The organism is Streptomyces sp. ME02-8801-2C (genome assembly GCF_033793965.1).
Taxonomy (GTDB): domain Bacteria; phylum Actinomycetota; class Actinomycetes; order Streptomycetales; family Streptomycetaceae; genus Streptomyces.
Genome location: NZ_JARAXP010000010.1, coordinates 1 through 57,671, shown reverse-complemented (window position 1 = coordinate 57,671; position 57,671 = coordinate 1). Strand labels below are relative to the sequence as shown.

Here is a 57,671-nt window from a genome sequence, read left to right as displayed (position 1 = left end):
GTCCGGCGGAAGGACAAGAGCGGGCGGTTCGCCTACGACTTCGTCGTGATGGACGCTCCGCCGACCGGCCGCATCACCCGCTTCCTGAACGTCAACGACGAGGTGGCCGGGCTCGCGAAGATCGGCCCGATACACAATCAGGCGCAGGCCGTGATGCGCGTACTGAAGTCGCCGGAGACGGCGGTGCATCTGGTGACGCTCCTGGAGGAGATGCCCGTCCAGGAGACCGCGGACGGCATCGCCGAACTGCGTGCCGCCAAGCTGCCGGTGGGGCGGATCGTCGTCAACATGGTGCGGCCCGAGGTTTTGGACGAGGACGAGCTGGAACTCGTACGGGCGGCACCCCGCGGCGCGCTCGCGCGGTCGCTGTCGGCCGCCGGGCTCGGCGGGGCGCGGCGCGGCGGGCACGCCGAGAAGCTGGTGGACCCGTTGCTGGCGCAGGCCGAGGAGTACGCCGCGCGGTACGCGCTCGAGCACGAACAGCGTTCCGTGCTGGGCGAGTTGGGTCTTCCGACGCACGAACTGCCTTTGTTCGCCGAAGGTATGGACCTGGCAGGTCTCTACGAACTGGCCACCGAGCTGCGGAAGCAGAGGATGTCATGAGCCCGGAACCACACGAGACCGCCTCCCGCCATGGCCTGTCCCCCGCGCGCGTGCTCGAGATCGATCCGCTGATCGACGATCCGCGGACCCGGATCGTGGTGTGCTGCGGGGCCGGCGGGGTCGGCAAGACGACCACCGCGGCGGCGCTCGGACTGCGCGCCGCCGAGCGGGGGCGGAAGGTGGTCGTGCTCACCATCGACCCGGCGCGCAGGCTCGCCCAGTCCATGGGCATCGACTCGCTCGACAACGTGCCGCGGCGGGTCAAGGGCGTCGAGGGCGGCGGCGAACTGCACGCGATGATGCTCGACATGAAGCGTACGTTCGACGAGATCGTCGAGGCGCACGCCGACCGGGAGCGGGCCGCCGCGATCCTCGCGAACCCCTTCTACCAGTCGCTCTCGGCGGGCTTCGCGGGCACGCAGGAGTACATGGCGATGGAGAAGCTGGGGCAGCTGCGGTCGCGCGACGAGTGGGATCTCATCGTCGTCGACACGCCTCCGTCCCGGTCGGCGCTGGACTTCCTGGACGCCCCGAAGCGCCTCGGTTCGTTCCTCGACGGCCGTCTGATCCGGCTGCTGACGGCGCCGGCGAAGCTGGGCGGGCGCGCGGGGATGAAGTTCCTGAATGTCGGGATGTCGATGATGACCGGCACCCTGGGCAAGCTCCTGGGCGGCCAACTCCTCAAGGACGTCCAGACGTTCGTGGCCGCGATGGACACCACCTTCGGTGGTTTCCGTACCCGCGCCGATGCCACCTTCCAGTTGCTCCAGGCACCCGGCACGGCGTTCCTGGTGGTGGCGGCCCCGGAGCGCGACGCACTGCGCGAGGCCGCGTACTTCGTGGAGCGGCTGGCCGCGGAGGACATGCCACTCGCCGGACTGGTGCTCAACCGGGTCCACGGCAGCGGCGCCGCCCAGCTGTCCGCCGAGCGTGCGATCGCCGCCGCGGAAAATCTTGAAGAGCCCCGCATTGTCGATCAGGAGGACGGGAAAGCTGGACTTCGTAACTCTCCCGACACGTACGGCAGTTCAGACCGGCCGAACTCCCCGGCCACAGACGTCGAAGAACACGTCACGCAACACGTCGCAGAACATGTCTCAGATCACGTCGTAGGCTCCCCCACCGCCACCGACGACAACAGTGCGTCGACCGCCGCCCCTGGTGACCCAGGCGCCCCTGCCGACCCCACGGTCCGACAACTCACCGCAGGCCTGCTCCGGCTGCACGCCGACCGTATGCAGCTGCTCTCCCGCGAGCAGCGCACACGTGACCGCTTCACCGCGCTCCACCCGGAGGTGGCCGTGACCGAGGTCGCCGCGCTGCCCGGCGATGTCCATGACCTCGCAGGACTGCGTGACATCGGCGACCGGCTCGCGACCGACCGGCCAGAGCTGCCGGAGCTCGCGGAGGCGAGTGACTGACCCGGGTCGGCTCAGCCCACCGCCAAGTAGTTCTCGTACACCTCTTCCTCGTCGAGAGGCAGGATTCCCGCCCCCCGCTCGTACTCCGTACGCGCTGTCTCGAGCAGCCGACGCCACGAGGTGACAGTGGGACGCCTGCGCAGCAGTGCGCGGCGCTCCCGCTCCGTCATTCCTCCCCACACGCCGAACTCGACGCGGTTGTCGAGCGCGTCAGCCAGGCATTCCGTGCGTACCGGACATCCGGTGCACACCGCCTTGGCCCTGTTCTGCGCTGCTCCTTGAACGAACAGTTCATCCGGATCGGTAGTGCGGCAGGCCGCCTGCGCACTCCAGTCGGTTACCCAGCCCATACCGGCGCCGTCCTCTCCCGAATCGAGGCTCCCCCACGGCGGCAGCGGCATATTCACCGCCGCCAGTTGAGGACGTTACGGAAGGCGGGCACAGCGCAACACCCCCTTCGGGCCCAATCTTGAATGGCCCGAACGGACTATGGGTTATCGGCAGATCACCCGGGGGAGTGAGCGACCGACATGCGCGACCATCCCGGCAGAGCGGGACGATTCAGCCAGGTCACAACGGACACCGCAGGACACACGAGGCTCATCCGGGCACGTACGCCACAAAAAAATCCGAAAAAAGTTGGGCTACATCCGAAACGATTCGGGTCTCACGGACGTATTGATACGTGACCTCACTGCTGTGACAGTTGTGAGCAGCTTAGGCCAAGGCCTATACGTGTGTCCGGCGAATGAGAACGTAGGCTGCCCTCATGCCAAACAAGCGCTCGGGCGGTGGCCTGTCGGCAACACAGCAGGCCGCAAAGTTCCTCGGTGTCAGCGTGCTCGCGGGAGCCGTCGCGGCGGGCATCGCCCTGCCCGCCGCCGGCGCGCTCGGTCTCGCGGCCAAGGGGTCGGTCGAGGGGTTCGACGAGATCCCGGCCAACCTCAAGCGCCCGCCGCTGAGCCAGCGCACCACGATTCTGGACGCCAAGGGCGGCCAGATCGCCACGGTGTACTCGCGTGACCGCACGGTGGTCGACCTCAAGAACATCTCGCCGTACATGCAGAAGGCGATCGTCGCGATCGAGGACTCCCGGTTCTACGAGCACGGCGCGATCGACCTCAAGGGCGTCCTGCGCGCCCTCAACAGAAACGCGCAGAGCGGCGGCGTCGCGGAGGGTGCCTCCACGCTCACGCAGCAGTACGTGAAGAACGTGTTCGTCGAGGAGGCGGGCGACGACCCGACGAAGGTCGCGCAGGCCACCCAGCAGACCGTCGGCCGCAAGGTCCAGGAGCTGAAGTACGCGATCCAGGTCGAGGAGGAGCTGGGCAAGAAGAAGATCCTCGAGAACTACCTGAACATCACGTTCTTCGGCCAGCAGGCCTACGGCGTCGAGGCGGGTTCGCGGCGCTACTTCTCCAAGTCCGCGAAGGACCTCACCCTCCCCCAGGCCGCCCTCCTGGCCGGCATCGTCCAGTCGCCGACCCGGTACGACCCGGTGAACGACCCGGCGGAGGCGATCAAGCGCCGCAACACCGTGCTCCAGCGGATGGCGGAGGTCGGTGACATCTCCCAGCAGGAGGCCGACGCCGGCAAGAAGGCGCCGCTCGGCCTGAAGGTCAGCCAGCCGAAGAACGGCTGCATCGTGGCGGTCAAGGGCGCGGGCTTCTTCTGCGACTACGTCCGTGAGGTCTTCCTGAACGACCCGGTCTTCGGCAAGACCAAGGAGGACCGGGCCAAGATCTGGAACCAGGGCGGCCTGACCATCCGGACGACGCTGGACCCGCAGGCGCAGAAATCGGCCCAGGCATCCATCAAGGAGCACGTCAAGCAGGGCGACGACGTGGCCACCGCCGCCACCATCGTCGAACCCGGCACCGGCAAGATCCTGGCGATGGGCCAGTCACGGCCGTACGGCATCGACAACAAGCAGAACGAGACGAGTATCAACCTGTCCGTCGACCAGCGCATGGGCGGCGGAGCGGGCTATCAGCCCGGCTCGACCTTCAAGCCGATCGTGGCCGCCGCCGCGATCGAGGGCGGCATGCCGGCGACGAAGCAGTACCCCTCGCCGTACGAGATGGACTACCCGAGCCCGATCTCAGCGTGCGACGGCAAGAACTGGGTGAACCAGGAGAACTCGAAGCTCACCAATGAGAACGAGTCCGAGGTCGGCCCGTACGGCATGAAGGAAGCGACCGCGAAGTCGGTCAACACCTACTACGTGGAGCTGATTTCAGACATCGGCATCTGCCCGGTGACGGAGATGGCCGCGAAGATGGGCGTCGAGCGCGCCGACGGCGGCAAGCTGCAGCAAGCTCCGTCGATCGCCCTCGGCACCCAGGAGATGTCGCCGCTGACGATGGCGAACGCCTACGCGACCTTCGCCTCGCGCGGTATGTACTGCACGCCTGTGGCCATCGAGTCGATTGCCCAGCAGGTCGGCGAGAAGACAAAGTCACTCGAAGTCCCGAAGTCGACCTGCTCGCGGGCGATGTCCGAGAGCACCGCCGACACCATCAACACGCTCCTCAAGGGCGTGGTCGAGGACGGTACGGGCACCCAGGCAGGCCTCGGCAGCCGCCCCAGCGCCGGTAAGACCGGCACGACGGACTTCCGTTTCGCGGCCTGGTTCGTGGGCTACACGCCGAACATGGCCGGCGCCGTCTGGGTCGGCGACCCCGCGCACAAGCGCAAGATGACGAACATCACCATTGGCGGGGTCTGGCACGAGAAGGTGTTCGGTGGTGAGGTGCCTGGCCCGATCTGGCGGGACATGATGACCGGCGCTCTGGACGGCAAGCCCGCCCCCGAGTTCAACCTCGTCAACATCCCCGACCCGCCGGCCCCGAAGCCGAGCAAGCCCGCTGACGGCGACAACGGGGACAGCAATGGCAACAACAACGGCGGCGCCACGAACGGCAACAACAACGGCGGCAACAACAACGGCGGGACCGACAACGGCGGCAACACGACGTTCCCGCCCCCGACCTTCACATTCCCTCCCGGCTTCACCCAGGGCAACGACAACGGCGGCAACAACGGGAACGGCGGCAACGGGGGGTTCCCGTAGAGGGGCCGCGCGCCGAGGTGGCGTGAGTAAGTCGTAGTACGTCGACGGGGGCGGCTGACGCCCCGAACGAATTCCGGGCGTAATTACGCCAGTTGCACGCCGCGGGCATTCTCTCGGCGGGGCACCGTGACATAGTTGCGGCGGCCCCGCCAAGCGGGTGCCCATTTGCTTTTCCGGCCTGACTGCAACACTGTTCCGCTTGGAGGAGAAATGAAACTCCGGTCACGTTTCGGCCTCGTACTCGGCATAGTTCTCGGCTTCTTCGCACTCGTCGTCCCGAATTCCGCCTCGGCCGCCGCCCTGGCCTGCGACAACTTCGGCTGCGACGGCCACGACCCGAACATCCAGAGCTGGGAATCCGGACCGGTCACCCCGCACGGCCCCTACGATCTGGGCAACTCGTTCTCCTACGAGCTGCGTTGGGGGAAAACGGATGGCGACCAGTACAGCTGGGGCCGCTTCGAGTACGTCAGTGGTACGGGCGCTGGCGACTGGTCGGTGTACGTCCAGCGCTGCACCAAGAGCCACTCCTCCTGTGACTTGCGGCTGGGCCTGAAGAACGGCGGAGCTTCCGGCTGGACCGCCAAGGTGGCGGATGCGGCGAATCTCTACCAGACACGCACGCCGATGTACTACAACCCGTCGACCCATGAAATGCGCGCCTGCGTGGAGTACAAATCCGGTACTGCGAGCTGCACGCCCTGGTACTGAGTCGGGATCACCGGGTCGCGCTTTGCGGCCGGTAACTGGCGAACCGGGGGTGGGGCGGCGTAATTACGCCGCCCCACCCGTCCGTTTACCACCTTTTGTGGATGTTTATTCATATGTCCACGCCAGCAAGCGCTTCCTAGACTGCGTGAGGCCGTGAACTACGCTGCAGGGGGTGGCGGAATTGACTATTACGCCAGATTTTGACACCAGTGCGCCCGGTATCGAGGCCGACGAACGCAGAATCCTGGACCTGCTGTACGCCGGCCTTAACGACGCGACCATCGCCCGACGTCTGGGGATGGGCCACCGCACCGTGCAGCGCAAGGTACAGCGCCTCATGGAGCGCCTGCATGCCAACGGGCGGGTGGCTCTGGGGGCTCACGCCCAAAAACTGGGCCTGCTGCACTCTGCCGATGCGCCCCAGCCGACCAGACCCAGCAGAAGGACGACTGACCGAACGCCGACGACCCGAACGGCGGCGAACCGAGCGGCAGCGCAAAGAGCGGGCGACCGAAACACGCATTCACGTGAATCCACTTTCCCTGTTCACACCTCCTCGGCGTGATTACGCCAGCCTCGCGGACCGACCTCCGACCCGCCGAAACACATGACACATTGGCCTGCGCCCCACATCCCGGGAAAGCACTTTCCCACTTCTGGAGAGCTGGATGGAACGCAAAGGCAATAAGAGATGGTCCGCTGCGGCCGCCACGGCGATGGCTTTAGCCCTGCTGCCCTCGGGCCCCGCCTGGGCCGCCTCCACCATCGTGGACACCGGCACGACGGCGTCCACGCCGAGCGAGCCGCATAACTCCGAGCGACATCCGGCCCCACCCGATCCGGCGAGTCCGTATCCGCCGAGGGTGGAGCGGCCCGACAGCAAGCTGCCCAAGGGCTGGCGCACCTCGGACGACCGGGCCGTCACGGTGGTGGGCGACTCCCGGGGACTGCACGTACTTGTCGCCGACAGTGCCGAGGCGTACCAGTGGCAGGAGGTCGCCGCGCTGCGGGAGGACGGCTTCGACACCGACGCGTGGGTCGGCAACGTGTGCGTGACCGGCTCGGGCAAGCGGGCCGTCGTGGCGTACGCGCCGAGAGCGTTCACCAACACTCCGGCGCTCTTCGACCGCGGGGCCTTCGCCGCCGTGGTGGACCTGGGCACCCACAAGGTGACCAAGTTGCGCGAGCAGGTCTCGCTCGCCTACTTCAACCCCGGTTGCGGTACGGGCGAGACGGCGGTGCTGACCCAGTCCGCCGACGAGGAGGTCGGCAGGACCCGGCTGCTGCGGCTGAACACCGCCACGGGCAAGGTGAGCGGCATGGTGACCGTGCCGGGCCAGGCGACCTCGGCCGTCCCGGTCGGCAACGCGACGGTCGCGGCCATCGGTAACCGGCTCACCCGCATCGCCGCCGACGGCTCCACCGAACTGATCGGCAGAACGTCCGGGCCGGCCTTCCGTATCCATCCCGACGCCGACGGCGGCGTCGCCTTCCTTGACCGCGACGACACCGAGGTGACCGTCCGCCGCGCCCAGGGCGGCAGGCTGAGCGCACTCGCGCACGGCACCCTCGGCAAGGTCGGGCTGTCCGCCGGTACGGCAGGCCGGCTGTTTCTCACCGGCACGCCCGAGGACGTCGCCCAACTGCCGGACACCATCGACCGGTTGTCAGCCGATGCCGGTACGGAGGTCTCCTCCCACGGCCGTCTGGTCATCGAACGGGCCGTGTCCGAGGGGCTGCGCTCCCATGTGACCAACCCCCTCGCGGCCACCGGCGACAACAGCAGCCTGCCGTACACCGTGAATGCGCGAGTACCGGCGACCGGCGAGAAGTTGGAGTTCACCGTCGCGCCGGACACCGCACCCGCTGCGGAGCGGCCTTCTCCCGCGCTGAGGCCGGGCGCCGCCGCCAGTGCGCGGGCCGCCGACGGCGGCAAGCTGGTCGCCGCCGACTCCTCCACCACAACCTACGACTCCGAGCGCACCTGCTCCATCCCGCGCAACGACCCGAACCAGCAGGCGTTGCAGCCCACTCCCAACCAGGTCGAATGGGCCGTGGACATGGCCGTTCGAGGGAATCTCACCAGCGGCTACATCACCCAGGGCGGCTGGCGTGCCCAAGCCGGACTCGGTTCCTCGGTCTCGCCGTCCACCATGTTCCCCATACCAGAGCTGAAGGGCGCGGCTGCGGGGAAGCGGATCCCGGCTCAGGTCCTGCTGGGCGTCCTGGCGCAGGAATCCAACATGTGGCAGGCCTCGTACCACGCCATGCCCGGGCAGACCGGCAACCCGCTGATCGGAAACTTCTACGGCACCAACATCTATCCCGGCACAACCGGTTACGACCCCGACAAGGTGTGGTCGGTCGACTGGACCAAGGCCGACTGCGGTTACGGCATGGGGCAGCAGACCGACGGGATGAGCACCGCCGCGCGCCAGGTGCCCGGCAAGCCGGCCGCCTTCCCCGAGCCTCAACAGCGGGCGATCGCCCTGGACTACACCGCCAACGTCGCCGTCGCCGCGCAGACGCTGGCCAACAAGTGGAACGAACTGCACACCGCCGGCCAGACCGTCAAGATCAACGATGACGACCCTCAGAACATCGAGAACTGGTTCGCCGCGGTCTGGAACTACAACCTCGGCTTCAACGCCCCGGACTCGACCGGCAAATGGGGCCTGGGCTGGCTGAACAACCCGGCCAATCCCAAGTATCCTGCCGACCGCGACGCCTTCCTCGACAACAACCACTACTCGGACGCCGCCCAGCCGCAGAAGTGGCCCTACCCGGAGAAGGTGATGGGCTGGGCCGCCTACCCCATCGACACCGGCCGCTCCTACAGCGACGCCGGTGCGCAGAACAACGGCAACACCCACGGCTACCAGGCCGCCTGGTGGAACGATCCGGGGTACCGGTCGCTCGCCATCAAGCCGCCGCTGAGCGCCTTCTGTAATTCCACCAACGGTTGTGACGCCGCCAGTCCGCCCGTGTGCACCACCGAGGCCTGCTACACGCAGTACTGGTACGACGGCGACGCGAAGTGGGCCTCGTGCAGCGGCACTTGCGGCTTCGAGACTCTTACGTACAAGACACTGCGTACCGAACTCGGCCGGGGCGACAGCGGAACGCCCGAGTGCGGGATCGGCGGCCTGCCCTCCGGCGCCGCCTCGAGCGCGATCATCGTCGACGACGTTGCCGACAGCGTCGGTACGTTCCGCACCGACTGCACCAAGGCCTACATCAGCAACGGCAGCCTGACCTGGAAGTTCGCCGCCAACAGCGGTACGTACGAGGGCAAGGAGGACCTGCATCAGGTCGGCGGCGGACTCGGCTCGCACTTCTGGTTTGCGCACACGCGTGACGACCAGCACCGCATCGCCCAGATGAAGGTGACCGGCACCTGGACCCTCGGCAGGAGTCTCGACCAGTGGGTGCGCGTCCTCGTACACCTGCCGGACACGGGGGCGGAGAGCCAGCAGGCCCACTACAGGATCAACCTCGGCAACGGCGTCTCCCGCGAGCGCTACCTCAACCAGCGGTCCAAGAGGAACCAGTGGGTGGAGCTGGGCGCGTACCGGTTCAAGGGCACCCCCTCGGTCAGTCTGGACAACGAAAGCGTGGATGGTACGGCGGACAACGACGTCGCCTGGGACGCGATCGCCTTCCAGCCGCTGACGGCCAAGCCCAGGATGGTCGTGGCCATGGGCGACTCGTACGCGTCGGGCGAAGGCGCCGGCTCCTACGCCCCCACGTCGGACGTGGACAACGGCAAGGCCACCTGGAACGCGTGCCGACGCAGTGCCAACTCCTGGGCCCGCAAGACGACAGTGCCAGGCTTCTCCGACACGATCGGCACGTTGAGCGACACCGCGTCGGCGTCGCTCGACTTCCAGGACGTCTCCTGCTCCGGCGCGCACACCTGGCAGCTGCTGCCCGGCACCCCGGTGAACGGCGACGAGGTGGAGACCTGGGGATTCGACGGAAACTTCCACGAAAAGTTCCAGAGCGAGTCAGGCGTACTCAGTGAGGACACCGACCTGGTGGCCCTCACCATCGGCGGCAACGACGCCGGCTTCCCGGCGGTGATGCAGAGCTGTGCCACCACTGGCTGCCCGGCGGAGGACTCCGTCCACGCGGACATCGACGACACCATGCCCGAGATCGAGAAGGTGCTGAGAGAGATCAACAGCGCGGCTCCCAACGCCAAGATCATCCTGCTCGGTTACCCCCGGCTCTTCAACGAGGACGTGACGCTCTGTGTGAGCGGCGTCGGCGGGGCCGGCATGATCCGGGTCAACAACATGGGCGAGTACATGGAGTCCAAGCAGCAGCAACTCGTGGCCTCTCTCAAGTCGGCGGGCCTGCCGGTCAGTTACGAGTCCCCGGACAGCGACTTCGAGGGAAAGCGGGCCTGCGACGACAACGAAGGCATCAACAAGATCGTGACTGGTCAGAACGGCGACGGCGACTTCAGCTGCAAGGTCGGAGGCACCTGGTGCATCAGCCGTGAGAGCTACCATCCGAACAGCGTCGGTACCTCCGCGTACTCCGCGGCCTTCCGCCGCGCGCTCGGCAAGCTCTAGAGGTCCGGATGAGACTCTGGAGATCCCAGACGAATCCAGACCGGCACAACACCGGAGAACTACGACATGACACCTCCGAAACGACATGACACCTGAGCAACGAGGCGCGACCGCACCGTGGGCGAAGGCCCTCGGCGCGGTCCTGCTCGCCCTGACGGTGACGCTCGTTGTCTCCTGGATCGTCGGGGACTTTCGGGAGTCCGCCCGGGAGCACACCGCCTTCGAAAACACACGCGAAGACGCCCGCCGTTTCGCCGACGCCCTCGTCGCCGACAGCGGCACGCTCTCCCGCCAAGACGTCGAGGACATCCTGGAGAGGGCCTCGGGCAACGGGCGGGGCCACGGCCTGCTGTACGAGCTGAATTACACGAAAGGCCGGACGCAGATCATCGTGCGCTTCGCACGCGTCTACCAGCGCTCGGTGTCCCTGATCGGCCCGTCCGAGTCCATGGCCAAGCGCTGCTTCACCGTCGACCTGCCTACCTCGGCGGCCTCACCGAAAAGTGTCCGCATCGTCGCGCACGGTGCGGACGACTCCTGTACGGAGGTAGCGGCGAGGGCCCGCTGAGAGTGGTAGCGGCGACAGGAGCCGCCGCCATGTGTCGTCGAGGGAACCGGACCGGTACCTCAGCCGGCGAGGAGCTTCTTGACCGCGGCGGCGACCCGGCCGCCCTCGGCGAGGCCGGCGACCTTCGGGTTCACGATCTTCATGACCTGACCCATCGCCCGCGGCCCTTCCGCTCCGGCCGCCTTCGCCTCCTCGACGGCCTGGGCGACGATCCGGTTCAACTCGTCGTCGTCGAGCTGCTTCGGCAGGTAGGTGGCGAGGATCTCGCCCTCCGCCTTCTCGCGCTCGGCCTGCTCGGGGCGGTCGCCCTGCGCGAAGGCCTCGGCGGCCTCGCGGCGCTTCTTCGCCTCGCGGGTGATCACCTTGGTGACCTCCTCGTCGGAGAGCTCGCGCTTCTCCTTGCCGGAGACCTCTTCCTGGGTGATGGCGGTCAGGGTCAGCCGGAGCGTCGAGGAGCGGAGCTCGTCGCGCTCCTTGATGGCGGCGTTGAGGTCTTCCCTGAGCTTCGACTTGAGCGTGGTCATGGGACCGATTGTCGCAGGTGCGACAAGTGGATCGCCCGTGGATTTCCACCGCCCGTTCCGGCCTGACACGATGGGAGCATGCGCGCGCGATACGGAGTACCCCTGGGAATCACGGCGGTTGCCGCCGCCGGCCTCGCCTACTCGGCCGGTTTCGAGACCCGTTCCTTCCGCCTCCGCCGGGTGACCGTGCCGGTGCTGCCCGCGGGCATGCGCCCGCTGCGCGTGCTCCAGGTCTCCGACATCCACATGGTCAGCGGCCAGTACAAGAAGCAGCGCTGGCTCCGCTCCCTCGCCGGTCTCCGCCCCGACTTCGTGATCAACACGGGTGACAACCTGTCCGACCCGGAGGGCGTGCCCGAGGTGCTGGACGCGCTCGGCCCGCTGATGGAGTTCCCGGGTGCGTACGTCTTCGGCTCCAACGACTACTACGGCCCCAAGCCCCGTAACCCCGCCCGCTATCTGCTCGAGAAGACCCAGGGCAAACACGGCCTCAACGGCAACCCGCCCGCCGTCGGCGTGGTCCACAACCCGTGGGAGAAGCTGCGCGAGGGCTTCGACTCGGCGGGCTGGCTGAACCTGACGAACACCCGGGGCACGTTGAAGATCGACGGAATGTCACTGGAGCTGACGGGACTGGACGACCCGCACATCAAGCGGGACCGGTACGCGGAGGTGGCCGGCGGCCCCTCGAAGACGGCGGACTTCTCGATGGCCGTCGTCCACGCCCCCTACCTCCGCGTCCTGGACGCGTTCACGGCGGACGCGTACCCGCTGATGCTGGCCGGCCACACGCATGGCGGCCAGCTGTGCATCCCCTTCTACGGCGCCCTCGTCACCAACTGCGACCTCGACACCGACCGCGTGAAGGGCCTGTCGACCCACACGGCGGAGGGCAGGACGTCGTACCTCCACGTTTCGGCGGGCTGCGGCGCGAACCGCTATACGCCGGTACGGTTCGCTTGCCCGCCGGAGGTCACGTTGCTGACGCTTACGGCGCCATAGCGGGGGGCCTCGCCTCTCGCGTGGGGCGTCACGGCGCCCGCAGCGCGGGGCGTCATAGCGGGCGGCGCCATGGCGGCGGGCGGCGTTATGGCCGCGGGCGGCGTCATGGCGGCGGGGGCGTCGCCTCCGGCGTAACCCGCACAGCCCGCCCGGATCGCCCCATTTGCCCGCCCGCCCTAGCGTGAGGGCATGACCGCTCCGATACCCAGGGACATACCGGACCTCCCCGCGCTCCCGGGCGGCCCCACCCTCCTCCCGTCCCCCGTCCCGGCCACGGCGGTGGTGCCCCCGGCACGCCGCCCCCTGACGGCGATCTTCCGCCTCCTCACCGCCGTCGCGGCGGCCACGGCCGTGACCATCGAACTGCTCCTGGGCAGCCCGGCCCAGGTCCTGAGCCAGTTCGCCATCCAGAGCAGCATCCTGCTGACCCTGGTCATGACCATCGCGGCCCGCCGCGCCTGGACGGCCCACCGCCCGCTGCCGGACGCCCTGACAGGCGCCGCACTCCTGTACGTCGTCGTAGCGGCCCTGGTCCACCACCTACTCCTGACCAACCCGGCGAGCCCCTTCGCCACCGCCCCGTCACCGACGGGCTGGCACGTCCTCACCGACCAGCTCCTGCACACGGCGGTCCCCGTCGCGGCCCTCGTGAACTGGCTCCTGCTGACCCCCTCCGGCCAACTCCACCTGCGCCACGCGGCACCCTGGCTCCTGTACCCCCTGGCGTACCTGGGCTTCTCCCTGGCCCGAGGCGAGCTGCTCGTCGCCGGCACGCCGAACCGCTACCTGTACGGCTTCCTCGACGTCGCCCAGGACGGCTACAAGACCATCCTGGGCAACGCCCTGCTCCTCGGGCTCGCCTTCTACGCCCTCGCCGTCCTCCTCGTAACCCTCGACCACATCCGCCCGAACCCCGTCCACCACCGCGCCAAAACCGGATTTCGCCTGGGGCCACCGGTGGGCTAAAGTAAACGACGTCGCCGCGACAAGCAGGACAAGCAGCGACATCGGGGTGTAGCGCAGCTTGGCAGCGCGCTTCGTTCGGGACGAAGAGGTCGTGGGTTCAAATCCCGCCACCCCGACAGCTAAGTAGCAGATCAGAGGGCCCTTACCGGATCGGTACGGGCCCTCTGGCGTTACTGTGTGTCTAACTGCGTGACTACGGCCAGGAACCGGTGTGGTGACGCCGCTACAGCCCCATAGGGCAGTCAACCGGAGACCGTCGCCTCCAGCGCACCTACTCCACAGCGCTCACGCCAGATGCAGGCGTGCCCCCAGCGTGCACGGTCACGCAGCATCCAGCGGGGAACAACGGGGAACCACGGCGAGCAGCGCAAGAACCCGCGGGTCAGCATCTCGCCAGGTCAGCCCGTATCCACATACGCGATCTTCCGAACTGGGGCTGCCGCGTTCAAGCAGCGTGCTTGGTTGCGTCACCGAGACCCAGTCGAACAGCGGCATAAGCGAAGGCCTCAGCCCCTAATTGGAGGGGGTTGAGGCCTCGTTCGTCAGCTCAGGGGATGCGCAGGAGCCGGGCAATTAGCCCGTCCACGACCGTCACGGCCGTTTCGAGGATGGCCCACAGCAACTTTCGCGCTTTGCTCATGTCACTCTCCTTCCGTCCGAGGTGGCGTTCCAACTTCTGGAGTTTCTGCGAGGACCAGAACGATGAACCGAACAACCACTGCGGCCGAAACGAGGACGAGGACAGGCGTCAGAACTCCGGCCCCTGGCGACGCCTCAACTCCGGCGACCGCAGGTAACCGTCCCGAGTCCCTATCATCCTCGTGACCAGGTCAGGAGACTTCTGTGACCGTCGTGCCCGTAGTTCGCATCGAGGGTGTCCCCAAGCCTCTCCACACCACCCGCGCGGGCATGCACATGGCGATGGCGGGAGCACGGGAAGCGCTTGATCTCGGGCCACAGCACTTGGCATGCGAGCGACATTTGGGCGAGTTAGCATGAGATTACGCCCCCGACCAGTTAATTACTGCTCAAGCGGGAAGACGGAGTCACACCATGTACATGATGCGCGAAGTCTACCAAGCTGAACGCGGGAAAGCGCCGGAGATCGTGGCGGCGTTCGAAACCCTCACCAAGGTGTTTGAAGAGGCCGGGTACACGAACCGGCGAATCTACGTCGATTACGCCGGCCCCATGGATACAGTCGTCTGCCAATGGGAATTCGATAGCCTCGACCAGTACTTCACCTTGGAGCGATCGTTTTTCGTGAATCCAGACGAGAACGCGCAGTCACTGATCGACGCGTTCAACAACAACGCGGCATCCGGCTACAAGGAGATCTACGAGGTCATCCAGTAGCGGATCACCTGAGCGACAGAAGGCACCGTCACCCGGCTGACGCCGTGGACTTCTGTGGACAGAGAAGCGCTCAGCGCTACGGCATGGGCCCATGACCTGCAAGAACCCATAAGAGCCAGGGGGCCTCCGGAGCCGTTTGGGTTGCTGAAGCCGTCGCAAATCCCGCCACCCCGACAGTAAAACGCCAGGTCAGGCCCGGTGCTGAGAAATCAGCACCGGGCCTGATTTGTTTTGTTGCCCTGTTTTGGGAGCCATTTGGGAGCCCACTGGGTGTGATCTTCGGACGGCTCCCGGGCGGCATCCCGGGAGTGGCGTTCCGCCTCCCGCAAGGCGGTGTCCGCCTCGCGTCTCGTAAGAGTCACCGCACGGCTTGTGCCGAGAAGACCTGACCGGCGGCTCGCACTCCATCAACCGCATCGGGGGCGGAACCGACCCGTTGGCAGGGCCGACGGAACGCGTCGCCGGACAACCCGCCCCGTCCCGCGGAATTGATTGCGCTGATGAAAGGGGCGTGCCAATCAACGTGCCGGTTGCGAGCGTCTCTCGCAGCGAGGCCGGATCCGGCGCTCCGAACATCTGGAGATCAGCGCATGTCCCACACGAATCTCATGACGCTCCCCGCACGGGAAGCGAACAAGCAGCCGTCGGCCGTACGGACCCGCAAGGTCACCGTCGGCTCGATCGTCACCACCATCGTGCTGTCGATCTTCGCCACCCTGCTCGGTCCACTGGGCGTCCTGCAGAGCGCGAGCGCGGCCGACGGCAATCCGACCTTCCGGGTCGGAACCGACGGGACGTCGGCATACAGGCGCTTCATCGACTCGATCCGCGGCCGTGTCAACGACGGAGGCAGCACCAGCGTGCGCAACGCCCAGGGCTACCGGGTCGACCACACGCCCAGCTCGGTCGACCCCAAATCGACGAACGCGTACATCCGCGTGGACGTCCAGGCGTGGGGCAGCGACGTCTACGTCCGCCTCAACCTGCGCCGCTCGGACCTGTACCTCATCGGCTGGTGGGACAAGTACAACACCTACCACTACCTCGGTACCCGCGACACCGAGGCGACCAAGACCAACAAGAAGGGCAAGCCCTACGAGGCGGAGTCCGCCCGCTGGAACGGCGGCGAGTGGCGCAAGTCCAAGGTTCAGGAGCAGACGAGGTTCGGCGAGAACTACGTCGATCTCGAGCGGATCACCGGTCGGCCGCGCGCCGGCCTGGGGATAGGCCGGGGCACCATCAACTCGGCGGTCTGGAACCTGTACAACGGACACGGCGACGAGCAGATGGCGTGGGGCGTCCTGGTGATGGCCCAGTTCGTCTCCGAGGCGGTACGCCTCCGGCCCATGCGGGACCAGATCGCCACCGTCATGGGCTCCGACGGCACCTTCTACATCCCCCGCGAGTACGCCGAGCTGCAGAACGACTGGGGCAGCTTGAGCTCTCACTTCAACCGCCTTGTCCACGAGGACGAGGTCCAGGGGCGGGTGACCCGGGACCCCCAGCCGTTGGTGGGATACCGGCGGGACATCTTCGGCGACCCCACGCGGCTCATCCTGGAAGCCGCGTACCTGTACGCGACGTACGTCCTGAACACGGCGAAGGGCCGCTGACCCGCGGCAGCCGCCGGCGCAGGACAAGCGATGGCCGCCGACGGACCTGCGTTCCGCCGGCGGCCGCTCGGCCCACAGGGGTATTTTCTCGGCACGCCGTGCTGTGTGCCGTGCGAGTTATCAAGCTCATTCCATGGCTGAGGTCGTGATCGTGATCGGTACTACCGCCCAGACCGTCTTGCCCACGGGCCGACGAGGCACCCAGCCCCAGCGCACAGCCAAGGCGTCCACCAGGAGCAGGCCTCGGCCGGACTCGCCCTCCGGGTACGACGAGGGCGCGGTCATGGGTGGCCGTTTCGTGGAGGCTGCGTCCGTGACCTCGATGCGGATCAGGCCCGCCGCCGCGTCGAGGGTGAGGCGGAGGACGAAGTCGCGGCCCGGGGCTCTGCCGTGCTGTACGGCGTTCGCGGTCAGTTCGCCGACGACGAGTGCGACCGTGCATGACGCGTCCGACGTCGGCGCGTGGCCCCACTCCTCCATGCGCTGGACGGCGAGACGGCGGGCGAGTTGCGCACCTCGCGGTGAGGAGACGAACTGCTCGGCGAGTGAGGGGAGTTCGGGCGATTCGCGCCACTCGTCTCCCGTGGTTGTCGTGGTTGCTGTGGTTCCTTGCAACACGGCTGGTCCGTCCTTGTCTGTCGAGCTGGGGCGTTTCGCGACGTACCCGAGTCGTCACGTTCCGTTCTCAAGAGTCGTCCGGGCGCCCTACGCTCGACAGGTGACAAAGCCTTACTTTTCATCCCGTAAGGAACGGAAGTGACGCTTTGGCCAACGGAATTGACCCCAGCGTGTCCATGGCGGCGCTGTTCGGCTCGCGGGTGCGCAGGCTCCGTATGGCGGCCGGACTGACCCAGCCCGAGCTCGGCGCCAAGGTGCACGTGGTGGGCACGCGGATCACGCAGATCGAGCGGGCGTCCGGAGCGAAACCGACGTTCGCGCTGGCCCGCGCGCTGGACATCGCCCTCGGCGCGGACGATCTGTTGATCGACCTGTGGCCGTACGTGTACCGGGAGGCGTTTCCCAACTGGTCCCGCAAGTTCATGGAGTACTCGGCGCGGGCGGTGGCCATCCGGCAGTATGCGGCTCACGTGGTGCCGGGCCTTTTGCAGACGGAGGATTACGCGCGGGCCGTTCTCAGTCTGGACGCGCTGTTGGACGGTGAAGAGCAGTTGGAGGAACGCGTCGACGCCCGTATGGGACGGCAGGAACGGCTGAGTTCGCCGGACCGACCGGAGTTGTGGGTGATTCTTGACGAGGCGGTACTCAGGCGGCCGGTCGGCGGCCAAGCCGTGATGCGGAAGCAGTTGGCGAGTCTGCTCGACGCCGCAGCGGAGCGTCACATCGCCGTGCAGGTACTTCCGTTCGACCAGGGAGGGCACGAAGCGATGGGCGGTTCGCTGACGATCCTTACCCTGCCGGACGGTTCCGAAGTGGCCTACACGGAGGGTTCCGACTACGGCCAACTCATCGAGGAACCAGCCGATGTCAGTCGCTACAAGGTGATTTACGATCGGCTGCGGGCGGCAGCCCTGCCCCCGGTCATGTCGCTCGACATGATCCGGTCCGCGATGGAGGGCAACTACCGTGGCGCGAATCTCCCGTCCCGATCCGAACGACGTCGCCTGGCGCAGGAGCAGCTACAGCAATCAAGCGGGGGGCGACTGCGTCGAGGTGGCCGACGGGTTGCCGGCCGTCGTCCCCGTCCGTGACAGCAAGGATCCGCAGGGTTCTGTGTTGTGCTTCGGCGTCGTCTCCTGGGTCGCCTTCATAGGTGAGTTGAAGGTCTGACACCACCGTGGGCGGGGCGGCCGGGTTCCGGTCGCCTTCCGGTGTACGGGGTCACCGGGTCCTGGTCCGTCGGGGTCCGGTGGGCTCCTGGCCTCCCTAAAGAACCGGGAGAAAGAACCGCTTCTAAGGGGGGAGGGAAACTACCCGCCCACCCTCCCTCCCCGCCCGCGAGGCGCGCGTCACACGCGTGTCACCCGTCCGAGTGACCGGCTTGCGGGCGCGGGATGCGGGCGGTTACGTTCGCCGCGACAACCGCACACAGAAACGGCCCCCGCCGGGATTGCAGTCCCGGGGCGAGGGCCTGACCAACCAGGAAGCAGCAACCTTCCCGATGGCTGAGCCGCAGTCTAACGCGCGCCTGCGCGCCGACGCCGGAGCTCCCACCTCCGGCGTGATCCACGTACGCACCCGCCTCACGGCCGACTTCACCGTGATCTCCAACGCCCTCGCCCAGCGACGCGGCAGCGCGGTCACCGTCGGCGTCGCCGCGTACATCCAATCCCTGCCCGACAGCGCCCCCGTGAGCATCGCCGCCCTGTGCCAGCACTTCAGCGAGGGCGAGATCCTCATCTCCCGGGCACTCAGGGAACTCGAAGACGCCGGATACCTGGAACGCCGCCGCGAGCGCCTCTCCACCGGACAGATCCGTACACGGACGTACTTCTACGACGTCCCACGCCTTGATCCCGACCCGCACCGGGATCGGGGTCGGGAGCGGGAGCGGGAACCGGACGCGCCGCCGAAGCCGCGATCGTCCCTGACACAGGCCGCCGTCGCTGCGGCTCCACCCGCGCCTGTGCCGGTGGAGGAAACGGTGGCCGTGCCCGTACAGGCCCAAGCCCCGGCCCCGGCCGACTCCGCCGAGGCTGAAGCGCCGGTTTCGGCGGCCGACGCCGACCCGCAAGCGATCGCCGTACTCGCCGGCCTGCGCCGCATCGACCCCCGCCTCGCCCTGACCGAGCAGGAAGCCCACCGCCTCGCCCCCGGCGTCACTCGGTGGCTCGCGGCAGGCATCCGGCCCACACACATCACCGACCACCTCACCGCACGCCTCCCCGACACCTTCCTGACCCGCCCGGCGGGCATCCTCGCCTACCGGCTCAAGGAGACACCCCTCGCCCCGTCCATGTCCCCGCTCGTCGGGAGTGCGGCGTCCTTCGGACGTCCGGCGGTCGCGCTCATGCAGAACTGCGACGGCTGCGACAGGGCGTTCCGCGCGGCGGAACCCGGCCGTTGCCGGGACTGCCGGTCCCGGCATCAACTCCGTGCGGCCGGCTGAGCCAAGAGGAGTGGGGCATGGTCGACAGGTTCCAGGACGGGCTTCTGACTCCCACGGAAACGGCCTCCTACCTTGAGATCCCGCAGTCGACGCTCACGTCGTGGCTGAAGGGCAAGGCCGCCGGAGCACCACTGGTCCACCAGGTCGAGCCGGTACGGAAGGGGCAGCCGTCGGTGCCGTTCATCGCGGTGGCCGAGGCGCACGTCCTTCGTTCTCTGCGCTCTCTGGGGCTCCGCATGAGCGAGATCAGGGAGGCGGCTGCCGCCGTCCGGGACGCCTTCGACACCCCCTACGGCCTCGTGTCCCAGCGGATCGCGACCGACGGCGTGGGCATCTTCGTCGAGCACTGCCGCGACGGCCAAGTCCCCATCCAGGAAGCGGTCTTCGACTGCCTCCGCTACCTCACGTGGGAGCCGGGCGAAGACGTCCCCTCCAGCCTGCGCCTGAGGCAGTATCCGGACTCCGTCCCCGTCGTGATCGACCCGAGGTTCGGCCATGGTCTGCCCGTCGTGGCAGCCAACCGCGTCGCGGTCAACGCCATCACCGACCTGTGGGAGGCCGGGGAGAGTGTCGAGGACATCGCCTACGACTTCGACATGACCCCTGAACAGGTCGACGCGTTGCGCCGGGCAGTGGTGCGTCTTGCCGCCTGAGTTCTTCCTCGACCGCAATCTCGGGCGCGCTTCCGGCGCGACCCGGGACCGGTTGCGGGAACTTGTCGACTGGCTGCAGGAGGAACACGGCCCCGTGACTGAGGACGAACGGGCGGCAGTGCTCGACGAGTTGAAGGATCTCGACACCGAACACGAGCGGCGCCGTCCCTCCGGACAGCACAACACCGGAGAGGCCGACTGACAGCTTCATCCCTCTCACGTCACGCAGGGTCGTACCAAGGCTTCTTCTCGGCCCAATGGTGGACCCAGCCGGCAAAACCCGGCTCAGCGGTGGTGAAGCCGAACTGCGCGCCGAAGGGGACAGCACCGACGTCACTGATCATCCAGACGTTCCCCCTTTGCGGCCCGGTGACGATGAGGTGCCAGTTCATCGCGCAGCCCTCGGTGCCGAGCACGATCGAGCCATGGTTGTAGACCTGCTCGAGGAGCGCGTCCGCATCCTCGGCCGGGTGTGGGTCGTCCTCCCACATCCATGCCTTCGCCAGCGGAAACGGGCTGCTCAGGTTGCGTTCCTGTTCTTCGCCACCCCAGTCGTCCGGCAACTCCGCCACTGACAGCAGGCCGTACTCGGGCGGACCCGAGTACGAACCGTCCGTTATCTCGGCGACAAAGGTCCGATACGGCTCGGGCAGCACGATCCTGTGCTCTGCCTCGAAGGCATGCACCGCCTCCCATCCGAGAGCCGACCCCCCTCCGTCATCGACGTCGAACGCCACGCGAAGTGCTGTCAGCTCAGCGGGATCGGCCTGATCGATGTTCATGCAACACAGATACCACCCAGCACCGACAACCCCTGCCTCCACGGGAGGATTCACCGGCTACTTGAGGTCGATCGTTCGGACCCGGCTGCCCGGTGGTGCGGGCGGACTCGGACGGCACCCGCCACGCCCCGCACCCCCGAGACCACGCACCTTCGTACACTCGTTCCCCATTAGCGAGACGGGCCGCCATGGAACTGGCACCGCCGAGAGTGGGCCGCATCGCCAACAGTTGCTTGGGTGTGGTCCCAGCCGCCGGGAGTGTCCTCTACGCGGTCCAGGCCACTGCGGTGGTCCCTCGGCTGTGGGCCTGTCTGGGTCTGTTCTTCTCGGTGGTCGTCGCTGTCCGGGGATACCGGCTCTCCATCGCCTGTGGAGAAGCGGAGCTGACCGTACGCGGCTACCTGAGAACGCGGACCATCCCCCGCAGCAGCATCACGGCGATCACCGGCTTCCCCGCTGTCCGCTGGACCGATTCGCGTGGGCGCGGGCGCTGGTCGCCCCTGTGGGTCCTCCATCGTGGTTCTCGCGAGACCAGGGGAAGCATCGCGTCCAAGAAGAAGAACCTCGCGGCATTGTGCAACTGGCTGCAGCCGCGCAAGCGGCGGTCGGCTCGTAGGTAGACCGGGCGGGAGTCAGGGCGAGTGCGCCCAGGCGTCCCACGTGAGTGATCCGCTGGCCCAACAGACCCCGGCAGGCCCCGACAGACCCCGACAACTCCCCGTCAAAAACCGGCGACAACCGATCACAAAACAACCAACTCCAGCCCTACAATGCCCACTTGCACCTGCTGCACGCCCCCGACGTCGACCGACCATCGCGTCTCGGTTCGTGTGGTTGGAATCGGGGGGTTTCGGTGGGGGTACGGGGTTTGGCGTCCTCTGTGGGCGTGTTGCGGTTTGTTGTGTTGCGGGCCTGGGTTTATCGCGCGCTTCTCGGGGCCGCCCTGGTGACCGTGTTGCTGACCACTACCGTGTTGGCCGGGATCGCCGCCTACTCGGGTGCGATAGGCGATGCCGCGTTACGGCGGGCGCTCGCTGAGCCGGGGACCGTTGCCGAGGCTTCTCTCGTGGTCAAGGGGGATGTGCCCGCCGGTGAGCGGGAGGCGGCCGATGAGGCCGTGCGGGCCGGGGCCCGCGATGTCTTTGGTGGGCTGCCTGTACGCGTGCTCACCCTGCTGCGGTCCGGGCCCTATGCCCTGCCGGGCGCGCTGCGGCCGCCGGGCTCCGAGCGCGACGGCAATCCCAGTCTTACCTACTTCGCGGCCCTGGATCGTACGCAGGTACGCATCGTTGACGGGCGGTTGCCCGGCGGGGCGTCCACCGCCGCGACCGACCCGGCCATCGAGGTCGCGCTGCCGCAGAGTGCCGCCAAGCAGCTCGGGGTCGCGGCCGGCGACCGGGTGGTCCTCACCGACCAGTTGCACGGGCCGGCCGTGCGTGTCCTCGTCACCGGTGTCTATCGGGCGGTCGATGTCCGGGCCGCCTACTGGCAATTGGACGATCTGGGTGGTCGTGGCGTGCAGGCGTCGAGTTTCACGACGTACGGTCCGCTGCTCACCGCCCCCGGCGTGCCGGTGTCGGGGCGGGTGAGTGTCGGGGCTTCGGGGTGGGTCGCCTCGGCCGGCTATTCCGCGCTGACGGCCGGGCGGATCGGCGCGCTCAGGGAGGCTGTTCGCTCGGGGAGTGCGGAGTTGCGTAAGCGGCCCGTGCTCGGGGGTGTGACGGTGGCTGCCACCGGGCTGCCCGAAGTCCTGGAGCGCATCGAGCGCTCCCTGCTCGTCACCCGTTCCAGCATGCTCATCGTCGCCGGGCAGCTCGGGCTGCTCGCCGCCTGCGCTCTGTTGCTCGTCGCGCGGTCGCTCAGTTCCGAGCGGGCGGCCGAGGGGCGGTTGCTGCGGGCGCGTGGTGCAACTCGGGTGCGGCTGGCGGGACTTGCCGCGTTGGAGGCCCTGCTGGTCTCCGTACCCGGCGTGGTGGTGGCGCCGCTGTTGTCCGGGCCGTTGACGCGGTTGCTGGTCGGGCAGGGGGCGCTGGGACGGGCCGGGGTGCGGGTCGACGTGCCGGTGTGGGGGCGGCCCGAAGTGTGGGCGGTCGCGGCGGGTGTGGCCGCGCTGTGCGCGCTGGCCGTCGCCGTCCCGGCGTGGCGGGCGTCCTTCGCGGGCACCGTGGCGGTACGGGCGGGCGCGTTGCCCGCGTCGTTGCGCGGCGGGGCGGATGTCGGGCTCGTCGCCGTGGCCGGTGTCGCCCTGTGGCTGCTCGGCGGTCAGGACTCCGGGGCTGTCACCGCCGACCGTGACGGGGTCCTCGGCGTCGATCCGCTGCTGGTGGCGGCGCCCGCGCTGGTGCTGCTCGCCGGAACGGTGCTGGTGCTGCGGCTGCTGCCCCTGCTGGCGCGGGTCGGTGAGCGGCTTCTGGTGCGCGGGCACGGGCTGACCGCCGCCATGGTCGGCTGGCAGTTCAGCCGTCGGCCGATGCGCGGGGCGGGTCCGGTGCTGCTGCTGGTCATCTCCGTGGCGCTGGGCGTGATCGCCCTCGGGCAGAGCGCGTCCTGGCACCGTTCGCAGGCCGACCAGGCCGATTTCCGCGCGGGTGCCGAGGTCCGCGTACTGACCTCCGGGAGCGGCGGCCCTGGGCGTGGGGACGTCTACGCGGGCCTCCCGAACGTCGATGCGGTCGCCCCCGGGGTCCGTGGCACCGTGTCGCTCTCCGGGAGCCGCACCGCGACCGTCCTGGCCCTGAACACGACGGAGGCGGCCGGGGCGGTGCTGGCGCGGCGCGATCTGACGGACGGTCCGCTGCTCGCCGGGCTCGCCCCGCGCGAGGCGCCCGCGGGCATCGACGTACCGGCGGGCACGGGCCGGCTCACACTGACCGCCACCCTGCACAGCACCACGCCGGGCCCGGGCGCCGACGTCACGCTCACGGTGCGGGACCGGTACAGGACCTCGTACGAGATTCCGTCCGGCCGTCTCGCCGCCGATGGCCGGCCGCACCCGCTGACTCCCGAACTGAACGGCGCCCGGGGCCCGTTGGCGCTGACCGGGCTCACCCTGAGCATGTCGCAGCCGACCGGCCGCGCCGACCGGCACCGGCTGGTGCTCAGCACGCTCACGGCGACCACAGGCGCGGGCGACGGTGCCGTCCGGCGGTTGGCCCTGCCGGCGAGGTGGACGACCGCGATCGAGTCCGACTCGGTCGCGCTCGGGCCCGATGACAAGGCCCGGCCCACCCGTCCCCGGGTCACGTCGACCACACCTCTCACCCTGACGTACGGCACCGGGTACCTGCCGTCGGACGTCCCGCCGTCCCCCGCGCCGCTGGAGGTACGGCTGAAGGTCGCCCGGCCCGCGGCGTCACCGGCGGCGGCGTCCGAGGTCGTCGCCGTCGCCACCCGCCAGTTCCTCGCCGCGTCCGGTACGCGCGAGGGTGAGCGGGTCGAGGTTTCGTTCGACGGGCGTTCCGTGCCCGTACGTGTCGTCCGTACGGCGAGCGCGCTGCCCACGACGGAGGCCACCGCGCTGGGGGGCGGGGCCCTGCTGGTCGATCTCCGGGCCGTCGACCGGGTGTTGCTGGACCGCGACGGAAGGGGTCTTACGCCCACCGAGTGGTGGCTGGACACGGCCGCGCCCGGGGCCACGGCGGCTGCCGTGCGGGCCCTGCCCGACGTCGAACCGGAACAGGTGGTCGTGCGCGACGAGTTGGCGGCACAACTGCGCGACGACCCGTTCGGAGCGGCCCCGGAAGCGGCGCTGGTCGCGGCGGCCGGGGTGACCGTGCTGTTCGCCTCGCTCGGCTTCGCGGTCAGCGCGGTGGGTGCGATACGGGTCCGGGACGGCGAGTTCGCCGTGCTGCGCGCCCTGGGGACACCGCGCCGCCGGCTGGCCCGGCTGGTCGCCGTGGAGCACGGCGTACTGGTGGCCCTGGCGCTGCTGGTCGGGACGGCGCTGGGCGCGGTGCTGACGTACGCGCTCGTCCCGCTCGTCGTCCTGACCGGCCAGGCCACCCGGCCGCTCCCACCAGTCCTGGTCGAGTTCCCGCTCACGCGGCTCGCCGCCCTGCTGGCGGCCCTCGCGGCCGGCCCCGCCCTGGTGACCGTGGTCCTCGCACTCCGGCGGGCGAAACCCGTGACGACCCTCAGGGACGAGGTGGCCCAGTGACCGCGCAGCCGGTGCCGTCGCACGCACGGGCCGGGGCGTGGGCCCGGCTATGGGCCCTCGCACGTACCTCCGTGGCCCTCGCAACCGGCCCCGCCCCGGTGACCGTCCCCCTCGCACTCCGGCAGGCGAAACCCGTGACGACCCTCAGGGACGAGGTGGCCCAGTGACCGCGCAGCCGGTGCATGTACGGGCCGGGGTGTGGGCCCGGCTGCGGGCCTTCGCGGGTACCTCCGTGGCGCTCGCTCTGCTGGTGGCGGTGACCGCCGCGCTCGCCGCCGCTTACCCGCGCGCCGGGGACCGGTACGCGGACGCCGGGCTGCGGCGGGCCGTCGAGCAGGCCTCTCCCGATCGGACGAGCGTGCGAGTGGACGCCCCGCCGCCCTGGACCGACACGGTCGAGGAGACGGAGGACGCGCTGCGCCCCGGTGCGCTGGCGGCGGCTCGCGCCGAGATCCTCGGTACCCCGAGGGCGCCCCTGGTTCCCGACAGCGCGCAGTCGGCGTACGGCGTGCGTACGACCGTCGGTGTGGAGGCGGCCGAGACCTGGCTTCCCCGGCCCGCCGGTCTGCCCGCCCAACTGCTGCTCGCCGCCCAGCAGGACCTCGCCTCCCACGCCCGGATCAGCGCGGGCCGGTTGCCGCGCGCCACGGGCGGCGAACCGGTGACCGCGGACACCGCGCGGGTCGAGGCCGCTGTCACCGCGGACACCGCCCGCACGCTCCACATCCGGGTGGGCTCGGTGATCCACCTGCCACGCCCGTCGAGCGCCCCCCTCGCCGTCCGGGTCACCGGGATCGTCGTACCGCGCGGCCCCTCCGGCGCCTACTGGTCGACGCTGCCGGTGCTGCGCACCCCCGCGCTGAGCCGTATGCCGGGCAGCGCGCTGACGGAGGTCTACTGGCTCGGCGCCCTGCTTCTCGCCCCCGACGCGGGGCCGGTGCTGCTTGGCACCACCGGCAGCCCGCACCGGTACTGGCAGGTGGCCCCCGATGTCGCCACCCTGCGCGGGCACGATCTCGACGGGCTGGTGTCCGCCGTCACCGCCTTCGGGTCGGGCCCGGGGGTGCAGCGCCTGCGCGAGGTCGTCGACCCCCGGCTGGAGACCCAGACGAACCTCGGCGAGATCCTCGCGGACCACGCCCGACTGCGGTCGGGGATCGACCCGCTGCTTCTTCTCGCCGCCGTCGGGACCGGCAGCCTCGCCGTGATCGTCCTGGCCATGGCCGGCGGTGTGGCGGCCGACCGACGGCGCGCGGAGCTGGCCCTGCTGCGTGCGCGCGGCGCCTCACTGCCCGGCCTCGCCCTCCGGCTGCTGGCCGAGACGGCGGTGGTGGCCGTGCCGGCCGGCGCCCTCGGGCTGACCGCCGCCCTGCTCGCCCTGCCCGGCGCCCGCACCGCGCCCGCCGTCACCGCCGCCCTCGCCGTCACCCTCCTCGCCTGCGTCGCGCTCCCCCTGCGTGCCGTGGTGGCACACCGCACGGTACGGATGCACGACGGCCGGGAGGACCTCGCCTCGGCCCGGCCGTCGCGGCGCCGGACGGTGGCCGAACTGACCGTGCTGGTCGTCGCGTCGGGGCTGGTCGTCGTACTGCGGCGGCAGGGATCCGGCGGCTCCGGTCCGGTGGCCGCCGCCCCGCTGCTGACGGGCGTGGTCGCGGCTCTGCTGCTGGCACGCCTTCACCCGCTGCCGCTGCGGGCGCTGAGCAGGGCGGCCGGTCGGCTGCGCGGCCTGCTGATTCCGCTGTCACTGGCCCAGGTGGCCCGCGCCCCCGGCTTCGCCGTGCTGCCCCTGCTGGCCCTGCTCAGCGCCCTGACCACGGCCGCGTTCGGCGGCTCGGTGCTGGCGGGGGTCACGGCGGCCCGGGATCAGGCCGCGCTCCTCGACGTCGGCGCCGACGGCCGTATCGAGAGCACGACCGGTTCGCTCCCGGGCGCGCTGCCCGACCGCGTCCGTCGGCTGCCCGGCGTACGGGACATGGCGGAGGCGAGCGTCACCGTCGAGGCGAAGCCGCGACAGGGCAGTCAGGCGGTACCGCTGGCCGGTGTGGACGCCGACGCCTACGCGCGCCTCGCGCACCGCACGGGACTGGGACCGTTCGACGCGGCGACGCTCCGGCGGGAGCGGGAGGACGCCGGTGCGGCGGGCGGCGCCGACCGGCCGCTGCCCGCGCTGGCCTCACCTCGCGTGGCCGAGGAGTACGGCACGGGCCCGTACCCCGTGCTGCTCCAGGACGGCACCACCGTGACCGTCCGGATCGTGCTGGTCGTGGACCGTACTCCGGCCGTGGTCGGCGACGACTTCCTGATCGTGGACCGCGCCGGCCTTCCCGGCGCCGCCGCCCGTACGACGACCCTGCTGCTGACCGGCGACGCCCTGAACGGCCGCGCACTGCGCTCGGCGACGACTGCGGCACAGGCTGGGGCTGGGGCGGCGACCGTACTGCTGCGTGCCGAGGAACGCGCTCGGTACGTCGACTCGCCGCTGCAGTCCGGTGCCGAACGTCTGTACGGTGTCGCGGTCGCCGCGAGCGCCGCGTACGCGGTCCTCGCCCTTCTGCTGACCGTGCTGCGCACCGCGCCCGAACGCGGCGCACTGCTCGCCCGATTGCGCACCCTGGGCATGAGCCGCTCCCAGGGCCGCCGACTGCTGGTCCTCACCGCCCTCCCGCAGGCGTTCCTCGCCGCGGCGGGCGGTCTGCTGACCGGCTGGGCCTGTGTTCACCTGCTCTCGCCCGGCATCGACCTCACGACCATCGCCCTGGCCTCCCCGGGTGTCCTCGAGGAGGCCGCGCTGCGCACCGATCCGCTCTCGCTGGCGGTGCCGGCACTCGCCGTACTGGTGCTGGCCCTCGGTGTGCCCGCCGGGCAGGCCTGGTGGGTCGGCCGACGCGGCTCGGTGCGCGAACTGCGGATGGGTGGCGAATAGACGACGACCGGACAGTGAGCCGGACACCACGCCAGAACCACGCCAGACCGTACCTGCGACCGCCAGGAGCAGCCGATGACCGGCAGCCCGACCTTCCACGAACTCACCGACCGGGCACGCGCCGCGCGCGACGCCGCCGTCTACGGTCACGACGCCCTGATCACCTGCGACCGGGTGGTACGGATCTTCTCCGCCGACGGTGTGGAGGTCCAGGCGCTGCAGGGCCTCGACCTCCTCGTCCGCAAGGGGGAGCTGATGGCGCTGGTCGGTGCCTCCGGCAGCGGCAAGTCCACCCTCATGAACATCCTGGCGGGACTGGACCGACCCACCGCGGGCGCGGCCCGGGTCGCCGGGCACGACCTGGTCACGATGTCCGCCAAGGAGCGCCTCGCCTACCGGCGCGGGACCGTCGGCTTCGTCTGGCAGCAGACCTCCCGCAACCTCCTGCCCTATCTCACCGCCGCGCAGAACGCCGTGCTGCCTCTGCAGTTGGCCCGCGCGGGAGGCGGACGCCGGGCCAGGGCCGATCGCGCCATGGCACTCCTCGGCCTGCTGGACGTCGCCGAGTGCCGTGACCGCCGGCCGCACGAGATGTCCGGCGGCCAGCAGCAGCGCGTCGCCCTCGCGGTGGCCCTCGCCAACGATCCGGCGGTCCTGCTCGCCGACGAGCCCACCGGCGAACTCGACTCCCACACCGCCGAGCAGGTCTTCGCCGCGTTCCGCACCGCCAACGAGGAACTGGGGACCACCATCGTGATCGTCACCCACGACCAGTCCGTGGCCGGTGAGGTACGGCGGACCGTCGCCATCCGGGACGGGCGTACATCGACGGAGGTACTGCGCCACAGCGAGGTCGACTCCGCCACCGGCCAGGAGAACCTGGTCGCCCGCGAGTACGCCATGCTCGACCGGGCCGGCCGCCTCCAGCTCCCCGCCGAGTACACCCGGGCCCTGGGGATGCGCGACCGCGTCGCCCTGGAACTGGAGCCCGACCACATCGCCGTACGCCCGGACGAGAACCGGGCTGACGACAGCCGTGACGACCGCCCCAGCTCCTAGCTAGGCGTCGCTCTCGGTGATCTCGCCGTCCTTCAGCTCCAGCACACGGTCCGCGAGGTCGAGAAGGGTTCGGTCATGGGTGGCGACGAGTGCCGTGATCCGTTCGCTGCGGACGACCGCGCGCAGCAGTTCCATCACGGAGTGCCCGGTCTCCGCGTCCAACTGGCCGGTCGGCTCGTCCGCGATGAGGATCGAGGGGCTGTTGGCCAGGGCGCGGGCGATGGCGACGCGCTGGCGCTGTCCGCCCGACAGCTCGCCCGGGCGCTGCTCGGCGTGGTCCGCGAGCCCCACGAGGGACAGCAGCAGTTCGACGCGCTCCTGCCGCTCGCGCGGGTCCGTCCTGCGCAGCCGCAGCGGTACGCCCACGTTCTCGGCTGCCGTGAGGATGGGGATGAGCCCGAACGACTGGAAGACGAAGCCGATGCGCTCCCGGCGCAGCGCGAGGAGGGCGTCCTCCCCCTGGTCCCCCAGGTGCAGCCCGTCGACGGTGACGTGTCCGCCGTCCGGCTCGTCCAGGCCGCCGACGATGTTGAGGAGGGTGGTCTTGCCCGAGCCCGAGCGTCCCTTGAGCGCGACGAGTTCCCCCCGGGGGACCTCGAAGGAGACGCCCCGCAGAGCGTGTACGGCGTTCACACCCCGGCCGTACGACTTGTGCACGTCCGTCACCCGCAGCATGGCCGCGGTCACCGCCTGGCTCATCGCGCCCCCGTATGCTCGCCGATTTCGCAGCGCGCCAGTATCCCACCGGGCCTCGCGGCCGGTAAAGCGTGCTGCGCCGCGGGCTCCTCGGTTCCGGCGGACGCAATGCCCAGGCCACGGATCCTTTTCGCTTCTATCGTGGAACGACACGACACGACACGACACGGCATGGCACAGCACGGCATGACACGGCACGCACGGCACGCACGGCACGAGACAGCAGACAGGCAGGTCATGAGGGAACCGCAGATCGACTACGCGGCGGTCTTCCGGGCCCTGCCCGGCATGGTGGCCCTGCTCACCCCTGACCTGGTGTACGTCGACGCGAACGACGACTTCGTGCGGCTGTCGGGGCGTACCCGCGAGCAACTGCTGGGCCGCTACATCTTCGACGTCTTCCCCGAGAACCCCACCGACCCCGCCTCGGCCGGGTCCCTGCGGGAGACCGAGGCGTCGATGCTCCGTACGGTGGCCACCGGCGAACGCGACACGATGGCGCTGCTCCGCTACGACATCGAGGACGCCACGCAGCCCGGCCGCTGGGAGGAGCACTACTGGAGCCCGGTCAACGCACCGATCCTCGGCGAGGACGGGAAGGTCGCCCTGATCGCGCACCGGGTGGAGGAGGTCACCGAGCTCATCCGCGCCTTCGGCGGTCCCGGCGCCGACACCAGGGCCCGCGCGCTGGAGGCCGAGGTGTACACGCGGGCCCGCGAGCTGCAGGAGGTCAACGAGCGACTGCGTACGGCGCATGCCCGGGAGCGCGAGGTCGCCCTCGCCCTTCAGGCGGCGATGCTGCCCCCGCCGGGCCCGACCGGCCGGCACGGGGCGGCCGTGCGCTACCGGCCCGCCGTCGGCGCGCTGAACGTGTGCGGCGACTGGTACGACCTGGTCGAGCTGCCCGGCGGGAGTCTCGCGGTCGCCGTCGGCGACGTCGTCGGCCACGGCCTGGCCGCCGCCTGCGTGATGGGGCAGTTGCGCAGCGCGCTGAGCGGGGCCACCCGCCTCGCGGAGGGTCCCGCCCAGGCCCTGGACGCCCTCGACCTGTACGCCCGTTCCGTGGAGGGCGCCGAGTCGACCAGCGTCGTGACGACCTTCATCGGCTGGGACAGCCGCACCATCACCTACAGCTGCGCCGGCCACCCTCCGCCGGCTCTCGTGCACCCCGACGGCACGGTCACCTTCCTCGACCGGGCCACGGACCCGTCGCTCGCGGCCCGGCCCGAGCCCGTCCCCCGCCTGCAGGCCGGTACGCCCTTCACCGAGGGCTCCGTCCTGGTGCTGTACACGGACGGCCTGATCGAACGCCACGACGAGGACATCGACGCCGGCCTGGCCCGCCTCGCCGACTCCCTCGCCCGGCACCGGGACGCGGATCCCGAGGCCCTGGCCGACGCCCTCCTGACCGACCTCCTGCCGCCCACCGGCAACACCGACGACACGGCCCTGATCGTCCTGCGTCTTTGAGCCGCCAAGCGGCAACCGCCTGCGAAAGTGGCTCAGCTCACATTCGCTCACCGGTGACTTCCCTCGGCCCCACCGGTCAGTACCGGCGACATCACCGGTGCCGACGGGAGATCACTCCCTCAAGGAAGGCGTGCCATGGCCTCGCGACTCAATCCCTATCTCAACTTCGACGGTGACGCCCGAGCGGCGCTGGAGCGCTACAAGGAGATCTTCGGCGGCTCCCTGACGCTCAACACCTACGGCGCCTTCGGGCAGCCGGACTCCCCGTTCGCCGACAGGATCATGCACGGCCTGCTGGAGACCCCGAGCGGCTTCACCCTGATGGGGGCCGACAGCCCGCCCGGATCCGAGTTCCGCCCCGGCAGCAACTTCTCCGTGAGTCTGAGCGGCGACGACGAGGCCGAGTTGCGCGGGTACTGGGAGCAGCTGTCCGACGGCGGGGCGGTGTCGGTGCCGCTCGACAAGCAGATGTGGGGCGATGTGTTCGGCATGTGCACGGACCGGTTCGGTGTGCCGTGGATGGTCAACATCAGCGGGTCGTCGCAGAGCTGATCGCGCGACCGTTCACCGCACGGGCACCGCTCAGGAGCGGCGGCATGGCCGGGCTTGGCATTACCATCCAATTACGCGCCTATTTCGTACGAAGTTCTTACCTTCCAGCTAAGTTCTGACTACGTTCTGGCGAATATCCGAAAGTTCTGGGGAACTGACCATGGGACGTCTCGGTGCCGGTCTTCCAGCCATGAAACGCGGGTTCCTCGCCGTCGCCGTCACCGCCGGGCTGGTCCTTGTCGGGGCCTGCGGAAGCGGTGGCGGAAGTGGTGGCGGGGGCGGTGGAGGGGACAGCGTCAGCGTCGGGGTGCTGATGCCCGGCGGCGGGGCCTCCCGGTTCGGGCGGTTCGACCGGCCGCTGATCGAGAAGCACGTCGAGACGCTGTGCCCGGACTGCCCGGCCGCGAGAGTCGCCGCCACGTCCGACCCCACGATCCAGCAGCAGCAGTTCGAGGCGATGATCACCCGGGGGGTGGATGTGATCATCCTCGCCGCCGTCGACCCCCAGCTGATGCGTCCGTCCGTCGAGTCCGCGCACCGGGCCGGTATCCCGGTCGTCGCCTACGACCGGCTCGCCCAGGGGCCGATCTCCGGGTACGTCACCTTCGACGGGGACGAGGTCGGACGGCTCCAGGCACAGGGGCTGCTGAAGGCCATGGGCCCGAAGGCCGACGGGGGACGGATCGTCATGATGAACGGCGCCACCACCGACCCCAACGCCGGTTGGTACAAGGAAGGCGCCCTCGCCGTCCTCAAGGGCAAGGTGAAGATCGGCAAGTCGTACGACACCGTCAACTGGCGGCCCGAGAACGCGTACGTCAACATGACCGGCGCCATCGCCGCGCTGGGCGCCGAGAACATCGACGGTGTGCTGTCCGCCAACGACAGCATGGCGGGCGCCGTGGTCTCCGCCTTCAAGGCCGCCAAGGTCGCGAAGCTGCCGCCGATCACCGGCCAGGACGCCGACCTCATGGCCGTACAGCGCATCGTGAAGGGCGAGCAGTACATGACCGTGTACAAGCCCTACAAGCGCGCGACCGACGCCACCGTGGAGATGGCGATCGCCCTCGGGCGCGGCGAGAAGGTCGAGGCCATCGCCACCGGCAGTGTCGACAGTCCGACGACGAAGAACGTGCCGGCGGTTCTGCTGCCGTCCGTCTCGGTGACTGTCTCCAACATCGAGGACACGCTGGTGAAGGACCGCATGTACACCGTCGCCCAGATCTGCACCCCGGCACTACGGCCCGCCTGCGACCGGGCCGGCCTCATCTGACGCGTTCAGTTCTCCCCCGGGAAGGAGGTGACCCGTGCCCGGTCAGCCCCTGCTGGCGTTGCGCGGTGTCTCCAAGCGGTTCGCCGCCGTACAGGCCCTGGTGGACATCGAGCTCGAGGTGCGGGCCGGGGAGGTGGTCGCCCTGGTCGGTGACAACGCCGCCGGCAAGTCCACCCTGGTCAAGGTGATATCGGGGGTCGGTCCCCCCGACAAGGGGGTCATCGAGTGGCAGGGCAGCCCCGTACAGATCAAGCGGCCCCAGGACGCCAGGGGCCTCGGGATCGCCACCGTCTACCAGGATCTCGCCATGTGCGAGAACCTCGATGTCGTCGCCAACCTCTTCCTCGGCCGGGAGATCCACCGTTTCGGCGTCCTCGACGAGGTGGAGATGGAGCGCCGCACCCGCGAGCTGCTGCACACCCTGTCCATCCGGATTCCCGATGTGCGGATACCGCTCGCCGGCCTGTCCAGCGGTCAGCGGCAGGTCGTGGCGATCACCCGTTCGTTTCTCGCCTCGCCCCGGCTGCTGCTGCTCGACGAGCCCACCGCCTCCCTGGGCATCCAGCAGACCAACCAGCTCCTCGACCTGATCGAGGAGCTGCGCGACAAAGGGCTCGGGGTGCTCCTCATCAGCCACAACATGAGCGACATCAAGGCCGTCGCCGACCGGGTCGCCGTGCTGCGCCTGGGCCGCAACAACGGCCTCTTCGACGTGAACACCACCTCGCAGGAGCAGATCATCTCCTCCATCACCGGCGCGGCCGACCACGCCGTCGCCCACCGCCCGCCCCCCGACGAGGTGTGGCCGTGAACATGAGCATGAACGTGACCGTGACCGCGAAGTCGCGTCTCGCGGCGGGCGCCGGTGCCGTACGTCGCAGGGTGCGCGAGGGCGGGCTCGGGCCCGCCCCGGTGCTGCTGGCCCTCGCCGCGACCTGGGTGGTCTTCCAGTGCCTCAACGACAGGTTCCTCTCGCCGCGCAACCTGTCCGTCCTCAGCGTGGACATCGTCGGGACCGGCATGGTCGCCGTGGGCATCGTCTTCGTCCTGCTGATCGGCGAGATCGACCTGTCCGTGGGCTCGCTCGCCGGCCTCGCGGGCGCCATGTTCGCGGCGCTGAACGTGAACGTCGGCATGACGGAATGGCTCGCCGTGCTCCTCGCGGTGATCTGCGGTACGGCCATCGGGGCCCTCCAGGGGTTCCTGTTCGCCAGGTTCCGGGTGCCCGCCTTCGTCGTCACCCTCGCCGGGCTGCTGGCCTGGAGTGGTCTGATGCTGCTCCTGCTCGGGCCGGACAACACCATCCACTTCAGCGAGGACGGGCTGGTCGCCACGCTGACCAGCCGCTACTACAGCGCCCCCGGTTTCACCTACGGCCTGGCCGCGCTCTGCACGGCCGCGTACCTGTTCGTCTCCCTGCGCGAACGCGGGCGCCGCGCCGCCGCCGGAATGCCGTGTCGGGCGGTGAGCGAGATCTCGGCCCGTACGGCCCTGCTCGCGGCGGTCGCGTTCACCAGCGTCGCCGTACTGGACCGTTTCGAGGGGCTGCCGTTGGCGCTCCTGATCTTCCTCGTGGTCATCCTCGCCTCGGACCTGCTGCTGCGCCGTACCCCCTACGGCCGGCAGGTTCTCGCCCTGGGCGGCGGTGTGGAGGCGGCCCGGCGGGCGGGCGTGGACGTGACACGCGTACGGATCTCGGTGTTCATGGTGTCGGGGACCCTGGCCGCGGCCGGCGGACTGTTCGTCGCGTCGCGGTTCACCTCGGCGAGTCCGGTCTCGGGCAGTGGCGCGGTGCTGATCAACGCCATCGCCGCCGCCGTCATCGGCGGCACCAGCCTGTTCGGCGGACGCGGTTCCACCTGGTCGGCGCTGCTGGGTGTGCTCGTCATCCAGTCGATCGCCTCGGGCATGGCACTGCTGGGCGTGCAGACCGCCGTCCAGTTCATGATCACCGGCGGGGTGCTGATCACGGCGGTGATCATCGACTCGCTGGCAAGGAGCACCGCCGCGTCACGCATGCGGCCCTGAGGGCCAGGGCCACAACGCCGTTCGGCACCGGTCCCTCCCCACGTGGGGACCGGTGCCGAAACGATGGGCGGAGGCCCGGGAGGCGGCCGGACGGTGCCGGTTCCGCGGTCTCGGGCCCGCGTGGTGGGACCGACACCCCGGCCGGCGACATCCGACAGCATCTGGCCGAGAACGTTCGGCCTTCGGGCTGCCCTGGGAGTCACCGCGCTGGTGGTCCGGTCGGGCACCACGTGGCTGGTTCCTTGTTGCGTCATGATCCTGCCATCCACGGCCACCCCGGAGGGGGTTCCGGTCCGGGGCCGAGCACGTATCCGCAGGTCAGCCGTATAGAGTGGGTTTTCCGGTCCGGATGACACCGGATATCAGACGCGGAGGAAGTAAGGGGTGGAGACCTTGAGTTCCGACTCAGGGGCACGCACGGCCTTCGCGGAGCGGCTCTCGCTGCTGTACAAAGAGGCCGGTAATCCCCCCCTCAAACGCGTGGCCGAAGCCGTCGTCCAGTTGCAGCGCGTCGACGAACGTGGCCGACCTGTGCGGGTCTCCGTGCAGCGGATCAGCGACTGGCGGCGGGCCAAGAACGTGCCCGCCCAGTTCGCCGCCCTCGCCGCCGTACTGAGCGTCCTCGTCCCGCAGGCCCGGCGCGCCCGGCCCGTGCCCGTCTCCCCCGGGCTGTACGACATGGTCCAGTGGCAGCACCTGTGGGAGCGTGCCGTCGCCGACCCGGTCGGCGACCGCGCCCCCGGCTCACCGGAGGACGAGGAGCAGCCCGCCGCCGAGGTCCCGGCCGTGCCGGGCGGGGTGTGCCCCTACCGGGGCCTCGCCTCGTACCGCCTGGAGGACACCCGCTGGTTCTTCGGCCGGGAGCGAAGCACCGACGCCCTGGTGGCCCAGCTCCGCGCGGCGGAGAGCGCGGCGGCCTTTCCGGAGACCTACGCGGGTAACACCGACTCGGACACCGGCACCGGCCCCGGCGGGCTGGTCATGCTGGTCGGCGCCTCCGGGGCGGGCAAGTCGTCCCTGCTCAGCGCCGGGCTGGTGCCCGCGTTGCAGCAGGGGGCGCTCGGCGGACCGGGGCAACCGGCCCGGGAGGTCCTTCAGCTCGTCCCGGGCAGTGATCCCCTCGGTGAGCTGACCCGCCGCATACCCGGCCTCGCCGAGATCCTGTCCCCCGTCGACGGGTCGGCGTCGCCCGAGCCCGGTACGCCCGAGTTCGCCCATGCCGTACGGGAGACGGTCGCCGCCTGGGCCCGCCGCGACGCCCTCGACGGCCCCGCGTCCGTCCCCGCCCGGCCTGTTGTGATCGTCGACCAGTTCGAGGAAACGTTCACGCTCTGCCTGGACGAGACGATCCGCAACACCTTCATCCAGGTCCTCCACGCCGCCGCCATGCCACCCGGCGAGGATGAACTGACCGGCGTCGGAGAAGGCGCCCCCGCGCTCGTCGTCCTCGGTATCCGCGCCGACTTCTACGACCAGTGCCTGCGCCACCCCGAGCTCGCCGACGCGCTCCAGCACCGGCACATGGTCCTCGGCCCGCTGACCACCGCCGAGCTGCGGGAGGCCGTCAGCGGGCCTGCCAGGGCCGTCGGCCTGGAGCTCGAACCGGGGCTCGCGGAGCTGATCGTGCGGGAGGTGAGCGCCGACGGACCGCGCGGTACGCACGACGCGGGCGTCCTGCCGCTCCTCTCGCACGCCCTGCTCGCCACCTGGCAGCGCCGCAAGGCGGGACGGCTGACGCTGTCCGGCTACCGCGCGGCCGGCGGCATCCAGGGCGCGGTGGCCGCGACCGCCGAGCGCGCCTGGGCCGACCTCGACCCGGCGGCCCGCGGCGCCGCGAGGCTGCTCCTGCTGCGCCTGGTACGCCTCGGCGAGGACACCCAGGCCACCCGCAGACGCGGTACGCGCCGCCAGCTGGCCGCCGAGTCGGCGGACCCGGACAAGACGGAGGAGTCCCTCGAGGCGCTGGTGCGCGCCCGGTTGGTGACGCTCGACGCGGAGAGCGTGGAGATCACCCACGAGGCGCTGCTGCACGCCTGGCCGCGACTGCGCGAGTGGATCGACGAGGACCGGGGCGGCAACCTGCTGCGCCAGCGCGTGGAAGAGGACAGCAGATCCTGGGAGGAGTCGAAGCGCGACTCGTCGCTCCTCTACCGGGGCTCCCGCCTCGAACAGGCGCACACCTGGGCCAAGTCCGCCGGTGACGCCCTTCTCACCCGCAGCGCGGTGCAGTTCCTGGCCGCCTCGGTGAAGCTGCGCCGCAGGACCGTCCTGATCAGCCGGGCCGCCATCGCCGCGGTCGTCGTGCTGGCCCTGCTGGCCGGCGGTGCGGCGCTGATCGCCCGCCAGCAGCGCGACGACGCGGTGTTCGAGAACGTGCTCGCCGAGGCGGACCGCGTCCAGTCCACGGACCCGTCGCTGTCGGCGCAGCTCAGCCTGGTCGCCCACGAGCTGCGCCCGGAGGACGCGAGCACGCGCAGCCGGCTGATCTCGATCGTGAACACCCCGCTGGCCACCCCGATGGCCGGCCACACCGGCGCCGTCTACCTCACCACGTTCAGCCCGAACGGACGGCTCCTGGCCACCGCCAGCTACGACAGGACCGTACGACTGTGGGACGTGTCCGACCGGACGCGCCCCAAGCCGCTGGGCAAACCCCTTGTCGCGAACGAGAGTTGGGTGAGCAGCGCGGTCTTCAGCCCTGACGGCCGCACCCTCGTCAGCGCGGGCGACGACGGCACGATCCACCGCTGGGACGTGACCGACCCCGCCCACCCGCGCCCCCTCGGCACACCCCTGGACGGCCGCGGCGGCACGATCTATCTGATCGCCTTCAGCCCGGACGGCCGCACCCTCGCCGCGGCGAGCGAGGACCACTCGGTCCGGCTGTGGAACATGACCGCCCCGGCCCGCCCCACCCTCCTGTCCACCCTCACCGGCGCGGACGCCGCCGTGCGCGCCATCGCCTTCAGCCACGACGGCCGGCGCCTGGCAGCGGGCGGCGACGACAACGCGATCCGCCTGTACGACGTGTCCAAACCGCGCAACCCGAAGCGGTACGACACGAAACTGACCGGGCACACGGACCTGGTGCACTCGGTGGCCTTCAGCCCCGACGGCCGCACCCTCGCGAGCGGCGCCGCCGACGACACGATCCGGCTGTGGGACGTGTCCGACCCCGAGCACGCGGCCCAGGTCGGCGCACCCCTGACCGGCCACACCGACGCGATCTGGTCGGTGGCGTTCAACCCGGCCGGGACCATGCTGGCCGCCGCGAGCGCGGACAGCACCGCCAGCCTGTGGAACGTCAGCGATCCGCAGTACCCCTCCCAGGTCGGCGAATCCCTCACGGGCAGCAGCGGCGAAATGTACGCGCTGGGCTTCAGCCCCGACGGCCGTACGCTCGCCACCGGGAGCGGCGACAGCAAGGTGCGGCTGTGGTCGCTGCCGACGTCGGACATGATCGGCCGGATCGGTGTGTTCCGCCCGGACGGCAAACTGCTCGCGACGGGCTCGCGCGACGGCCAGGTCCGTCTGTGGAACGTGGAGCGGCCCGGCCACCCCGTGGCCCAGGGCGAACCGTTCACGCCCGGGGAGGGCGAGGTACGGACGCCGGTGTTCTCCTCCGACGGTCGCACGCTCGCCCTGGCGGCGGGAAACAGCACGGTGCAGCTGTGGAACGTCGGCGACCCGAAGCATCCCGTCGCCTGGGCGCCCCCCGTCCAGCTGAAGACCCGGTTCGCGGACTCGGTGGCGTTCAGCCCGGACGGGCGCACGCTGGCCACGGCGTACAAGGACTTCACCGTCCAGCTGTGGGACGCGAGCGACCCGGCCCATCTGCGGCGGCTCGGCCCCCAGCTCACCGGCTACCGGGGTTACGTCGACGGCTTCGTCTTCAGCCGGGACGGCCGTACCCTGGCCACCGCCAGCGCGGACGGCACGATCCGCCTGTGGAACGTCACCGACCCTGCCCGGGCCACCCTGCTCGGCAAGGTGCTCAGGGGGCACTCCGGCCCCGTCAACGAGCTGGCCTACAGCCCGGACGGCCGTACGCTGGCCAGCGGGAGCGACGACGGAACGGTTCGCCTCTGGGACGTCACCGACCCGGCCGACGTCCACAGCCTGGGCTCCCCGCTCACCGGGCACACCGAGGCGGTCGAGTCGCTGTCGTTCAGCCCGGACGGAAAGGTCCTGGCGAGCGGCGGCAACGACAACGCGGTCCTGCTCTGGGATGTGAGTGACCCGTCTCGCGCCACGTCCATCGGCCAGTCGATGAACCCCAACGCCAAGACGGGCAACTTCCTGGCGTTCAGCCCGCGCGGCGGCATCGTCGGGGTGTCGAGCGGCCCGGACACGGTCCGGCTGTGGGACCTCGACGTCGATACGGCCATCACCCACATCTGCTCGACGACCCGGGGCGTCCTGACGCCGGAGAAGTGGCACGTGTATCTGCCCAGGCTGTCGTACGAGCCGCCTTGCCAGGAGTGAGGAGTCACCCGAAGTCGTACACGGCCCAGCCGGCGATCAGGCGGTAGCCGATGCGCTGGTAGAGGGCGTTGCTGGTGGGGTTGTCCGGGTCCGCGTACAGCACGACGTCCGTGGCGCCGGCGTCGAGCGCGGCGCGGCTGACCTCGACGGTCACGGCACCCGCGTACCCGCGACCGCGCAGGTGGGCCGGGGTATAGACGGGGTCCACCCGGACGTGTCCCGCGACCATCGGGTTCACGCCCGCCATGGCGACGGGGGTGCCGTCCGGGGTCTCCCAGTAGGTGTAGCGCTTCTCGCCGAAGCGGGTGGTGGCCCAGGTGCCGGCGTTGACGGTGACCTCCTCCCCGAGGTCCTTCGCCAGCTGACGGCACCACTGCATGAGGTGCTCACGCTCCGCCTCCCCCTCGCCCACGGGTCGGCCCCGGCCGGCCGGTACCGGCTCCGGCGGGGTGAGGGTGCCGAGGCGGTACAGATTGATCCGGGTGCGCAGGGTCGGTGTCGCGCCGGTGTGCCGCTGCCAGGCCTCGGCGAAGGCGGTGGCGGTGCCGTGCTCCGCGCTGACACCCGGGAGACGGTGACCGAGGGCGGCCAGGCGGGCGGCGAGGGTGTCGACCTGCTCGGGGGTGAGGGGGGTGAGGCTGAGGAGGCTCTTGGGGGTGAGCCGATAGAAGACGCCGCTGACCTGCCCGGCCCGATCCTCCAGCCGCCCAAGGACGTGCGCTTCGGCGATGTCCGTCCCCACCCGGTCCGTGCGCAGTTTCTCGAAGGTGGTCAGGGCGGTGGTGTGCAGGGCGGGCCGGGAACACAGGAAATCGCCGGCGCGGTCGAGGAAGTCGTCGATGGCTGCGGTGCCTGCGGTGATGTGCCAGTCGTCGGAGCGCATGCCTCATGATCCCCCAACTCCTGGTCAAGGACGCGGACTTGCTCCACGTCACGCACGCGATCGACGGAAACGGTTGTACTGGAACAGGAGGGAACGGGAGTGATCCCAGTCACAACTGGTCATCAGAGGAGAGCAGTCGACTCCCACTGAGCATGCGGTGTTGTTACCCTTGGCCATAGCCCGATCGCTGGTGCATCCCCCGTCGCCAGCGGTCGGGTTCTTTTGTGCCCGAAGGAAGCTGTGAATCCGACTCCGCCGGGCCCGTGGCCCTGGTGTAGCGGGCGGCGAGCTCGGCGAACGCCTCGGCCAGTTGTGGTGGACCGATGACGTGGATGTCCGCGTCGAAACGGCCGACGGCGGCGGCGAGCCCGGTCCACGACCAGGAACCGAGGGACAGGCGGCAGCGGTCGGGGCCCAGGGCTTCGACAGTGCCGTCCTGCGCGAAGGGGGCGACGGCTTGGGCGGGCAGGTCGAGGAGGACCTCGCCGCGGCAGGGCCAGTCGGCGGTGGAGCCGTCGGTCCCCCGGAACCGGCCGGTGACGAAGGCGGTCACGTCGTTGGCGGGGAGATCGCGCGGGGTGAAGCGCGGGCCGGTCGGGGTGCGGGGGCGCATGCGGTCGACGCGGAAGGTGCGCCAGTCGTCGCGGTCGAGATCCCAGGCGACCAGATACCAGTGGCCGCGCCAGGTGACGAGGTGGTGGGGCTGTGTCCGGCGGGGTTGTACGGCGGGAAGGGTGACGTCGTGCTCGTACCCGTGCCCGTGTCCCCCGTACTCGCGCCCGTACCCGTGCTCGTAGTCGAAGCGCAGTTCCTCATGGGCGTGGATGACGCGGCTCACCTCCATGAGGAGTGGGGTGCCGGTTGGGGTGCCGGTTGGGGTGCCGGTTGGGGTGCCGGTTGGGGTGCCGGGTGAGGTGCCGGTGTCGGGTGGCTGGACGGGGGTGACCTGCAGCATGTCCATGCGTCGGCGCAGTCGGGGCGGCATGACCTGGCGGACGGTGGCCAGGGCCCGGGCGGCGTCCTCGCCGATCGTGGAGTTGCCGGTCGCGGACTGCAGGGCGAGGGCCAGGGCGACGGCCTGATCGTCGTCGAACAGCAGCGGGGGCAGTTGCGAGCCGGCGTCGAGGCGGTAGCCGCCGGCGGGTCCCTTGAAAGCACGCACCGGGTAGCCCAGTTCCCGTAGGCGGTCGATGTCGCGGCGGACCGTGCGTGGGGTGATGTCGAGTCGCTCGGCAAGGTCGTCTCCGGACCAGTCGCGATGTGTCTGGAGCAGCGAGAGCAGGGCGAGCAGGCGCGAGGACGTCTTCTGCATGGCCGCCATCCTGCCCGCAGTACAGGACACAACCTGTCCGCTACCCCTGGAATGGTGCGTCTCACGATCGCTCGGACGATCCCGATAAAACCAGGGCAAGGAAAAGGCCAATGTCTGTCACGACCACCACTCATCTGAACTTCCGGGGCCAAGCACGGGAGGCACTGGACCACTACCGGTCCGTATTCGGCGGGCGCGTCACCGTCGTCACCTACAAGGACATGGGCGAGGTGCGGCACGAGGACGAGGCGGACTGGGTGGTGTGGGGCGAGGTGACCGGCGACAACGGTTTCCACGTCATGGCCTACGACGTGCCCTCGCATCTGCCCTGGGACCAGGGCACCGGTTCGTTCTTCGTCTCCGTGCGCGGTGAGGACACGGACGAGGTGACCGCCCTGTGGCAGAAGCTGGTGGCGGGCTCGACGGTGGTGCAGCCCCTGGGCTCCTCCCCGTGGGCCCCGCTGTACGGGATGCTCACCGACCGCTTCGGCGTGACCTGGGTTCTCGACGTGACCGCTCCCTACAGCGGCTGAGCGCTCCGGAGGGCGACGTTTCGGCGACGTCAGTCCGTCGACCGCAGAATGCGGTCGACGGACCGGCGCCCCAGCTCGCTCATCGCCGGGTTGCTCTCGGCGTAGTACCAGACCAGGCCCACCGCCTGCTCGAAGGCCCACGCCATGCCGCGCTCCCACTCGAGGTCGTCGCAGCCCAGTGTCCGCCGGAGCACTTCCCTCGGGCCCTCGCGCAGCAGGTGCCAGGCGCTCACCAGGTCAAGCGCGGGGTCTGCCGGGCCGAAGCCGCCGGCGTCGAGTACACCGCCGAGACGGTCGCCATCGACCAGCACGTTGCCCGGGATCAGGTCGCTGTGGCTCATCACGTCGGCGCCCTCGCGCGGCAGCTCCCGCAGCCGGCTCCACAGTCGGCGCAGCCGGGGCACATCGAGCGGCACATCGAGCAGGGCTTCGCTCTTCTCGAAGCACTCCTCCATCCATGCGTCGTGGTGGGTGAGTACGCCGCCACGACCCCCTCCGCCGAAGTGCCGTCCGGCCGTATCGGCCTTCCGGAGGGCGGCTATGAAGTTCGCCAGGTCCTGCGCGAAGGCATCCGACCCACTCGGGTCGGCCTCCGAGGCAACTGTCCCCGGCAGCCACGTCTGCACCGACCACGGCATGGGGTAGCCCGCTCCGGCCTCTCCGAGGGCCACGGGTTCCGGAGTGGGGAACGGGGAGATCCGTACGAGCTCCGCGCTCGCCCGAGCCTCCCGTTCCAGCACGGCCCGCGTCTCGGCGGCATCCGCCCGGCGCAGCGGGAAACGGGCGGAGAGGTCTTCCCCGATACGGAAGATGGCGTTGACCGTGCCGGTCGACGACTGTACGTGCCGGATCTCCCGGCCGCTCCACTGGGGAAACTGCTCTCGCACCAGGGCGGCGACTGTCTCGGGGTTCACGTCAACTTGGTCGGCATGCATGGTCACCCCGCGATGCTGCCTGAGGGGCGACTTCGACGCAGCCGGTTTTTTCAGCGCTCGGTCGCGTACGGGACGAAGTCGGCCCAGGTCGCGAGGGCAAAGGCCAGACGTGGGCCGGTCTCAATGTGCTTGGAGTCACGGATGTGAATGGTGCCGCGGGTGGTGGCGAGTTCGACACAGGAGTCGCCCTCGCTGCCGCTGCTGTAACTGCTCTTGGACCACACCAGGCCTGAGGCGTCCTCTATCGAGTCATTGCGGTTCATGTTTCCCCCAGCATTTGTTCGATGAAGGCCGCCGATTCACGCGGGGTGAGGGCCTGGCCTCGGATGATGCCATATCGCAGTTCAAGGATACGGAGCTGCTTCGCATCGGAGACGGGTCGGCCGTTGGCCACCACCGGCGAACGACCCACTGCCGAGCCATCCGCGAACTTCAACACCTCGATGCTGCCGTCCACACCGGCGTGTTCCTCGCGATCCATCGGCATCACCTGAAGCTCGACGCTGCGCAACTGCGCTGTTTCCAGGAGGTGTTCAAGCTGGCCGCACAACAGCGCCTTCCCTCCGAGTGGGCGCCGCAGCGTCCATTCCTCCACGACGAAGCCGAGTTCAGGCGCCGGATCCCGTTCGAATACGGACTTGCGGGCCACCCGCGCCGCGAAGAACCGCTCCACCTCACTCGCGGTGTACGCGGGGCGCCGCATCATGAGCAACGCACGGGCGTACTCAGGGGTCTGCAACAACCCGTGGATGCTCAGCGGATCGTAGAGTTGAAGCTCGACCGCCGTCGCTTCCAGCTTCGCGATCGCGCGCACTTTCTTCGGGTACCGGACCTTCTCCAGGTCCTCGTTCATGGCGGAGATCAACCCGTCCGCCTCCAGCACCTCGTCAGCCTTCACGAGATACTCGGGCCGGGCGATCCGCTTCCCACCCTCGATCTTGTAGACCAGATCTTCGCCGTACCCGAGCGCCCGGCCGAAGTCGGCCGCCCGCATCCCCACCGTCTCCCTGCGCAGCTTCAACTGCCGCCCCACGGTCTCCACGACCGCCACCCCCCACTCGTCGTCCGGGTCCACCTCCCAACCCGGCTCGTCCGCCTCGCTCTTGAGTCGCTCCGCGTCGCTGTCCACGCTCATGCCGTGCCTCTCCGTAGTACCGCGAGCCGTACTGCCCCCGCCCTACCCGTACGCCCCGCCTCGACAGCCCGGACACCACCGGACAAGCGCTGGACAGTCCCCGTACGCAGCGGCGAAGTCACTGATCACGGTAGGCATCTGTGGCCACTTCAATTGACGTGAATTAAGAATTGTCCACCCCGAGCCCGAATCGAAATCCCGTTCGCATCTCCAACGTGGCGGGGGCGCACCGGGACTCTGGTTTCCGTGTTCCGGTGCCACCAGCGGTCCATTAAAGGCATTTAGGGAATAAGAAACGGGACCAAACCACACCCCTCCCGTCCGCAGGAACCAGCAGCTACGGCCGCTCCCGCGCGAAATCAGGCGCTCGCACCCGCCGTCCCCCGCCGTCACTCCCTCGAGTGAACATCGCCAACTCAGCTGGATTTGTGCCCGGTTGCCTGCCTTACGCTCAGCGCAACAACCGCAAACATACGACGGCCCTCGCCGGGACTGGCATCCCAATGCGAGGGCCTGACCACCAAGGAAGTCAGACCCTTCCCGATGGACACGAAAAACCCTAGCGCGCCCCCGTGCGCCCCGTCCCGTCCCACGGGCAAAAATCACCCGCACCGGCGCCCCAATTCCGGCGTCTCCGGCGTCGTCCACGACAACACCCGCCACGACACCCGCTTCACGGTGATCGGCAACCACCTCGCCCAGCACCGCGAGCTCTCGCTGCTCGCCATCGGACTGAGCGTCCACATCCAGTCGCTGCCCGCCGGTGCCCCCGTCGACATCAAGACCCTCGCCAAGAGGTTCCCGGAGGGGGCGGACCGTATCTCGGCCGCCCTGCGCGAACTGGAAGCTCATGGGTACCTGCGCCGCCCCCGCGAACGCACCCCTGCCGGTCGCATCGTGACCCGCACGGTCTCCTGCAACCAGCCCGGACGGCACGCCGAGGGACACCCCGACCGCCGTCCACAGCCGCAGCAGGAGCGGCAGCCGAGGCCCGAGCCGCAGCCAGGGCACTCCGACCACGTCACCCACCCCGCACACTCGACGACCTCTGCCCCGCCGAAGGAGCGCACCCCGCGCAAGCCGCTCCCCGCCGTACCGCAGCCCGCCTACAAGGGGCCGGAACTCCTCCAGGCCGCCACCGACCTCCTCGCCGGACTCCGCCGCTCGGACCCCGACCTGCTCCTCTCCGCCTGCGACACCGCCCACCTCGCACCCGGCGTCGCCGCCTGGCTCGAGCGCGACGCCAGCCTCACCGCCGTACGCCACGCCCTGATCAGCGACCTCCCACCCGAAGGCATGCGCCGCCCAGCAGCCCTCCTGGCCCACCGACTGATCACCCAACTCCCACCCCCGGCGCCCTACCGCCCACCAGCCCCGCAGTCGGAACCGACCCACATCCGCCACCCCCTCCAGAACTGCGACGGCTGCGACCGGGCATTCCGCAGCCCCGAACGCGGCCGCTGCCGCGACTGCGCACCGGCAGGCCTGCAGACGGTGCGGGTGTGACCGGCGACAGCTGGCGCGAGCGCAGGCGCGCGCTCCGGAGGGACGATCCGGGCGCAGCCGAGAACACAGCGCGTCTCCTGGACGAGATGGGCCTTGATGACAGGGACGGCGAAGAGATCGAGGCGGACCACCGTGCCAACCGCCTCACGGCGGCGCGCGAGTACGCACCGGATGCCCAGCTCGACGAAGAGCTTCAGCTCCGTCTGACCGGCCCTGACGCGGAAGGCGGAGCGCTTCGGTTCCAGTGGGGAGAGGCCCTGCTCGTCCCCGTGGAGCACGCGATCTCCGTTGCCGCAGGAACACCCGTTCAGCTGGAACTCACGGGAGTGTCAGCAGGCAGCACCGTGGTGCACGCCCGACCGGTGCAGCCCTCTGTTTCCACCGGGCCGGCCATCCTGAACGCCCAGGACGCTCTGGACGCTCCAGCCACATCCGCCGCAGGCACAGGCCTGAGCACGCTCACCGAACTGCTGGCCGCCCACGAGTCGGAGGCCGACATCCGCGAATGGGCGAAACTGTTCGACGCGGTCGAGGCACTCTCGCGCGCGCTGGGCAAGTACAGGCTCGACCTGGGCCTGACCTGGTACGGCGCCGACGGCAGCACGCGCCGGGCCCGGTTGACGGAACGAGGCAGGGGCTACGTCGAGCGGCTGCGCGAGACCAGGAACCGCGATCAGGAGATCACCATCTCGGGTCGCATCACCGAGCTGCGAGAGAGCGGCCTGGTGAAGGTGAAGACGGGCACCGCCAAGAACTCGCCGGCCTACGACGTCCGCTTCGAGGAACCCGACGAGCTGCTGCGTATGCGCCCCGGCCTCGGGGACAACGTCCACTTCCGGGTCCGCTTCCGGCAGGGGCTGGACTCCGTGGGCATCGCGAGGTCCACGGAGTACACATATCTGGGCCCGGCTGCGGAACAGACGTCAATCCCGCTCGAACTGCAGTAGATCAGCCGCTGGCAACGGCTGCTTTGGCGGCCTGCTCGATCGTCGCGCGCCGAGCTTCCCAGAACGCCGGATCCTGCTGCGGAGTTGCGTATTCGGCAGCTGTACCTGTGGAGCCGTCGAGCTGTTCCCGCAGGATGTCGGCGTGGCCGGCGTGACGACTCGTTTCGGTGAGCATGTGGACCAGGATGTTGAACAGCTTCACTTCAGGGTGTGGCCACCAGGGCACGAACCCAGGCGCGTCGATGGCGAGCGCGGTGATCGTCGCGTCTGAGTGTTCCCATACGCGACGGTATCCGTCGATGATGTCCTCGCGCGTTTCGTGCTCGGTCGCCCAGGTGTCGGCGCCTCGCTCGGCAGCGTCGTCCCATCGGGGCAGGAGTCCGGGGAACGGCCGTCCGAAGACCTCGCCGAAATACCTGGACTCCCAGATCGACAGATGCTTGACCAGGCCGAGGAGGTTGGTTCCAGTCAAGGTCAGGGGGCGGCGAATGTCGTACTCGGGCAACCCCTCGAGCTTCCACAGGATCGTCTTACGCATCTGACGCAGGTCACCGTGCAGGTACTCTTTCGCGAATTCATCGACCATGGACCACGAGCCTGCCATGCGTCGGCGGCGGGGCTCAGCCGGGCCTAGGAGTTACCGAACCAACCCGGCGCGTCGAGCAGGAACGCCTCCGCCGGGGTCATCCGCCGTAGGTCCGATTCCAGTGCGCGGAGGCGGTCCTCGCCCAGTGTCCGGGCCCAGTCCGCGCGGAGGCGGTCGAAGATTCGGGCCGAGCGGGTCAGGCAGTCCGTGCCGCGGGCGGTGAGGCGTACGAGCTTGCGTCGCGCGTCGGCCGGATCCGCGCCGCGTTCCACGTAACCGAGCCGCTCGAGCGTGTCGATCGTCTTGCCCGCCGCCTGTTTGGAGACCCCGAGCCGACGGCCGAGGTCCGCGGCGGTCGTGCCGTTCGGGCCGATCGCCTGGAAGACGTAGCCGTGCATCGGGCGGACGTCCGGGTGTCCCTGGCGGGCGAGCTCGGCGTGGAGTTCGTCGATCAGGACGCGGAAGGCGAGAAACAGTCGCAGCGGCAGCTCGAAGCCAGGGGGGTCACTTGACACGATCGACAACCAGGTTCACCATTTCGACAACCATGTTGTCGAGTTTAGGGGAACTCATCATGCCTGTCATCCACCATGCCGAGAGCCGCCGGACCGAGACCCCCAACGCCGTGATGACCACGCTTGCCTCGCCGACACTGGGCGGCGCCGGACTGGCGGTGTGGCGCGTCGACATGCGGCCCGGCGCCAGCGGGCCCCTCCATGCGTTCGACGCCGAGCAGGTGTGGACCGTGCTGGACGGGGGCGCGACCGTCGAGATCGAGGGTGGGACGCATGTTTTGGTGCCGGGCGACACTGTCGTCATGCCCGCGGACGTCGCGCGGCGCGTGCACGCCGACCCCGAAGCGGGCTTCGCCGCCATCGTCGCCGCCACCCCGGGCGCGGGCGCATCCGTTCCCGGCGGCACCGAGAAGACGGTGCCGGCCTGGGTTGTGTAGATGCAGATACCGGCGGGCGGGAGAGCAGTGGCGTGGGGCTCGATTCATGCTGTGTTGTGTTGTGCAGTGCGGGCGCACAACACGGATCCAGCACCTCACCCTTGCTTCAGACGCTCAGCGCCGCCCTCACCGTCTGTTCGGAGCCCGTGCCGCCCTCCCCGGACGACGTCACCCGGCCCGCCTCCAGGACGTAGTACCGCTGTGCCGCCCGCATCGCGAAGCCCACGTGCTGCTCCACGAGGAGGACCGACAGGCCGCCGCGTGCGGCCAGGGTCAGGATCGTCTCCTCTATCTCCGCCACCACCGACGGCTGGATGCCCTCCGTCGGCTCGTCGAGGAGCAGCAGGCTCGGGCGGGTCACCAGGGCGCGGGCCAGGGCGAGTTGCTGACGCTGGCCGCCCGACAGCAACCCGGCCCGGCGGCCCGACAGTTCACGCAGTGCCGGGAAGAGGTCCAGTGCCTCGGCGATCGCCTCCTTGCCGTCCGCCCGTCCGTCGGCGACGAGTTGGAGGTTCTCGGCCGTGGTGAGGTGCGGGAAGGACTGCTGGCCCTGCGGGACGTACGCCATTCCGCGTGCGACCCGCTGGTGCGGGGAGAGGCGGGTGATGTCCTCGCCGTTCAGCAGGACCCTTCCGGCCGTCGGCTTCAACAGGCCCATGGCCGCTCGCAGCAGCGTGCTCTTTCCGGCGCCGTTGTGTCCGAGAACGGCGGCCACACCGTCCTTCGGCACCGTCACACTCACGCCGTGCAGGACGGTCGTACGGTCGTAGCCCGCCCGTACGTCGGTGATCTCCAGCTTGGACATCGACGTCACGCCTCCTCCCCCACCGGCAGTGGGTCCCGCTCGGGGGCCGACGCGCGGCCCAGATAGACCTCCTGGACCCTCGGGTCCGCCTGGACCTCCGTCACCGTGCCCTCGCTGAGGACCTTGCCCGCGTGCAGGACGCTGACGCTGCGGGCGAACGACCGCATGAAGTCCATGTCGTGCTCGATGACGACGACCGTGCGGTCCTCGCTCACCCGCTGCAACAGCTCGCCCGTCGCCTCGCGTTCCTCGTGGCTCATACCGGCCACCGGTTCGTCGAGCAGCAGCAGCCGTACGTCCTGGACCAGCAGCATGCCGATCTCCAGCCACTGCTTCTGGCCGTGGGCCAGCGCGCCCGCCGGGCGGTCGGCCAGTGCCGTCAGGCCTGTCGTCTCCAGGGCTCTGGTCACCGGCTCCGGGACTCCCTTGCGGCGGCGGAGCATCGTCCAGACGCCACGTGCGGCGCCCGCCGCGATGTCCAGGTTCTGCAGGACGGTCAGTTCCTCGAAGACCGTCGCCGTCTGGAACGTACGGCCGATGCCCATGCGCGCGATCCGCTGCACCGGGCGTCCGAGGAGTTCCTCGTCGCCGAAGCGGACCGCGCCCGTCGCCCGTACGAGGCCGGTGACCGCGTCGACCAGGGTGGTCTTGCCGGCGCCGTTCGGGCCGATCAGAAACCTCAAGTCACCTGCGGAGACCGACAGGTTGACGCCGTCGACCGCCGTGAAGCCGTCGAACGTCACGCGCAGGTCGGTGATTGTCAGCGACTCGCCACGCGCATCGCCACCGATAACGCCACTTGTGCCGCTGCCGCTCATGCCGTCGCCTCCGATTCTGAACTCGCCGACGTCTTACGGCGGTTGCGCGCCATCGTCACCAGGGACGCCAGGCCGCCGGGCAGGAAGCCGACCGCCACCACGAACAACAGGCCCTGGAGATACGTCCATCCGGCCGGAAACGCGTCCGACAGCGTGCTCTGCGCCCAGGCGACCGCGATCGCGCCGAGCACCGCGCCCACCAGCGACGCCCTCCCGCCGACCGCCGCCCCGATGACGAACCCGATCGACGGCACGATCCCGATCAGCGCCGGGGAGATGATCCCGACCGCCGGGACGAAGAGCGCGCCCGCCAGACCCGCCATGCCCGCCGCCACGACGTACGCCACCAGCTTCACGTTGGCCGGGTTGTAGCCGAGGAAGCGCACCCGCTCCTCGGAATCCCTTACGGCGACGAGGAGTTCGCCGTATCTGCTGACGAACAGCTGGCGGGCCAGGGCCATCAGGGCGAGCAGTACGGCCGCGATGACGAAGTAGACCATCCGCTGGTTGACCGGGTCGTCGAGCGAGTAGCCGAAGAAGCCCTGGATGTCGGTCAGGCCGTTCGTGCCGCCCGTCGTCGCCTGCTGGCCCACCAGCCAGATGGACAGCGCGGCGGCGAGCGCCTGGCTGAGGATCGCGAAGTACGCGCCCTTCACCCGGCGCCGGAACACCAGGAAGCCGAGCAGCGCGGCCACCGCCATCGGGAGGACCACCGTCATGGCGAGCGCGAACACCGGGTTGGCGAACGGCTCCCACCACCAGGGGAGGGTGTCACCGGTGCCGTACAGCTGCATGAAGTCGGGGATTTTCTGGCCGGTGTCGGCGGCGTCGGCGAGCTTGAGGTGCATCGCCATGGCGTAGCCGCCGAGGCCGAAGAAGACGCCCTGGCCGAGCACGAGAAGCCCGCCGCGTCCCCAGGCCAGGCTGACGCCGACGGCCACGATGGCGTAGCAGAGGTACTTGGCGAGGAGGGCCAGCCGGAAGTCGGAGAGGGCTGAGGGGGCTATCGCGAGGAGGAGTACGGCTCCCAGGGCGAAGCCGCCGGGTACGCGCAGGCGTTCCAGGAGGGGCGGCCGGGGGGTGGGGGGCACGGTAACTTCCGTGACCGGCTTGGTCGTTGTTGTCATGCCAGGCTCCGGGTGCGCAGTGTGTACAGGCCCTGCGGTCGCCACTGGAGGAACGCGACGATCGCCACCAGGACGATGACCTTGGCGACGCTGACGGTCGTCGAGTACTCGAGGACCGACTGGAGGACGCCGAGTGCGAACGCGGTGATCACGCTGCCCTTCAGCTGGCCGATGCCGCCCACGACGACGACCAGGAACGCGTCGACGATGTAGTTGGTGCCCATCGTCGGGCCGATCGGGCCCACCAGGGTCAGCGCGACGCCCGCCACTCCGGCGAGGCCCGAGCCGATGAAGAACGTCATCCGGTCGACCTGGCCGGTGGCGATGCCCGACACCTCGGCGAGGTCCCGGTTCTGGACGACCGCCCGGATCCGGCGTCCCAGCGGGGTCGTCCGCAGGACGACGGTGAGGGCGAGGACGCAGAGCAGGGCCAGGCCGAGGATGAACAGTCGGCTGTTGGCGAGGGTGATCCCGCCGCCCACCGAGACGTTGTCGGTGAGGAGGTCGGGGGCGTGCGTCTGGACGTTGGGGGCGCCGAAGACGTCCCGGGCCAGTTGCTGGAGCATCAGGGAGACGCCCCAGGTGACCAGGAGGGTGTCCAGGGGGCGGGTGTAGAGGCGGCGGATGAGCAGCCATTCCAGGAGGGCGCCCATCAGGCCCGCTACGACGAAGGCGACGGGGAGGGCGAGGAGCAGGGAGATTCCGGCGCTGCTGATGGACTTCTGCAGGACGTAGGTCGTGTAGGCGCCGGCCATGATGAATTCGCCGTGGGCCATGTTGATCACGCCCATCTGGCCGAAGGTCAGGGTGAGGCCGAGGGCGATGAGGAGGAGGACGGCACCGATGCTGATGCCGGTGAAGGACTGATTGAGGATGACCGTCATGGAGCGGCTCCGGGTCGGCGGGGGCGAGGAAAAGTCAGGACAGGCCCGACGCCCAGTCGTAGCCCTTCAGGAACGGGTCCGGTTTGATCGGCTTGCCCGAGTTCCACACCTCGGTGATCAGGCCGTCGGCCCCCACCTTGCCTATCCGAGCCGTCTTGTACACATGCTGGCTCGCCCCGTCCACGGTGACCTCACCCTCGGGCGCGGCAAGAGCGATGCCGTCCGACGCCGCCTTCACCTTGGCGACATCGAAGGAGCCGGCCTTCTCGACCATCTCCTTCCAGAGGTACACCGAGACATACGCGGCCTCCATCGGGTCACTCGTCGGCTTCCCCTTGCCGTACGCGGCCTGATAGGCGGCGACGAACTTGGTGTTCGCGGCACCGGGCGTCGTCTGGTAGTAGTTCCAGGCCGTCAACTGGCCCTCCAGGTACTGCGTTCCGATGCTCTTCACCTCCTCCTCGGCGATCGAGACCGACAGCACGGGCATGCTCTTCGCGGTCATCCCGGAGGACTTGTACTCCTTGAAGAAAGCCACGTTGCTGTCACCGTTGAGGGTGTTGAACACGGCGTCCGCGCCGGAGTCCTTGACCTTGTTGACGATCGTGCTGAACTCGGTGGACCCGAGCGGCGCGTAGTCCTCGCCGACCACCTTCATGCCCTTGGCCTCCGCGTACGCCTTGATGATCTTGTTGGCGGTGCGCGGGAAGACGTAGTCGCTGCCGACCAGGTACAGCTTGGTCAGGCCCTGCTTCTTCAGATAGTCGAGCGCCGGGACGATCTGCTGGTTGGTGGTCGCGCCGGTGTAGAAGATGTACGGCGACTCCTCGAGCCCCTCGTACTGCACGGGGTAGAAGAGCAGCGACTTGTAGCGCTCGAAGACCGGCTTGACCGCCTTGCGGCTGGACGAGGTCCAGCAGCCGAACGTGGCCACGACCTTGTCGTCCTTGATCAGGGCCTCCGCCTTCTCCGCGAAGGTCGGCCAGTCGGAGGCACCGTCCTGGCTGACCGGGTCCAGCTTCTTGCCCAGTACCCCGCCGGCCGCGTTGATCTCCTTGACGGCAAGCAACAGCGAGTTGTGGACGGTGACTTCACTGATGGCCATCGTGCCCGACAGCGAGTTGAGCAGACCGACCTTGACCGTGCTGCCGGAGGTGTCGGCCTTGACGCCGGCGTCCGACGCCGTGCCGGAACCGGTTTTGGCGCCACAGGCGCTGAGAGCGGCGGACGCGCCGACCGCGGACACTCCGGCCAGCAGACCACGCCTGCTGAAGCTGAGCCCAGACATGCAGAACCGCCCTTGGGGAGAAGGGGACGAGAAGGGAGAAGTGCGGTCCACAGCCTGCGAGTCGACTGTTTCGGATGCGTTGCAGTCGAATTGATGAGCAGTTTCCAGCGGAGCTATTTTTGTTGCATTAATACTTCCGGGCGAAAGGATCTCGGAAGGGTCTCGGAAGGGGCTGTACAGACGGAACGGTCTAATTTCCGTTGTCCAGTTGGGCAAGAACCGTGAAGTCCAGGCCGTCCGCCTCCGCGAGGTAGATGCGCTGGCGTACGTGCCGGTCCCGCAGTCGCAGCAGGCCGCGCGGCCCCTCGTACGACACCGCCTCGGCCGCCGCCCCGATCGCGGACACGTCCAGGGTGCGGGCTCGTTCCACGAGGGCCGCGAGCAGCATTACGCCCTCGTAGCAGGACTCGCCGAGGCTGCCCGGGGCCGGGGCGTCGACGCCGTACCGGGCGGCGTAACTGCCGTGGAAGTCCAGGGTGTCCTGGTTGGCGAGGGAGGCGAAGAAGCCGGCCGTGCTGAACAGGTCGCGGGTGGCCTCGGGGCCGCTGGCCAGCAGCATGTTCTCGTCCATGAGGGTGCTCAGCCGCACACAGCGCCGGTCGAGGCCGAAGGCGCCGAACGCACGGTTGAAACGGACCGCGTCACTGCCCACCAGCAGCATCAACACCCCGTCGGCGTCGGCGTGTTCGATGCGGCGCAGGACGTCGGTGAAGTCGTCGGTGCCCAGCGGGAGATACGCCTCCCCGCACACCCGTCCCCGGTTCTCACGCGCGTACCGGCGTGCGGCGCGCGCGGTCTGCCGGGGCCATACGTAGTTGTTGCCGACGACGAACCAGCGCCGTACGCCGCGCGCCTCGCCGATCAGCCTCATCGCCGGCCGCAGCTGCCCGGCGGGCGTCTCGCCGGCCAGGAAGACGCCCTCGGTACGCTCGCCGCCCTCGTACAGGGCCGTGTACACGTACGGCACGCGGTGCGCGACCCGGGGCGCGAGGGCCTGGCGTACGGAGGAGATGTGCCAGCCGGTGACGCCCTGCACCACACCGGTCGCGACCAGCGCCTCGACCTCCCCGGCGACCCGCTGCGGATCGGCGCCCCCGTCGACCTCCAGGAGCCGCAGCTCCCTGCCCAGCACGCCCCCGGCCCGGTTGACCTCCTCGGCGGCCAGCCGCGCGCACGCCTCGCACGCGGGGCCGAAGATCCCGGCGGGCCCCTGCATCGGGTACACCAGTGCGACGTTCAGGGTCGAGTCGTCGGCCGTGAACCACTCGGGGGCCTGGAGGCGGGGGTGGAGGCGGGGGCGGGGCCGCTGCATGGGGTCATGATTGCCTGCCTGTCGGCGGCGCCCAAGGGACCTGCGGAATCGAGACCGTTTCGTACGATCGCCGCCGGCCGCAGCAGATGCCGTGCAACGAGGCCGGCCGTCCCCTTCTCAGCTCTCAGTGGCGGCGCGGGCGGGGCAGCAAGGCGAACGCGCTCTCCGCGATCGAGGTCAGACGGGCGGGGCTGTGGCCGTACGCACCTACGACATCGGTCCCGCGGATGACGGTCAGCAGAAGGTATGCAAGGTCGTCGGCATCCGCGTCGGGGTCGATGTCGCCGTTGCGCTGTGCCGCTCGCACGCACTCGGCCACCGCCGCCCGGACCACGGAGAAGCACTCCTTGGCCAGGCGTTTCACCTCGGGGTCGGAGGCGCCGACCTCCAGGGCCATCTTGGCGGCGAAGCAGGCCGCCGCCGTCCGGTCATCGGCGGGGGGTACGTCGGCGGCGAGTGGGACCCCGTGGACGGCGCGGAGCAAGTATGCGTGCAGTCGTTCCAGGGCGCCCTCGTCCGGTCCGGCGAGCATCTTCCGCGGACCCTGCCCAAGCCGGGCGAAGTAGCCGCCCATCGCCTGCATCAGCACGCCGTGCTTGCCGTCGAACGCGGCATAGAGACTGCCTCGGCCCAGGCCGGTGGCGGCACTGATGTCATCGACGCTCGTGCCGTTGTAGCCCGAGGCGCGGAACTGCCGCTCGGCGGCATGGAGGACGTGGTCGCGGTCAAATTTTCGTGGTCTGGCCATGCACCGACGGTACGACCGACCCACCGTTCTTGACAACCCAGTACAGAACCCTCTAGGTTTCGGACTGTTCAGTAAACAACCGCGCTCGGCGCAAGAACGAGCCAGCCGATGAAGGCTGCTTCAGAACCAATACTTCGGAGGACCCTCGTGACCGCGGTCAGTACGGACAACACCGCCCTGGAAGGCGCGATATCCCGTGATTGCTGCTGACGAGACGCTCGACGGCACGTGGACGTATCCCGCCCGCTTCACCGAGGCTGCCGGCTTACGCCAGCACTATGTCGACGAGGGCCCCTCACGGCCCGGTCAGACGATCGTCATGCTGCATGGCGAGCCCACGTGGGGCTACGCGTGGCGCCACCTGATCGGGCCGCTGTCGCGTCACCATCGTGTGGTCGTTCCCGACCACATGGACGACATCGCCGTCGGAATGCGGGACACCGCACTGCTGCCCGAGTACGTCATCCCGTCGTTCAGGCTCAGCTACCCCCACGCACCTGTGGTCGAGATCCCGCGCGCCGGCCACTTCCCGACCGAGGGCCGCTCCCGAGACGCTGCCGACACTCCTTGAGCTGTTCCCGCAGACGTCCGCGCGCACCTGAATTCCGAACGGCCGGCTCCGCGGGTGTGCGGGTGGCCGGCAGCGCCACCGATCCGGTCGACCAGGTCGGGACCTCCACAGCGGCCGGCGCCGACATCAACAGGATGCCGGCCGCCGCGGACACCGACGCGGCCCTCACGGGGATGGTTTCAGCCATGCCCAGCAAGCAAACAGCAGGAGCCTCCCGCCGAGGTCAACGCCCCGCTCCTCGACGCCCTCGCCCGCCTCGACGACTCCACAGCCTCGGCTTTTTGAACGGCCGACCCACCCCCACCAGATGGAGAACACGACAATGACGGAACGCAATCCCATGGACAGGAACACGACATCGCGACCGCGGGCCCTGGTGGTCGGCCTCGGGATCAGCGGGACCGCCTCCGCGCTGCGACTGCATCGCGCGGGCTGGGACGTGGTGGTGCTGGAGAAGGCCCCCGAGCGGCGCCGCGGCGGATACTTCATCGCCGTGTTCGGGACCGGGCTCGCCGCCGCCGAACGGCTGGGCTTCGCCGATGCCATGCCGGATCGCCTCGCTCCGGATGGCGTGAACTACGACGTCGCCCGCACGGGCCGGCGCCGCCTCGGTGTGAGCTACGCCGATGTGTTCCCCGGGTCTCGACTGGTGGTGCGGGGCGACGTCGAAGAAGCGGCCTTCACCGCCCTGCCCGACGAGGTCGAGATCCGGTACTCGAACGTGCCGATCGGGCTGGACCAGGACCTCGACGGGGTGGACGTCGAGATCCGCGACCTGACGACGGAGACGATGACCGTCGAACGGTTCGACCTGGTGGTCGGGGCAGACGGACTGCGCTCGACGGTGCGCCGGCTCGCGTTCGAGCCCGAGCAGAGCCCGACCCGTCGGCTGAACTACATGGTCGCCGTGTGCAGCCTGCCCGAGCCGATACCCGGCTACCTCCCACAGGACGGGCTGACCATGGCCGAAGCGGGCCGATCGGTGTGGGTGTTCCCCTTCGCCGACCGTCTGCCGACGGTGCTGTTCTCCTACCGCACCGACGACGTGGACGCCGAGTTCACCCGGCCGGCCATCGACTCGCTGCGCGCCGCCTACGGCCCCGAGCCCACCGGCTCCACGCTCGGTTGGCTGCTCGACCAGTTCGAGAAGGCCCCGGACCACCTGTTCGACTCCGCCGAGCAGGTGCACCTCGACCACTGGCACCGCGGCCGAGTCGTGCTCGTCGGCGACGCCGCGTGGTGCCTGACCGTTTACTCCGCCATGGGGGCATCCACCGGCCTGGCCGGGGCGGACCTGCTCGGCACCATGCTGGAACGCCACCCCCACGACGTGCCACGAGCGCTGCAGGACTGGGAGGAACACCTGCGCCCGTTCATCGCCCACCACCTCGGCAACGCTGTGAGCATGCGCGCCTTCCTCACCCCGGGCAACCGCGCCGAGTTGCTGCTTCGGTCCGTGATGATCCGCGTCGCCCGGATGCCGATCGCCGGCCGGCTGCTCGCCAAGGTGATGGCCAAAAGGGCGCAGATGAAAAGTCTGGATATCGCCGCCGCTGCAGCGTGAGTGGAGTTCCTCGAACAGGCGCGGGCGACCCTGGGTGGCCGCAGCGGCCGGTAGCCGCCGATAGCCGCCGGTGTGTCCAGCCTGGCCAATTCGCCGTCGACAGCTAGTAGTGCTTGGTCAGGTCGGTTGTAGTGGTGCGTGTCCTGCGGGCTGGGTGTGGCGTTGAGGGTGTGTGACTCCGGACGAGATTGCGGTGGTGCG

Annotated in this window: 50 protein-coding genes and 1 tRNA gene (1 of these 51 running past the window's edge); 32 read left to right on the top strand and 19 right to left on the bottom strand. The window is 69.6% G+C overall.

Annotated elements, in window-relative coordinates; genetic code table 11:
• Together PV396_RS30110 and PV396_RS30105 are read left to right on the top strand one after the other, a co-directional pair.
• Positions 1–603, top strand: the 3' portion of a protein-coding gene (locus tag PV396_RS30110) for an ArsA-related P-loop ATPase (RefSeq protein ID WP_319210036.1). Its footprint begins 375 nt before the window's first position; 603 of the gene's 978 nt are visible here — the last part of the coding sequence; its start codon lies beyond the left edge, outside the window; the stop codon is at positions 601–603.
• Entirely contained in the window at positions 600–2,024 is a 1,425-nt protein-coding gene (locus PV396_RS30105; protein ID WP_319210035.1) for an ArsA family ATPase, read from the top strand. The genes PV396_RS30110 and PV396_RS30105 overlap by 4 nt, the downstream gene beginning before the upstream one ends.
• Before the next feature lie 11 nt (positions 2,025–2,035).
• Here the strand turns inward: PV396_RS30105 and wblA are convergent, their stop codons facing one another.
• Positions 2,036–2,374, bottom strand: a complete 339-nt coding sequence (gene wblA, locus PV396_RS30100; protein ID WP_053745774.1) for a transcriptional regulator WblA — start codon at positions 2,372–2,374, stop codon at positions 2,036–2,038.
• Positions 2,375–2,793: 419 nt separating this feature from the next.
• Here wblA and PV396_RS30095 point away from each other — a divergent pair, with 419 nt between their 5' ends.
• The 5 genes from PV396_RS30095 (at position 2,794) to PV396_RS30075 (ending at position 10,956) form a co-directional block, all read left to right on the top strand.
• Positions 2,794–5,097, top strand: coding sequence for a transglycosylase domain-containing protein (locus PV396_RS30095; protein WP_319210032.1), 2,304 nt, complete (start codon positions 2,794–2,796; stop codon positions 5,095–5,097).
• A 210-nt stretch (positions 5,098–5,307) separates the two neighbouring features.
• The gene (locus PV396_RS30090; protein WP_319210030.1) at positions 5,308–5,808 is read left to right on the top strand and encodes a hypothetical protein; all 501 of its coding nucleotides are present in this window, start codon (positions 5,308–5,310) and stop codon (positions 5,806–5,808) included.
• Positions 5,809–5,980: 172 nt separating this feature from the next.
• On the top strand, positions 5,981–6,373 hold the full coding sequence (locus tag PV396_RS30085; protein WP_319210028.1) for a helix-turn-helix transcriptional regulator: 393 nt from the start codon (positions 5,981–5,983) through the stop codon (positions 6,371–6,373).
• 103 nt (positions 6,374–6,476) lie between these two features.
• Positions 6,477–10,388 (top strand): GDSL-type esterase/lipase family protein, encoded by a 3,912-nt coding sequence (locus PV396_RS30080; protein ID WP_319210026.1) that lies wholly within the window; start codon positions 6,477–6,479, stop codon positions 10,386–10,388.
• Between the two features lie 85 nt (positions 10,389–10,473).
• Entirely contained in the window at positions 10,474–10,956 is a 483-nt protein-coding gene (locus PV396_RS30075) for a hypothetical protein (RefSeq protein WP_319210024.1), read from the top strand.
• A gap of 59 nt (positions 10,957–11,015) precedes the next feature.
• Here PV396_RS30075 and PV396_RS30070 read toward each other — a convergent pair whose 3' ends face one another.
• Positions 11,016–11,480 (bottom strand): GatB/YqeY domain-containing protein, encoded by a 465-nt coding sequence (locus PV396_RS30070; RefSeq protein ID WP_189148116.1) that lies wholly within the window; start codon positions 11,478–11,480, stop codon positions 11,016–11,018.
• Positions 11,481–11,558: 78 nt separating this feature from the next.
• On the opposite strand from PV396_RS30070, the gene PV396_RS30065 reads away from it, so the two are divergent.
• From PV396_RS30065 to PV396_RS30045, 5 genes are all read left to right on the top strand, one after another.
• Positions 11,559–12,482: a metallophosphoesterase gene (locus PV396_RS30065; RefSeq protein ID WP_319210022.1), complete on the top strand. Its 924-nt coding sequence runs from the start codon at positions 11,559–11,561 to the stop codon at positions 12,480–12,482.
• Between the two features lie 189 nt (positions 12,483–12,671).
• The gene (locus PV396_RS30060) at positions 12,672–13,448 is read left to right on the top strand and encodes a Pr6Pr family membrane protein (protein ID WP_319210020.1); all 777 of its coding nucleotides are present in this window, start codon (positions 12,672–12,674) and stop codon (positions 13,446–13,448) included.
• 42 nt (positions 13,449–13,490) lie between these two features.
• A tRNA-Pro gene (locus tag PV396_RS30055) sits at positions 13,491–13,564 on the top strand.
• A 937-nt stretch (positions 13,565–14,501) separates the two neighbouring features.
• On the top strand, positions 14,502–14,804 hold the full coding sequence (locus PV396_RS30050; protein ID WP_319210019.1) for a hypothetical protein: 303 nt from the start codon (positions 14,502–14,504) through the stop codon (positions 14,802–14,804).
• A gap of 590 nt (positions 14,805–15,394) precedes the next feature.
• On the top strand, positions 15,395–16,417 hold the full coding sequence (locus PV396_RS30045; RefSeq protein ID WP_319210017.1) for a ribosome-inactivating family protein: 1,023 nt from the start codon (positions 15,395–15,397) through the stop codon (positions 16,415–16,417).
• 126 nt (positions 16,418–16,543) lie between these two features.
• Here PV396_RS30045 and PV396_RS30040 read toward each other — a convergent pair whose 3' ends face one another.
• Positions 16,544–17,035, bottom strand: a complete 492-nt coding sequence (locus PV396_RS30040) for an ATP-binding protein (protein WP_319210015.1) — start codon at positions 17,033–17,035, stop codon at positions 16,544–16,546.
• A 176-nt stretch (positions 17,036–17,211) separates the two neighbouring features.
• Here PV396_RS30040 and PV396_RS30035 point away from each other — a divergent pair, with 176 nt between their 5' ends.
• The 4 genes from PV396_RS30035 (at position 17,212) to PV396_RS30020 (ending at position 20,137) form a co-directional block, all read left to right on the top strand.
• On the top strand, positions 17,212–18,126 hold the full coding sequence (locus PV396_RS30035) for a helix-turn-helix transcriptional regulator (RefSeq protein ID WP_319210327.1): 915 nt from the start codon (positions 17,212–17,214) through the stop codon (positions 18,124–18,126).
• The gene (locus PV396_RS30030) at positions 18,089–18,205 is read left to right on the top strand and encodes a DUF397 domain-containing protein (protein ID WP_319210013.1); all 117 of its coding nucleotides are present in this window, start codon (positions 18,089–18,091) and stop codon (positions 18,203–18,205) included. Before PV396_RS30035 ends, PV396_RS30030 begins: the two co-directional genes overlap by 38 nt.
• Before the next feature lie 331 nt (positions 18,206–18,536).
• The gene (locus PV396_RS30025) at positions 18,537–19,484 is read left to right on the top strand and encodes a hypothetical protein (protein ID WP_319210011.1); all 948 of its coding nucleotides are present in this window, start codon (positions 18,537–18,539) and stop codon (positions 19,482–19,484) included.
• A gap of 17 nt (positions 19,485–19,501) precedes the next feature.
• Positions 19,502–20,137, top strand: coding sequence for a DUF433 domain-containing protein (locus PV396_RS30020; protein WP_319210009.1), 636 nt, complete (start codon positions 19,502–19,504; stop codon positions 20,135–20,137).
• Between the two features lie 221 nt (positions 20,138–20,358).
• Here PV396_RS30020 and PV396_RS30015 read toward each other — a convergent pair whose 3' ends face one another.
• A complete protein-coding gene (locus PV396_RS30015; protein WP_319210007.1) occupies positions 20,359–20,919 on the bottom strand; it encodes an SMI1/KNR4 family protein in 561 nt (186 codons plus the stop codon).
• Positions 20,920–21,107: 188 nt separating this feature from the next.
• Between PV396_RS30015 and PV396_RS30010 the strand changes: the two genes are divergently transcribed.
• The 4 genes from PV396_RS30010 to PV396_RS29995 all read left to right on the top strand — a co-directional run bounded on the left by PV396_RS30010 (position 21,108) and on the right by PV396_RS29995 (position 29,060).
• Positions 21,108–21,539, top strand: a complete 432-nt coding sequence (locus PV396_RS30010; protein ID WP_319210006.1) for a hypothetical protein — start codon at positions 21,108–21,110, stop codon at positions 21,537–21,539.
• 281 nt (positions 21,540–21,820) lie between these two features.
• Complete coding sequence (locus PV396_RS30005; protein WP_416071508.1) at positions 21,821–25,075, top strand: FtsX-like permease family protein; 3,255 nt, start codon at positions 21,821–21,823, stop codon at positions 25,073–25,075.
• Between the two features lie 163 nt (positions 25,076–25,238).
• Positions 25,239–28,001: an FtsX-like permease family protein gene (locus tag PV396_RS30000; protein ID WP_319210004.1), complete on the top strand. Its 2,763-nt coding sequence runs from the start codon at positions 25,239–25,241 to the stop codon at positions 27,999–28,001.
• Between the two features lie 75 nt (positions 28,002–28,076).
• The gene (locus tag PV396_RS29995; RefSeq protein WP_319210002.1) at positions 28,077–29,060 is read left to right on the top strand and encodes an ABC transporter ATP-binding protein; all 984 of its coding nucleotides are present in this window, start codon (positions 28,077–28,079) and stop codon (positions 29,058–29,060) included.
• Here the strand turns inward: PV396_RS29995 and PV396_RS29990 are convergent, their stop codons facing one another.
• Positions 29,061–29,759, bottom strand: coding sequence for an ABC transporter ATP-binding protein (locus PV396_RS29990; protein ID WP_319210000.1), 699 nt, complete (start codon positions 29,757–29,759; stop codon positions 29,061–29,063).
• Positions 29,760–29,993: 234 nt separating this feature from the next.
• Between PV396_RS29990 and PV396_RS29985 the strand changes: the two genes are divergently transcribed.
• The 6 genes from PV396_RS29985 (at position 29,994) to PV396_RS29960 (ending at position 39,564) form a co-directional block, all read left to right on the top strand.
• Complete coding sequence (locus PV396_RS29985; protein ID WP_319209998.1) at positions 29,994–31,226, top strand: PP2C family protein-serine/threonine phosphatase; 1,233 nt, start codon at positions 29,994–29,996, stop codon at positions 31,224–31,226.
• Between the two features lie 135 nt (positions 31,227–31,361).
• Positions 31,362–31,778, top strand: a complete 417-nt coding sequence (locus PV396_RS29980; protein ID WP_319209996.1) for a VOC family protein — start codon at positions 31,362–31,364, stop codon at positions 31,776–31,778.
• 160 nt (positions 31,779–31,938) lie between these two features.
• Positions 31,939–33,051: a sugar ABC transporter substrate-binding protein gene (locus PV396_RS29975; protein ID WP_319209994.1), complete on the top strand. Its 1,113-nt coding sequence runs from the start codon at positions 31,939–31,941 to the stop codon at positions 33,049–33,051.
• Positions 33,052–33,085: 34 nt separating this feature from the next.
• Complete coding sequence (locus PV396_RS29970) at positions 33,086–33,862, top strand: ATP-binding cassette domain-containing protein (RefSeq protein ID WP_319209992.1); 777 nt, start codon at positions 33,086–33,088, stop codon at positions 33,860–33,862.
• A 2-nt stretch (positions 33,863–33,864) separates the two neighbouring features.
• The gene (locus PV396_RS29965) at positions 33,865–35,079 is read left to right on the top strand and encodes an ABC transporter permease subunit (RefSeq protein WP_319209990.1); all 1,215 of its coding nucleotides are present in this window, start codon (positions 33,865–33,867) and stop codon (positions 35,077–35,079) included.
• A 384-nt stretch (positions 35,080–35,463) separates the two neighbouring features.
• A complete protein-coding gene (locus PV396_RS29960) occupies positions 35,464–39,564 on the top strand; it encodes a WD40 repeat domain-containing protein (protein ID WP_319209988.1) in 4,101 nt (1,366 codons plus the stop codon).
• A gap of 4 nt (positions 39,565–39,568) precedes the next feature.
• Here the strand turns inward: PV396_RS29960 and PV396_RS29955 are convergent, their stop codons facing one another.
• Positions 39,569–40,447, bottom strand: coding sequence for a GNAT family N-acetyltransferase (locus tag PV396_RS29955; protein WP_319209986.1), 879 nt, complete (start codon positions 40,445–40,447; stop codon positions 39,569–39,571).
• A gap of 163 nt (positions 40,448–40,610) precedes the next feature.
• Positions 40,611–41,759 (bottom strand): helix-turn-helix transcriptional regulator, encoded by a 1,149-nt coding sequence (locus tag PV396_RS29950; RefSeq protein WP_319209984.1) that lies wholly within the window; start codon positions 41,757–41,759, stop codon positions 40,611–40,613.
• Positions 41,760–41,869: 110 nt separating this feature from the next.
• On the opposite strand from PV396_RS29950, the gene PV396_RS29945 reads away from it, so the two are divergent.
• On the top strand, positions 41,870–42,292 hold the full coding sequence (locus PV396_RS29945; protein ID WP_319209982.1) for a VOC family protein: 423 nt from the start codon (positions 41,870–41,872) through the stop codon (positions 42,290–42,292).
• A gap of 29 nt (positions 42,293–42,321) precedes the next feature.
• Here the strand turns inward: PV396_RS29945 and PV396_RS29940 are convergent, their stop codons facing one another.
• Genes PV396_RS29940 through PV396_RS29930 form a run of 3 tightly spaced genes read right to left on the bottom strand, consistent with a single transcriptional unit; the run spans position 42,322 to position 44,362 of the window.
• Positions 42,322–43,233 (bottom strand): aminoglycoside phosphotransferase family protein, encoded by a 912-nt coding sequence (locus tag PV396_RS29940; RefSeq protein ID WP_319209980.1) that lies wholly within the window; start codon positions 43,231–43,233, stop codon positions 42,322–42,324.
• A gap of 44 nt (positions 43,234–43,277) precedes the next feature.
• Positions 43,278–43,490 (bottom strand): DUF397 domain-containing protein, encoded by a 213-nt coding sequence (locus tag PV396_RS29935; RefSeq protein ID WP_319209979.1) that lies wholly within the window; start codon positions 43,488–43,490, stop codon positions 43,278–43,280.
• The gene (locus PV396_RS29930) at positions 43,487–44,362 is read right to left on the bottom strand and encodes a helix-turn-helix transcriptional regulator (RefSeq protein ID WP_319209977.1); all 876 of its coding nucleotides are present in this window, start codon (positions 44,360–44,362) and stop codon (positions 43,487–43,489) included. The genes PV396_RS29935 and PV396_RS29930 overlap by 4 nt, the downstream gene beginning before the upstream one ends.
• A 543-nt stretch (positions 44,363–44,905) precedes the next feature.
• Between PV396_RS29930 and PV396_RS29925 the strand changes: the two genes are divergently transcribed.
• Together PV396_RS29925 and PV396_RS29920 are read left to right on the top strand one after the other, a co-directional pair.
• On the top strand, positions 44,906–45,868 hold the full coding sequence (locus PV396_RS29925; protein ID WP_319209975.1) for a helix-turn-helix domain-containing protein: 963 nt from the start codon (positions 44,906–44,908) through the stop codon (positions 45,866–45,868).
• The gene (locus tag PV396_RS29920) at positions 45,865–46,815 is read left to right on the top strand and encodes a hypothetical protein (protein WP_319209973.1); all 951 of its coding nucleotides are present in this window, start codon (positions 45,865–45,867) and stop codon (positions 46,813–46,815) included. The genes PV396_RS29925 and PV396_RS29920 overlap by 4 nt, the downstream gene beginning before the upstream one ends.
• Position 46,816: 1 nt before the next feature.
• Here the strand turns inward: PV396_RS29920 and PV396_RS29915 are convergent, their stop codons facing one another.
• Together PV396_RS29915 and PV396_RS29910 are read right to left on the bottom strand one after the other, a co-directional pair.
• The gene (locus PV396_RS29915) at positions 46,817–47,401 is read right to left on the bottom strand and encodes a DinB family protein (RefSeq protein ID WP_319209971.1); all 585 of its coding nucleotides are present in this window, start codon (positions 47,399–47,401) and stop codon (positions 46,817–46,819) included.
• Positions 47,402–47,445: 44 nt separating this feature from the next.
• On the bottom strand, positions 47,446–47,916 hold the full coding sequence (locus PV396_RS29910) for a MarR family winged helix-turn-helix transcriptional regulator (RefSeq protein WP_319209969.1): 471 nt from the start codon (positions 47,914–47,916) through the stop codon (positions 47,446–47,448).
• A gap of 59 nt (positions 47,917–47,975) precedes the next feature.
• Between PV396_RS29910 and PV396_RS29905 the strand changes: the two genes are divergently transcribed.
• The gene (locus PV396_RS29905) at positions 47,976–48,353 is read left to right on the top strand and encodes a cupin domain-containing protein (RefSeq protein ID WP_319209967.1); all 378 of its coding nucleotides are present in this window, start codon (positions 47,976–47,978) and stop codon (positions 48,351–48,353) included.
• Positions 48,354–48,459: 106 nt separating this feature from the next.
• Here the strand turns inward: PV396_RS29905 and urtE are convergent, their stop codons facing one another.
• The 7 genes from urtE to PV396_RS29870 form a co-directional block, all read right to left on the bottom strand.
• Complete coding sequence (urtE, locus tag PV396_RS29900) at positions 48,460–49,158, bottom strand: urea ABC transporter ATP-binding subunit UrtE (RefSeq protein WP_319209965.1); 699 nt, start codon at positions 49,156–49,158, stop codon at positions 48,460–48,462.
• 5 nt (positions 49,159–49,163) lie between these two features.
• The gene (urtD, locus tag PV396_RS29895; protein WP_319209963.1) at positions 49,164–49,976 is read right to left on the bottom strand and encodes an urea ABC transporter ATP-binding protein UrtD; all 813 of its coding nucleotides are present in this window, start codon (positions 49,974–49,976) and stop codon (positions 49,164–49,166) included.
• Entirely contained in the window at positions 49,973–51,103 is a 1,131-nt protein-coding gene (urtC, locus tag PV396_RS29890; protein WP_319209962.1) for an urea ABC transporter permease subunit UrtC, read from the bottom strand. Before urtC ends, urtD begins: the two co-directional genes overlap by 4 nt.
• Positions 51,100–51,987 (bottom strand): urea ABC transporter permease subunit UrtB, encoded by an 888-nt coding sequence (gene urtB, locus PV396_RS29885; protein ID WP_319209961.1) that lies wholly within the window; start codon positions 51,985–51,987, stop codon positions 51,100–51,102. Before urtB ends, urtC begins: the two co-directional genes overlap by 4 nt.
• Before the next feature lie 34 nt (positions 51,988–52,021).
• Positions 52,022–53,275: an urea ABC transporter substrate-binding protein gene (urtA, locus tag PV396_RS29880; protein WP_319209959.1), complete on the bottom strand. Its 1,254-nt coding sequence runs from the start codon at positions 53,273–53,275 to the stop codon at positions 52,022–52,024.
• Between the two features lie 190 nt (positions 53,276–53,465).
• Complete coding sequence (locus PV396_RS29875) at positions 53,466–54,587, bottom strand: substrate-binding domain-containing protein (protein WP_319209957.1); 1,122 nt, start codon at positions 54,585–54,587, stop codon at positions 53,466–53,468.
• 124 nt (positions 54,588–54,711) lie between these two features.
• The gene (locus tag PV396_RS29870; RefSeq protein WP_319209955.1) at positions 54,712–55,335 is read right to left on the bottom strand and encodes a TetR/AcrR family transcriptional regulator; all 624 of its coding nucleotides are present in this window, start codon (positions 55,333–55,335) and stop codon (positions 54,712–54,714) included.
• A gap of 196 nt (positions 55,336–55,531) precedes the next feature.
• Between PV396_RS29870 and PV396_RS29865 the strand changes: the two genes are divergently transcribed.
• Together PV396_RS29865 and PV396_RS29860 are read left to right on the top strand one after the other, a co-directional pair.
• Positions 55,532–55,906: a hypothetical protein gene (locus PV396_RS29865; RefSeq protein WP_319209953.1), complete on the top strand. Its 375-nt coding sequence runs from the start codon at positions 55,532–55,534 to the stop codon at positions 55,904–55,906.
• Between the two features lie 322 nt (positions 55,907–56,228).
• The gene (locus PV396_RS29860; RefSeq protein WP_319209951.1) at positions 56,229–57,470 is read left to right on the top strand and encodes an FAD-dependent monooxygenase; all 1,242 of its coding nucleotides are present in this window, start codon (positions 56,229–56,231) and stop codon (positions 57,468–57,470) included.
• The last annotated feature ends 201 nt before the right edge of the window (positions 57,471–57,671 follow it).

Bases quoted from the DNA above. Each gene is read 5' to 3' on its own strand.
- PV396_RS30105 (WP_319210035.1), top strand. From the start codon at position 600: ATGAGCCCGGAACCACACGAGACCGCCTCCCGCCATGGCCTGTCCCCC.
- wblA (WP_053745774.1), bottom strand. From the start codon at position 2,374: ATGGGCTGGGTAACCGACTGGAGTGCGCAGGCGGCCTGCCGCACTACC.
- PV396_RS30095 (WP_319210032.1), top strand. From the start codon at position 2,794: ATGCCAAACAAGCGCTCGGGCGGTGGCCTGTCGGCAACACAGCAGGCC.
- PV396_RS30090 (WP_319210030.1), top strand. From the start codon at position 5,308: ATGAAACTCCGGTCACGTTTCGGCCTCGTACTCGGCATAGTTCTCGGC.
- PV396_RS30080 (WP_319210026.1), top strand. From the start codon at position 6,477: ATGGAACGCAAAGGCAATAAGAGATGGTCCGCTGCGGCCGCCACGGCG.
- PV396_RS30075 (WP_319210024.1), top strand. From the start codon at position 10,474: ATGACACCTGAGCAACGAGGCGCGACCGCACCGTGGGCGAAGGCCCTC.
- PV396_RS30070 (WP_189148116.1), bottom strand. From the start codon at position 11,480: ATGACCACGCTCAAGTCGAAGCTCAGGGAAGACCTCAACGCCGCCATC.
- PV396_RS30065 (WP_319210022.1), top strand. From the start codon at position 11,559: ATGCGCGCGCGATACGGAGTACCCCTGGGAATCACGGCGGTTGCCGCC.
- PV396_RS30060 (WP_319210020.1), top strand. From the start codon at position 12,672: ATGACCGCTCCGATACCCAGGGACATACCGGACCTCCCCGCGCTCCCG.
- PV396_RS30050 (WP_319210019.1), top strand. From the start codon at position 14,502: ATGTACATGATGCGCGAAGTCTACCAAGCTGAACGCGGGAAAGCGCCG.
- PV396_RS30045 (WP_319210017.1), top strand. From the start codon at position 15,395: ATGTCCCACACGAATCTCATGACGCTCCCCGCACGGGAAGCGAACAAG.
- PV396_RS30035 (WP_319210327.1), top strand. From the start codon at position 17,212: ATGGCGGCGCTGTTCGGCTCGCGGGTGCGCAGGCTCCGTATGGCGGCC.
- PV396_RS30025 (WP_319210011.1), top strand. From the start codon at position 18,537: ATGGCTGAGCCGCAGTCTAACGCGCGCCTGCGCGCCGACGCCGGAGCT.
- PV396_RS30020 (WP_319210009.1), top strand. From the start codon at position 19,502: ATGGTCGACAGGTTCCAGGACGGGCTTCTGACTCCCACGGAAACGGCC.
- PV396_RS30015 (WP_319210007.1), bottom strand. From the start codon at position 20,919: ATGAACATCGATCAGGCCGATCCCGCTGAGCTGACAGCACTTCGCGTG.
- PV396_RS30010 (WP_319210006.1), top strand. From the start codon at position 21,108: ATGGAACTGGCACCGCCGAGAGTGGGCCGCATCGCCAACAGTTGCTTG.
- PV396_RS29995 (WP_319210002.1), top strand. From the start codon at position 28,077: ATGACCGGCAGCCCGACCTTCCACGAACTCACCGACCGGGCACGCGCC.
- PV396_RS29990 (WP_319210000.1), bottom strand. From the start codon at position 29,759: ATGAGCCAGGCGGTGACCGCGGCCATGCTGCGGGTGACGGACGTGCAC.
- PV396_RS29985 (WP_319209998.1), top strand. From the start codon at position 29,994: ATGAGGGAACCGCAGATCGACTACGCGGCGGTCTTCCGGGCCCTGCCC.
- PV396_RS29980 (WP_319209996.1), top strand. From the start codon at position 31,362: ATGGCCTCGCGACTCAATCCCTATCTCAACTTCGACGGTGACGCCCGA.
- PV396_RS29975 (WP_319209994.1), top strand. From the start codon at position 31,939: ATGGGACGTCTCGGTGCCGGTCTTCCAGCCATGAAACGCGGGTTCCTC.
- PV396_RS29965 (WP_319209990.1), top strand. From the start codon at position 33,865: ATGAGCATGAACGTGACCGTGACCGCGAAGTCGCGTCTCGCGGCGGGC.
- PV396_RS29955 (WP_319209986.1), bottom strand. From the start codon at position 40,447: ATGCGCTCCGACGACTGGCACATCACCGCAGGCACCGCAGCCATCGAC.
- PV396_RS29950 (WP_319209984.1), bottom strand. From the start codon at position 41,759: ATGCAGAAGACGTCCTCGCGCCTGCTCGCCCTGCTCTCGCTGCTCCAG.
- PV396_RS29945 (WP_319209982.1), top strand. From the start codon at position 41,870: ATGTCTGTCACGACCACCACTCATCTGAACTTCCGGGGCCAAGCACGG.
- PV396_RS29935 (WP_319209979.1), bottom strand. From the start codon at position 43,490: ATGAACCGCAATGACTCGATAGAGGACGCCTCAGGCCTGGTGTGGTCC.
- PV396_RS29930 (WP_319209977.1), bottom strand. From the start codon at position 44,362: ATGAGCGTGGACAGCGACGCGGAGCGACTCAAGAGCGAGGCGGACGAG.
- PV396_RS29925 (WP_319209975.1), top strand. From the start codon at position 44,906: ATGGACACGAAAAACCCTAGCGCGCCCCCGTGCGCCCCGTCCCGTCCC.
- PV396_RS29915 (WP_319209971.1), bottom strand. From the start codon at position 47,401: ATGGTCGATGAATTCGCGAAAGAGTACCTGCACGGTGACCTGCGTCAG.
- PV396_RS29905 (WP_319209967.1), top strand. From the start codon at position 47,976: ATGCCTGTCATCCACCATGCCGAGAGCCGCCGGACCGAGACCCCCAAC.
- urtE (WP_319209965.1), bottom strand. From the start codon at position 49,158: ATGTCCAAGCTGGAGATCACCGACGTACGGGCGGGCTACGACCGTACG.
- urtD (WP_319209963.1), bottom strand. From the start codon at position 49,976: ATGAGCGGCAGCGGCACAAGTGGCGTTATCGGTGGCGATGCGCGTGGC.
- urtC (WP_319209962.1), bottom strand. From the start codon at position 51,103: ATGACAACAACGACCAAGCCGGTCACGGAAGTTACCGTGCCCCCCACC.
- urtB (WP_319209961.1), bottom strand. From the start codon at position 51,987: ATGACGGTCATCCTCAATCAGTCCTTCACCGGCATCAGCATCGGTGCC.
- urtA (WP_319209959.1), bottom strand. From the start codon at position 53,275: ATGTCTGGGCTCAGCTTCAGCAGGCGTGGTCTGCTGGCCGGAGTGTCC.
- PV396_RS29875 (WP_319209957.1), bottom strand. From the start codon at position 54,587: ATGCAGCGGCCCCGCCCCCGCCTCCACCCCCGCCTCCAGGCCCCCGAG.
- PV396_RS29870 (WP_319209955.1), bottom strand. From the start codon at position 55,335: ATGGCCAGACCACGAAAATTTGACCGCGACCACGTCCTCCATGCCGCC.
- PV396_RS29860 (WP_319209951.1), top strand. From the start codon at position 56,229: ATGACGGAACGCAATCCCATGGACAGGAACACGACATCGCGACCGCGG.